This is a genomic window from Lentzea sp. NPDC004782, assembly GCF_040609115.1.
Taxonomy (GTDB): Bacteria; Actinomycetota; Actinomycetes; order Mycobacteriales; family Pseudonocardiaceae; genus Lentzea.
On record NZ_JBEXJN010000013.1, the window covers coordinates 113,482 to 170,376 of the forward strand.

A 56,895-nucleotide genomic window follows, 5' to 3' on the forward strand; every position below is an offset into this window, starting at 1 on the left:
CCACGCCCCCTGGCCGTGGTGCTGCCGGGCCGCCTCCACCGCCCCCGCGTGCCCTCCGGCCCCCTCCACCGCCAACGGGGCGCTGCCCGCGGGGCGCTGCCCGCGGGGCGCTGCCCGCGGGGCGGTGAGTGCGGCTCTAGCGGACGCCGTGCGGGCGGAACTGGATGCTGATCCGCGGCCCGACGACCTTCGAGGTCTTCGGCACCGCGTGTTCCCAGGTGCGTTGACACGACCCGCCCATGACGAGCAGGTCACCGTGGCCCAGCGCGTACTTGTGCGTCTCACCGCCACCGCGCGGCCGCAGCAGCAACGCGCGGGGTGTGCCGACGCTCAGGATCGCGACCATGGTGTCCTCGGTCTGGCCGCGGCCGATGGTGTCGCCGTGCCACGCCACGCTGTCGCGGCCGTCGCGGTAGTAGCACAGGCCCGCGGTCGTGAACGGTTCCCTGAGCTCGGGCAGGTAGTGCCGGCTGAGCCTGTCGCGGGCGGCGGTCAGCACGTCGAACGGCAGCGCGCCCGCGTAGAAGCAGAGCAGGCGCGGCACGTCGACCACGTTGTCGTACATCTGCCGACGTTCGGCCCGCCACGGCACCTCGGCCACGAGCTGGTCGAAGAGCGCGTCGGCGCCCGACAGCCACCCCGGCTGCACGTCGATCCACGCGCCGTGGCCGAGTTCGGTGCGGCGCGGGGCCAGCGGAGCCAGTGCCGGTTCCGCCTCCAGGTCGAACAGCGATCCCTGACGCATGGATCGCAGCATAATCGAACAGGTGTTCTACCGCTGAGGCCTGAGCACGGCCTGCACCGCGTCCGCGACGAGCTCGCGCGCGTCGTTCAGGTCGAACACGCCGAGCAGGAACCGGCGCACCGACTCGTGCGCCGGGCCCATCACCACGGGTTCCAGTGCCCACGACGGGAACTCCCGCAGCTCGCCGGTGCTCATGCGCTCCAGGAACCAGGCCAGCACCGGCGCGAACTCCGCCTGCTTGGCCTCCGGGTCGGCGTGGTCGGGCGCGGCGTACAGGAACCGGGCGCGGCTGGGGTTCGCCGTGACCCAGTCCAGGTAGCGCAGCGCGAGGTCCCGGACGGCCTCACCGGCCGGGCGGTCGTCGAGCGCGGGTCGCATGGCCGCGACGCAACGGCCGTAGCTGTCGGCGTAGAGCTGTGCGAACACACCGGCGCGGCTGCCGAAGTGGTGGTAGATGCTGCCGTTCGACATGCCGGACCGCTCGGTGAGTGCTGCGATCGTCACGGCGTCGAGGCCGCCCTCGTCGACGAGCTGGAGTGCCGCGTCGAGGAGGGGCTGTCGTCGGTCGGCCATGACGGTTAGAGTACCGCTCTGGAGCAACGCTCCAGAGAAGGGAAGAGCAATGGCGCTGTCGATCCCCGACCTGCTGCGCGACCGGGTCGCCCGCACGCCCGACGCCGAGGCGATGCGGTACCGCGACCACGGCGGCTGGGCCTCGCTCACGTGGGCGCAGCTGCAGGAACGGGTCGCGCGCGAGGCGTTCGGGCTGCGCGCGAAGGGCCTGCGCAAGGGCGATCGGGTCGCCCTGATGGGCGGGACCAGCATCGAGTGGATCATCACCGACCTCGCCGTGCTCGCCGCCGGTGGCGCCACCACCACGATCTACCCGAACAGCACCGCGGGCGAGGTCGCGCACATCGTCGGCGACTCCGGCAGCCGCATCGCGGTCGTGCAGACCGACGAGCACGCGAGCCTCATGCCCGCCGACGTCGAGGTGCTCCGGTTCGGCGCGATCCCGCAGGCCGACGGCGACTACGACGCGTTGATCGGCGAGCTCGGACCGGACGACCTCGCCACCCTGATCTACACCTCGGGCACCACCGGCACGCCCAAGGGCGTCGAGCTCACCCACGACAACTGGCTGACGACGTCGGAAGCCGTTGCGTCGCTGGGCATCCTGCAGCCGAGCGACCTGCACTTCCTGTGGCTGCCGCTGTCGCACGCGTTCGGCAAGGTGCTGACGATGGCGATGATCGCCGCGGGCGTGCCCACCGCCGTCGACGGGACGGTCGACCGGATCGTCGGCAACCTCGGCGAGCTGCGGCCGACGATCGTGGCCGCGGCACCGCGCATCTTCGAGAAGATCCACGGCCGGATCGTCGCGGGCGCGCGGGAGAAGGGCGGGCTCGCGTTCCGGATCTTCCAGTGGGCCGACCGCGATCACGGGCCCGCGACCCGCTGGCTGGCGGATCGCCTGGTGTACCGCAAGTTGCGGGAACGCGTGGGCGGGCGGATCCGGTACTTCGTGTCGGGCTCGGCACCGCTGGCCCGGGAGATCGCGGAGTTCTTCGAGCGCGCCGGCATCACGATCCTGGAGGGCTACGGCCTGACGGAGTCGTCCGCGGGCACGTTCTTCAACCGGCCGGGCATGATCCGGATCGGCACGGTCGGGCCGCCGATCCCCGGCATGGAGGTCAAGATCGCCGACGACGGCGAGGTGCTGCTGCGCGGCCCCGGCGTCATGCGCGGCTACCACAACCGCCCGGACGCCACCGCCGAGACGCTGGTCGACGGCTGGCTGCACACCGGCGACATCGGCGAGCTCGACGACGCGGGCCGGTTGACGATCACCGACCGCAAGAAGGAACTGATCAAGACCTCGGGCGGCAAGTACGTGGCGCCCACCCGGATCGAGAGCATGATCAACGCGGCGTCGCCGTACATCAGCAACGTGATCGTGCACGGCGACCGCCGCAAGTACTGCGTCGCGCTGGTGACGCTCGACCCGGACACCGCTTCCGGGCTCGACGACGCCGAGGCCGAGGTCGAGAGCGCCATCAAGACCGTGAACGCCCAGCTGGCGCGGCACGAGACGATCAAGCGGTTCGCCGTGCTGGAGCACGACTTCAGCGTCGAGGACGGGTTGCTGACCGCGTCGCTGAAGCCGCGCCGCCGTGAGATCGAGAAGCGCTACGCGGACGTGCTCGACAGCCTCTACTAGCCCGTTCGCCCGAGGTCGATGAAGGGCGCCTTCCTGCACCTCAGGTGGATGAACGAGCCCTTCATCGAGCGCCCGGAGCGCCGTGCCTAGTCGCAGACGGCGCCGCGGGACGCCGAGCCGACCAGCTTGGCGTACTTGGCGAGCACGCCGCGTTCGTACCGCGGAGGCAGCGGAGCCCAGCCCTCCTTCCGGCTCTCCAGGTCCGCGTCCACGTCCAGGGTTCCGGCAGCGACGTTCAGCGTGATCCGGTCGCCGTCGCGGACGAACGCGATGGGCCCGCCGTCGACGGCCTCCGGCGCCACGTGGCCCACGCACAACCCCGTGGTGCCGCCGGAGAACCGGCCGTCGGTGAGCAGCAGGACGTCCTTGCCCAGGCCCGCGCCCTTGATCGCGGCGGTGATCGCGAGCATCTCGCGCATGCCCGGCCCGCCCTTGGGGCCCTCGTAGCGGATCACCACGACGTCGCCCGCGGTGATCGTGCCGTCCTCCAACGCGTCCATCGCGGCGCGCTCGCGGTCGAACACCCGCGCGGTGCCGGTGAAGACGTCGGAGTCGAAGCCCGCCGACTTCACCACGGCGCCGTCCGGGGCCAGCGTGCCGCGCAGGATCGTGATGCCGCCGGTGTGGTGGATGGGCTTGTCGAGAGCGCGCAGAACCAGGCCGTCGGGGTCGGGCGGGGCGATGTCGGCGAGGTTCTCGGCGACCGTGCGGCCGGTGACGGTGAGGCAGTCGCCGTGCAGCAGACCGGCGTCCAGCAGCGCCTTCATCACCACGGGCACGCCGCCGATGCGGTCGACGTCGGTCATCACGTGCCGCCCGAACGGTTTCACGTCCGCGAGGTGCGGCACGCGCGCGCCGATGCGGCTGAAGTCGTCCAGGGTCAGTTCGACACCGGCCTCGTGCGCGATCGCGAGCAGGTGCAGCACGGCGTTGGTGGAGCCGCCGAACGCCATGACGACGGCGATCGCGTTCTCGAACGCCTCGCGCGTCATGATCTGGCGGGCGGTGATGCCGCGCCGCAGCATCTCCACCACGGCCTGGCCGGATCGGCGCGCGAACCCGTCGCGGCGCCGGTCGGTCGCCGGGGGAGCGGCGCTGCCGGGCAACGACATGCCGAGCGCTTCCGCCGCGCTGGCCATGGTGTTGGCCGTGTACATGCCGCCGCACGCGCCCTCACCGGGGCAGATCGCGCGTTCGATCAGGTCGACGTCCTCACGGCTCATCAAGCCACGGGAACACGCGCCGACGGCCTCGAACGCGTCGATGATCGTGACCTCTTTCTCGGTGCCGTCGGTGAGCGTGACCCGGCCCGGCAGGATCGACCCGGCGTAGAGGAACACCGAGGCCAGGTCGAGCCGCGCGGCCGCCATCAGCATGCCGGGCAACGACTTGTCACACCCGGCCAGCAGCACCGAGCCGTCCAGGCGCTCGGCCTGCATCACCGTCTCGACGCTGTCGGCGATCACCTCGCGTGAGACCAGCGAGAAGTGCATGCCCTCGTGGCCCATCGAGATGCCGTCCGACACCGAGATCGTCCCGAACTCCAGCGGGTATCCGCCCGCCGCGTGCACCCCGTCCTTCGACGCCTTGGCGAGGCGGTCCAGCGACAGGTTGCACGGAGTGATCTCGTTCCACGACGAGGCGACACCGATCTGCGGTTTCTCCCAGTCCTCGTCGCCCATGCCGACGGCCCGGAGCATCCCGCGCGCGGCGGTGCGCTCCAGGCCGTCGGTCACGTCGCGGCTGCGTGGCTTCACGTCTGTCATGCCACGCACGCTAGTCCCAACTAGGCCGGATTCGCCGCGTGAGTCAGCGTTTCCCAGGCGACGAACAGGTTGTCCGTCCCCTGTGGACGTTGTGCCTCGGTGTACTGCCGGGTGTTCGCCATCGCGATGCCCAGCCGGGTGTTCAGGGCGTTGAAGCTGATCTCGGACGTCGGCCCGAGCGAACCGGACCGGGTGCCGCCGCACAGCCACGACGGCATCGGCTCGCCGTTCTGGTACTTGGTGTGCAGGCCCCACGCGTACCGCATGCGGTCCTTGATCTCACCCCAGATGTCCTGGCCCTGGTGCCGCGCGGTCTCGGCGAACTGCGCCGCGGCCGCCAGCCCGTAGCCGGTGTGCGTGAAGTCGCGGCAGGTCTCCTGGGCGAGCCCGTCGACGAACGTGGACTGGTCGTGCCAGTACGAGATGATCTCGGACCGGGTGTCGATGCCGCTGCCGGGCGGCGTCTTGGGCAGCGAGCCGTCCGAGGTCAGGTAGATGTAGGCCGGGACGCGGGTGCGGAAGATGCTGACGGCCTTGTCGTAGACCGTGCGGTCCTCCAGGAAGACCGCGATGCCCAGCGTGGCGTCCATCATGCTGAGCTCCCAGTTGCCGTTGGTGTTGGCCCGGCCGTTCTGGATCTCCGGCAGGTAGACGGTGCGCAGCATGGTCGCGAACCTGGCGCTGTTCGGCCAGTTCCCGTAGACGTGCTTGATGATCTCGGCGGCCTTCGGCCAGCTGCTGCCCGACCAGGCGGTCTGCAGCGGGGCGTTCGAGTTGGTGTGGTCGCGGATGGTGGCCGACCAGGCGTCCATGATCTGGATGGCTTTGGTCGCGTACCGGCTGTCGCGGGTCACGTACCAGGCCAGGGACAGGGTGTAGGCGGCGATGGCGTCTTCGCGCTCGTCGGTGCAGCCGTAGTTCGGGTTGGAGTAGGGGCCGCACTCCACGACGGCGCGCGGCTTCGGCGTGCGGTTCAGGTCGGCGTACTTCGACGCCATCATGCGGTCGTAGGCGAGCTTCCACGGCTGGGCGCCGGCCTGGACCTCGGCGCGCATGAAGTCGAGCTGTGGCCGGGAGGCCACGACTCCCGGGTGGACGAACGTCGCCGGTGCCGCCGAGACGGACGAGCCGGTGACCGGTACTAGCAACGATGCCAGCAGTGCGATCAGCACCGCGCAGGAACGGGTGACCATGCCGCCCAGTGTTGGTGGTCTATACCTTTGCCGTCAATGCTCCTCGCCGATGTTCACGTCGGTGAACAAACCTGAAGGCGGACAACGAAAATCCCCCGGTGCGCGGGAGGTGCACCGGGGGATTCTCGAAGCTGTCAGAACTGGGTCAGAACCGGGTCACTCCTTGCACTTCTTGCCGGAGTTCACGCAGTTGACCAGGCGGTTCATGATCTGCTGCGACATCACGTTCGCGAAGTCGTCGTGGTCGGAGAACGGGTTGTGCTTCTCCTCCGGGAACGAGTCGACCTTGTACTGGCCCTTCAGCTGGACGTCCCTGGGGATGTTGTAGGTCAGGGTGACTCGCAGCTGCGGAATGGCCTTGAAGCCCTTCGGGCACTTGCCGTTCGCGTCGGCGAAGGCGACGTGCTCGCGGTGCTTCGCCGAGTCGATGTTCTTGCCGTCCCAGCAGCCCGGGAAGTCGTGGATGCGCTTGACCTTCGAGCCCTGCGGGCAGATCGGGTACTTGTTGATCAGCACCTTGTCCTCGAAGCCGGAGCAGGTCCACGAGTTCTTGGCGTTCTTCGGGCCGTTCTGGCCGACCTTGGCGTCACCGTAGAGGATGCGCAGGAACTTCGGCATCGCGACGACCTTGCCGACCGGCGAACCGAGGAAGGTCAGGTCAGCGGACTCGACGCGCTGGATGTCGCCGTCGTTGCCCTCGAGCTGGAGCTTGTCGTTGGGCTCGGGGTTGTTCTTCTTGGCCTTGTCCTCGGTGCCCTCGGCCTGCGCGTTGTCGCTGTTGTCGCCGCCGTTGTCGACGCCCTTGCTGTTCTGGTCCTTCAGCTTGCAGGCGGCGAGCGGGTTCAGGTCGGGGGCCTGCTGGCCCAGGCGGCTGAACGCCAGCATCATGCGGTTCAGGGCCGCGAAGCGCTTGTCCTTCAACGGGCCGAGGACGGCGTTGTTGATGTCCCCCGCCTTGATGGTCTCCAGCCGCTTGTCCGCTTCCTCGACCTGCTTGTCGATGTTGGCGAGCTCGCGGTCGATCTCGGCCTGCGCCTTCTCCGGGACGTCGTCGCCCAGGGCGGAGGCGACGTCCGGGCAGTCGACCCGCGGAGCGGCCTTGTCGGCCTTGTCCTGGTCCTTCTGCGCCTTGTCGTTCTTCTTCGGCGGGTTCTGCTTGCCCTTGTCCTTTTCGTCGTTCTTGTCGATGCGGACGACGGGCCAGAAGTACGCCGACTTGTCACCGTTCTTGCAGGTGGTGCCGGCCTTCACCAGCGACTTGTTGTTGGAGTCGGCGTTCGTGGACAGGTTGCCGACGTAGTCGTGCAGGTGCTGGGCACCGTTGCGGACGCCGGGCTGCGCGATGAAGTTGTCCGGGTTGAAGTGCTGATTCTCGTTCCGGCCGCAGTCGACCGTGAACGTACCCGTGGTGGCGCCGTTCTGCTGCTTCGGTTTCTTGACGTTCGGCTTCACCTTGGTGATGTCGACGAATTCTGACTTGTCGGCACCGTCGGCGAGCGCGGAGCCGTCGGAAGATCCGATTGCCACCACCGCGGCACCGCCTGCGACCAGGGCCATCGCCGCTGCGGCGGCGGTGAGCCAGATCGTGGATTTCCTCCGGTGAATAGCCATTTGCCACCTCGTGGTAGTCCGATAAAACGGCATGGTGAAGCTGACGGCGGTTAGCCGCTATCTTCGGTTTGAACCTGGGTGTGCGATTAGAACGAACGAGATTTCCGCCGTGTCGTTGGTTTCTTCTTCGATCGGGATATCACTCGCATCCCCACCAGCGCGAGCGCGAGCACCGCTATCGCGCCGAAGAAGACACCGTTGTTCTCGCCGAACACGCCTTTCTCCGCGGTCCGGGTGAACTTGGTGCCTTCCGGCACGGTCGGCGTCACGCCGTCGGTCGGGTTGGCTGAGGCGTTCGCGTTGTCCCCGGTCGGTTCCGGGGTCCCGGAGGCAGCCGTGGGTGGTGCGAGCGGCTGCGGGGACTCCAGGCCGGCGAAGTCGACGCGACCGGTGTCCTCGATCACCTTGATGTGGTCGAAGACGGTGATCATCGCTTGCGTGGAGAGGATGCGGATGAGCTCGTTCTTGGTGCCCGCCCGGATTTGCGCGGCGTAGGCGTACACCTTGCCGTGCGCCGCGCGGAGCCGGTTGGCGAAGACGGCGTCGAACTCGTCGCCGTTCGCCGCGTCCATCTCGGCCAGCCAGCTCTTCTGCTCATCGGTGGGTTCCGTGGGCAGCTCGTGGCCGAGCAGGAGACCTGCCCGGTTCACGACGCCGTCCAGCAGCGTGTGCCCTTCGATGAGGTGCTTGCTGGCTTCCTGGATCTTGGGCTGGTCCGGCCGCTTGGCCTTGCCCTTCTCGCCCGCGGGCTTCTCCCACAGCCCGGCCTGCTTGACCCGGTCCATGAAGTCCCGGTCGGCAGGTCCGAGCGGACCCCACTGGGTCTGCACGACCTCGTCGCCCTTCCCGCCACTTCCGGGCGGCGGGGTCGAGATGGGGGTCGACGGCGTGCTGGGCTGGCCGATCGCGCTCCCGGTGTTGAGCAGCACGGCCAGCACACAGCCGGCCAACGCGACGAGGAGTCGCGTCGGCGTTGCCAAGTCCATGGGGAGTCGCACGATCGGGACTACGGCCAGGAATGCGCACCCGCCTCAGTTCGAGACCCCGGCGTTATTGAAACGTTATCGAACCCCGCGCAACCGGGGCGAGAGTGCGCGACCTAAAGTCCTGAGCATGAGCAAGCGTTTTGTGGCGTTGGGGGACTCGTTCACCGAAGGGGTGGGTGACGAAGACGCTGGTCGTCCCAATGGTGTGCGGGGATGGGCGGACCGCGTCGCCGACGTCCTGGGTGCCGTCGATCCCGAGTTCGCCTACGCCAACCTGGCGGTGCGCGGCCGGTTGCTGCCGCAGGTGCTCGACGAGCAGCTCGACCGCGCTCTCGCGATGAAGCCGGACCTCGTCTCGCTCTACGCGGGCGGGAACGACCTCATGCGGCCGAAGGTGAACATCGACGCGTTGATGCGCCGGTACCGGGACGCCGTGGCGCGCGTGGTGGAGTCCGGTGCGCGGGTCGTCCTCTTCACGGGCGTCGACGGGGCGGACGACCCGGTGTTCCGCAAGATGCGTGGTCGTGTGGCCATCTACAACGAACACGTGCGCGCGATCGCGGCCGAGCACTCGTGCGTGCTCGTCGACATGTGGGCGATGCGGCAGCTGCGTGACCGTCGCATGTGGTCCGAGGACCGGCTGCACCTGAACTCGCTCGGCCACAACGAGGTCGCCATTTCGGTGCTCGACGGTCTCGGTGTGCCGCATCCGCTGGAGCGGACCGCGCTCGGCGCGGCCCCGCTGGTCGACCGGAAGGTCCGGCGGGCGGAGGACTGGAAGTGGGCGCGCGAGCACGTCGTGCCGTGGGTGATGCGACGGCTGCGCGGGGAGTCGTCCGGTGACGTGATCCGGGCGCGCCGACCGGAGCTGTTGCCGCCGTCATGAGCGACCGATGGACGATCTACGCACGCGAGAGCCTCGGCGATTCGTCGTGCTGTTTTTTCGAGGGTGACAGCGACGGGTGGATGAACCGTCACGTCTCGTTCGCGCGCGACTGGACGCCCCTGAGCGCGTTGGGTGTCGGCGAGGTGAAGCCGTCCACCGAGCGCGGGTTCGGCCGGATGGCGCACTACGACGACACGGACGAGTGGCTGCGCCGGCCGGACGTCGAGCTGGTCACCGCTGAGAAGTTCGAGGAGATGTGGGAATTCGCCCGCGTCGCGCTCGGGAAGCCGCTGGAGCTCGTCCCGTTCGCGGTGGAGAAGTCACCTCCGGTGCGCAAGCCGTTCTACGAGAGGCCCGGCTACCGCTTTCGGATGCTGGTGCGCAGCCTGGTCTCGCGGCTTCGTAGGTAGAACGTGTTCTTCAGCCTGAGGTGGTCTAACGACGTAACCGCGCTTCGGTGACGGTTCTTCGGCAGGTTGTTTGCAGATAGAACGCGTTCTAAATTTCGTGTCGGCCACCTGGGTGAAATCGCTGGTAGCAGGCCCGGGCTGAATTGATGCAGTGGCCTAGCGTTCGTCCGCATGCATCGCAGGGTTGCGCTGATCGCTCTGGTGGTCTGCGCGCTGGTCGCGGGCTGCGGAAGCAGGCTCACCGCCGAGCAGCGTGCGGCTCTCGTCGTGCCGCAGGGCGGTGGATCGGGGACGCAGGAGGGCACCACGCCGGGCGAGGACGGCGCGGTGCCCGGCAGCGACGGCACCGCGGGGCAGCCCGGCGCCACCAACCCCGGGCAGCCCAACCAGCAGCCGAACCCGCCCGGCAGCATCGCGGGCGGGTGCCAGGGCACCGGTGGTGCCACGGACAAGGGCGTCACCGCGGGCGAGATCACCATCGCCAACATCTCCGACATCAGCGGTCCGGTGCCGGGAATCTTCCAGTCGGCGCAGCAGGCGACCAAGGCGTTCGTCGAGTACTTCAACGCCACCCAGGGCTCGGTGTGCGGGCGCAAGCTCAAGCTCGTCTCGTTCGACTCGCGCACCGACAGCGGCGGCGACCAGCAGGCCACCTCGCAGGCGTGCGAGCAGGCGTTCGCGCTGGTGGGGTCGATGTCGGCGTTCGACCAGGGCGGTGGGCCGGCGGCGTCGGCGTGCGGGATCCCCGATCTGCGCGCGTCGACCGTGACCGCGCAACGCCAGCGCACGCCGGTGAGCTTCGGCGTCGCGTCCAACGTGGTGAACCTGGTGTCGTCGGCCGGTCCGGACCTGGTGAAGTCGAGCTTCCCCGGCTCGGTCGGCGCGGCGGCGTACCTCTACCTCAACGCCGACGCCAGCGCGCAGAACGCCAAGAGCATGCAGAAGGCGGCCGAGGCGCGCGGGATCAAGTTCGTCTACTCGCAGGCCATCGACATCACCGACGTCAACTACGCGCCGTACGTGGCGAAGCTCAAGGAGACCGGCGCCAAGATCGTCTACTGGATCGGGTCGGCGCAGTACGCGGTCCGGTTGCAACAGGCCATGCGGCAGCAGGGGTACACGCCGGACGCGTTCATCACCGACCCGTCCGCGTACGACCCGCAGTACGTCCGGCAGGGTGGTGCGGCCGTCGACGGCACCGTTGTCTACACGAACGGCGCTCTGTTCGAGGAGAACAACGCCCAGATGGCGTTGTACAAGCAGTGGCTGGGGCGGGTGGCGCCCGGCGCGGCGCCCTCCTACTTCGGGATGTTCGCGTGGGCGGCCGCGCGGCTGTTCGTGACGACGGCGGCGAAGGTGGGGCCGCAGCTGACCCGCAAGGCGATGCTCGACGCGATCCGCGGGGTGCACGACTTCACCGCCGAGGGGATGGTCGCGCCGCAGGACGTGGGCGGGAAGCGGACCTCGGCCTGCATGACGCTGGTGCGGCTCAAGGGCGGGGCGTGGTCGCGGCTCGCGCCGGCGTCCGGGTACTCGTGCGGGTCGCTGATCGACACGGGGGTGGGCGGATGACCGCGCTGCTCGCCTACACCATCTTCGGCCTGGTCACCGGCGGCGCGTACGCCGTGGTCGCCGGTGGCCTCGTCCTGACCTACAGCACCTCCAAGGTGTTCAACGTCGGACACGGCGCGATCGGCATGGTGATGGCGTTCCTCTACTGGGAGCTCGCCGAGAACCGCGGCCTCCCGCAGTGGCTCGCGCTGCTGATCGTCGTGGGCGGGTGCGCGCCGCTGTTCGGGCTGCTGGTCGAACGGTTCGTGATGCGCAGGCTCGCGGGCGCGCCGGTCGGCATCACGCTCGTCGCCGGGGTCGGGGTGCTGGTCGGGCTGATCGGTGCCGCGCAGGCGATCTGGCCGCCGCAGGCCCGGCCCGTGCGGCCGTTCCTCGACCAGTACGGCGTCCACATCGGACAGTCGTTCGTCAGCGGCCACGACCTGGTGACGCTGGCGTGCGCGGTGCTCGTCGCGGGCGGGCTCTACCTGCTGCTGAACCGGACGCGGACGGGCCTCGCGATGCGGGCGTGCGTGGACGCGCCGGAGCTGGCCGCGCTGTACGGCACCCGTCCGCACCGGTTGTCGGCGCTGAGCTGGGCGATCGGGTCGGCGCTGGCGGCGCTGGGCGGCATCCTGCTGACGCCGGTGGTGCAGCTCGACTACGTGACGATGACGTTGCTCGTGATCACCGCCTACACCGCCGCGCTGGTCGGGCGGTTGCGCAGTCTGCCGTGGACGTTCGTCGGTGCCCTGGGGCTCGGCCTGGTGCAGTCGTACGCGGTCGCGTACCTGCCTTCCTCACCGTTCTGGATCGCGTTCCGGGCGGCGATTCCGGCGCTGCTGCTGTTCGTCGTGCTGCTCGCGATGCCGCAGTCGCCGTTGCGCATCGGTGGTGTGCGGGGATCGCGCGGGGTGGCGGTGCCGAACGCGGTGACGACCGGCGTGGGCGCGGGACTGTTCCTGGGCGCGGTGGTCGTGCTGGCGCTGCTGGTGGACTCGGTGGTGGCCGGGCAGCTCGCGCTGGCGCTGGTGTTCGGGATCGTGCTGCTGTCGATGGTGCTGCTCACCGGGTACGGCGGGGTGGTGTCGCTGGGGCAGTTCACGTTCGTCGGCGTGGGCGCGGTGACGGTGGCGCGGCTGGGGTCCTCGTCGCCGGTGACGTTGCTGGTCGGGGCGTTGGTGGCAGCGGCGGTCGGTGCGCTCATCGCGTTGACGGTGTTGCGGGTGAGCGGGCTGTACCTGGCGCTGGCCACGCTCGGGTTCGCGCAGCTGATGGACAAGCTCGTGCTGCAGTCGCCGATCGCGTTCGGCGTGCGGGGGAGTCTGCAGGTGCCGCCGATGGTGTCGTCTCCGACGGCGCAACTGCTCCTGGCCGCGGGGGTGTTCGCGCTGGTCGGCGCCGGAGTGCTGGCCATCAGGCGCGGACGGCTCGGGCGCCGGATGATCGCGGTCAAGGACAGCTCCGCGGCGTGCGCGACGCTCGGCATGAACGTGCGCTGGATCCGGGTCGGCGTGTTCGCGCTGTCGGCGGCGATCGCGGGGCTCGCCGGCGGGTTGTTCGCGCAGCTGCGGGAAACCGTTGCGGCGAGCGACTTCCAGCTGTTCAACAACCTGCCGTTGCTGCTGTTCGCGGTGATCGCGGGTGTCACGTCGGTGTCGGGCGCGGCGCTCGGCGGGCTGCTGCTGATGCTGCTCCCGGTGCTGCAGAGCGGGTTCCCGGCGTTCGCGGGCGCGGCGGTCGTGCTGCTCGGCGTCGCGGCGGCCGGGCTCGCGCGTGACCCCAACGGCCTGGTCAGCTGGTTCTTCCGGGCGTGGTCCTGGCGGCGCGCATGAGCACGTTGCGGGTGGAGGGCGTGACGGTCCGGTTCGGCGAGGTGACGGCGGTCAACGACGTCTCGCTGACGGTCTCGCCGGGCGTGACCGGGCTGATCGGACCGAACGGCGCGGGCAAGACGACGTTGTTCGACGTGATCAGCGGGCTGCGCAGGCCGTCGGCGGGCCGGGTGCTGCTCGACGACGCCGACATCACCGCGAAGGGGCCGCACCAGCGGTCCAGGCTGGGCGTGGCGCGGACGTTCCAGCGGCTGGAGGTGTTCGGGTCGCTCACGGTGTGGGAGAACGTCGTGGTGGCGCTGGAAAGCAGGCGCCGTCCCGCTCGGCTGGCCTCGGGGTTGCTGGCACGGGTGGGCATCGCGGAGTTCGCGGCCAACCAGGCCGACACGGTGCCGACCGGTGCCGCGCGGCTGCTGGAACTGGCCCGCGCCCTCGCCACCGACCCGTCCCTGCTGCTGCTCGACGAGCCGTCGTCGGGCCTGGACCGCGCCGAGACCGACGCGTTCGGCGCACTGCTGCGGGAGCTGGTGGACGAGGGGCGCTCGGTGGTGCTGGTCGAGCACGACATGGACCTCGTGATGGGCTACTGCGACGTCGTGCACGTGCTGAACCTGGGCAGCCTGCTGACCTCCGGCACGCCGGCCGAGATCCGCGAGCACGCGGGGGTCCGGGAGGCGTATCTCGGATGATCGACCTGATGGACGTCCACGCCGGGTACGGCCGGATCGAGGTGCTGCGCGGCGTCTCGCTGTCCGTGCCGCGCGGCACCGTCACCGCGCTGCTCGGCCCGAACGGCGCGGGCAAGTCGACGCTGGTGAAGGTCCTGAGTGGACAGCTGCGGGCCACCTCCGGACACGTGCACCTGGGCGGAGTGCACGTGAACGACGCGGCTCCCGACGAGCTGGCCCGCGCGGGCCTGTGCACGATCCCGGAGGGCCGCGCGATCTTCCCGAACCTCACCGTCGCGGAGAACCTGCGGCTGATGCGCGGTGATCCGGCGGTGGTCTACGAGCGGTTCCCGAAGCTGAAGGTGCGGCACCGGCAGCTCGCGGGCTCGATGTCCGGCGGCGAGCAGCAGATGCTCGCGTTCTCCCGCGCGTTGATCAGCGACCCGGCGGTGATCGTGATCGACGAGCTGTCGATGGGCCTCGCGCCGGTCATCGTCGCCGAGCTGTACGAGGTGGTGAAGGAACTGGCCGCGGGCGGCGTCACGATGCTGATCGTCGAGCAGTTCGCCGAGACCGCGTCGGCCGTCGCGGACCAGGTCGTCGTGATGGCGCACGGCGAGATCGCCGCCGAGGACGACCTGGCGTCTGTCTACTTCGGAGGGACGACATGAGGTACGCGCTCGTCGTGCTGCTGGTCCTGCTGTCCCCGGCACCCGCGCGGGCGGCCGAGATCGGCGGCTTCACGCTCTCCGCGCACGCCGCGCCCGTGTCCGTGCTGCTGCACACCGACCTGATCCCGGTGCCCGCGGAACCCCAGGGCGAGGTGCACCTGTCCTACACGCAGACCGAGCTGGGCTCCGGCCCGATCGGCCGATCGCTCGCGAGCTCGGTGTGGCCGGGCGCCGCCGTCGGCACCGGCCTGCCGCAGCTGCTCGGCTTCGCGTATCCGGTGCAGGCCAACGCGGCACACCCCGGCGGCCCGGCGGACGAGTCGAAGTCCGGCATGCGCGCCACCGCGGGTGCCTCGAAGGCCGAGTCCTACGCGGGCGCCCGCCAGGAAGTCCCGTTCCTGCTCACGGCGGACGGCCTGTCGTCGACGAGCAACAGCACCGTGTCGGCCACCGAGGCCCGCTCCACCGCCGTGACGTCCGCCCAGACGATCTCGCTGCTGGCCGGTCTGGTTGTCATGTCCGGGGTGAAGTTCGAGTCCGTCGCGGTGAGCGACGGCAGCAAGGGCACCGGCACCAGCACGTTCTCGGTCGCCGAGTTCACCGTGCTGGGCCAGAAGTTCCCGGTCAAGGCACCGGCCGCGCCGCCGGACGGCCTGCTGAAGGCGTTGGAACCACTGGGCATCACGCTCACCTGGCCCACCTCCGCCACGAAGACCGAGGGCACGGGCGTGACGTCGACCAGCCGCGGCCTCACACTGACCGTCGACGTGCTGGCGTTGCGCACGAAGCTCGGCCTCGGCGGCATCCTGGACGGCGTGGTGGCACCGTTGCTCCCCAAGGAGCTCGTGCCGCTGCTGAACCCGCTGCGCAAGATGGTGGTGATCGTCGGCGACACCGAGGCGGTCGCAAACGCTTCCGCCGCAGCGCCGTTGACCCCGCCCGACGCTCCCGCGCCGCAGGCACCTCTAGTGCCGCCGCCCCCGGCCGGTGGTGTCCAGGCCCCGCTGCCCGGCACGCCGCCGGTGGCGGGCGTCGCGCCACCCAAGGCCGTGACCCCGGTGGCGTCCATGCGCGCGAAACCCCGCTCGTTGCTCGACTTCCCCGGCGTGCCCGCCCTGGTGGTCCTCGCCGGCCTCGGCGTGGCGGCGGCGTCCGCGTTCGGCCTGCGCTCGTTCGGCACGTTCCTGCTCGGCGGCGCGCCCTGTCCCTCCGGACACCCGACCGGTGTCCCCGACCTGCGCAACGGGTGAGGCCATGACCATCCAGGACCGGCGCCGCGCACGGATGCGCAGCGGACTCGGACTCGTCGGCACGATGCTCATGACCGCGGGCATCGCGGCGATCCTCTTCGCCTGGTGGGGCGTCGCGCACACCGGGTACGTGTGGGAGCAGGTCCCGTACGTGGTCTCGGGCGGGATGCTCGGGGTGGGGCTGATCGGGGTCGGCGGGTTCCTGTACTTCGGGTCGTGGCTGACCAAGCTGGTCGAGGAGCAGCGGCAGACCACGTACGCGTTGCTGCAGCTGCTCGACGAGCGGGCGGACCAGCTCTGACGCCCGGTCCCGCCCCCCGTTGTCGATGAAGGGCTCCTTCATCGGCCTCAGGTGGATGAAGGAGCCCTTCATCCACGCGTATGGGAGCGCTTCCACAAGCGTGTTTCCAGTCCTGGTCCGTTCACACCCTTGAACCAGTGGTTTAGACCAGTTAACGTGCTCCGCATCACGTTCCCCCTGCACGTGAAGGAGCACCATGAAGAGGTTTCGCTGGCAGTTCCTGACCGTCGGCCTGGCGATAGCCGCCGTGGTCGGCGGCGTTCTGGCCGCTCCCGCGAGCGGCGCGACGGGCGTGACGGCGGCGTTCACGAAGACGTCGGACTGGGGCACCGGGTACGAGGCGAAGTACACGATCTCCAACGGTGGCGGGTCCGCGCTCACGTCGTGGACCGTCGAGTTCACGCTGCCCAGCGGGCAGGCGATCGCGTCGCTCTGGGACGGTTCGTACACCGCGAGCGGCCAGAACATCACGGTGAAGAGCACCTGGAACGGCAACGTGCCGGTCGGCGGCACGGCGAGCTTCGGCTTCACCGTGCGCGGTTCCGGCGGCAGCCCGACCGACTGCAAGATCAACGGCGGTTCGTGCGACGGCAGCGGGCAGCCGCCGACGACCACGACCACCACGACGACGACCACCACCTCGAACCCGCCGTTGCCCGGCACCGGCCGCGGCGCGCCCTACCTGTACCTGGGCTGGGGCGACCCGCAGAACGCGACGCAGGTCATGAGCTCGACCGGCGTCAAGTGGTTCACCCTCGCGTTCGTCCTGTCCGGCGGCGGCTGCTCGCCCGCGTGGGACGGCACCCGTCCGCTGACCGGTGGCGTCGACCAGCAGACGATCAACGCCATCCGCGGGGCCGGCGGTGACGTCGTGCCGTCGTTCGGCGGCTGGAGCGGCAACAAGCTGGGCCCGAACTGCTCGACGCCCGAGGCGCTGGCGGGTGCCTACCAGCAGGTGATCAACACCTACGGGCTGAAGGCGATCGACATCGACATCGAGAACTCCGACGAGTTCGAGAACACGACGGTCCAGGACCGGATCATCACCGCGCTGAAGATCGTCAAGCAGAACAACCCCGGACTCCAGACGATCGTCACGTTCGGCACCGGCACCACCGGACCGAACTACTACGGCGCTCGCCTGATCGACCAGTCGAAGGCGCTGGGCGCGAACATCGACATCTTCACGATCATGCCGTTCGACTTCGGCAGCTCGAACATCCAGACCGACACGATCGGCGCGGCCACCGGGCTGAAGAACAAGCTGAAGTCGACCTTCGGCTGGAGTGACGCCGAGGCGTTCAAGCACGTCGGCATCTCCGGCATGAACGGCCTGTCCGACCAGCGCGAGACGACCACGACGGCGACCTGGACGGCCATTCGCGACTGGGCGAAGTCCAACGGTCTCGGCCGGCTCGCGTTCTGGTCGGTGAACCGCGACCGCGGCGGCTGCGACGGCCAGGTGGCGTCGAACTGCTCGGGCATCGCGCAGGCCGACCTCGCGTTCACCCGCATCACCGCCGGTTTCTGATCGGCCACGAGCCGTCAGCGCCATTAATTCGGTGGCGCTGACGGCTTAACCTTGTGCCGTGCGTCGACGACATTGATCTTCAACTGATCTTTCCCGAACCGCGACGGCGTGGGCGTGGTGCTCGCACCTCATCCCGATCTACGCGCTGTACGCGTTGCTCTTCGCCGACAGCGGGCTGTCGGACGCGTCCATCTCGGTGCTGCTCGCGGTCTGGTCGCTGACCGCGGTCGTGTTCGAGGTGCCGTCCGGTGCGATCGCCGACCGGTTCTCGCGGCGGAGCTGCCTGGTCGCGTCCGGACTGTTGCACGCTGCCGCCTACGCCTCCTGGGTGTTGTTCCCGTCCTTCTGGGGCTTCGCGGCCGGTTTCGTGCTGTGGGGTCTCGGCGGAACGCTGACCTCGGGCGCGTTCGAGGCCCTGCTGTACGACGGGCTGGCGGTCAACGGGGATGCCGAGCTGTACGGCCGGCTCAACGCCCGTGTCGACACCATCACGCTGGTCGCCCAGGTTCCGGTCGCGGTGCTGGCCACCTTCCTGTTCTCGGTCGGCGGCTACGACCTGGCCGGCTGGGTGTCCGTCGCGATGTGCCTGGTGTCGTCGGTGATCGCGCTGCGGTTCCCGGAGCCGCCGCGGGGCTCGTCCGAGGACCACGCCGGCTACCTGGACACCCTGCGGACCGGTCTGCGCGAGGCGGTGCCGATCAAACGTGCCGTGCTCGCCGTGGCGCTGGTGTACGCGATCGACGCGTTCGAGGAGTACTTCACGCTGCTGGTCCAGGACTGGCACGTGCCGACGGTCTGGGTGCCGCTCGCGACGACCGGCGTGCCGCTGCTGGGCGCGGCCGGTGCGGCGCTGGGTGGCCGGTTGCGGTTCCGCGGCTGGGTCCTGTTCGCCTCGGGACTGGTGCTGATCGCGGCGGCGGTGCTGGCGGTTCCGGCGGCGATCGTCCTGTTGGGACTGTTCTACGGGCTGTACCGGTTCGTGCTGGTGCAGGTGGAGACCGAGCTGCAGCACCGGATCGAGTCCGAGGCCCGTGCCACCGTCACCTCGGTCGCGGCCATCGGGTCGGAGTTCGTGGCGTTCGCGATCTACGGGCTGTGGGTGCTGGGTGCGGCGTTCGCGGTCGGCGTGCTGGTTCTGGTGGTGGCACTGGTGATCTGGCGCCGGTGAGGGGCTTCCACGTCCACGCGTTCCGGAAAAGGGGTTGCGCGGGCTCGCTAGGTTGACCGACGACATGCGTTCAACCACAACCCTGATCGCGGCCGTCATCCTGGCCGCAACCGCAGTTCCCGCCGCTCACGCCGCCGGAACCATCGTCCGCACCGACACCGGACTCGTGTCGGGAACCATCACCGACGCCCAGCGCACCTTCCAGGGCATCCCGTTCGCCGCGCCGCCGACGGGGGAGAACCGCTGGCGCGACCCGCAGCCCGCCAGGCCGTGGCACGGCGTCCTCAAAGCCGACAAGCCAGGCCCCCGGTGTGCCCAGGACGGCAGTCCCGCAAGCGATGCGGAGGACTACCTGCACCTCAACGTCACCACGCCGCTCAACGCCACGAACCTGCCGGTCCTCGTCTGGCTCCACGGAGGCGGCTTCACCGGCGGCGCCGGATCCGACTACGGCATGGACCGGCTGGCGCGCAACGGTTCCGTCGTCGTCACGATCAACTACCGGCTCGGCGCGTTCGGCTACTTCGGGTTCCCCGGCCTGGGGGGTTCCGGCGCCTTCGGGCTGGCCGACCAGCAGAAAGCGCTCGAATGGGTGCGCGGCAACATCAGGGCGTTCGGCGGAGACCCGCACAACGTCACGCTGTTCGGCGCGTCGGCGGGTGGCCTGTCGGCGTGCGCGCAGCTGACCTCACCGCGAACCGAGGGCCTGTTCCAGCGCGCGATCATCCAGAGCGGACCCTGCCAGCTCGGCCTCCCCGCCGGTGAGCACCAGGTCCAGCACCCCTGGGCCGCGCGCGAGGACGTCGAACGGGCAGGTGCGCAGGCACCGCACGGCTGCACGGACATCGCCTGTCTGCGCCGCCTCCCGGTGGCGGAGGTCAAGAAGCTGACGCCGTTGTTCTCGAAGCCCGCGTACGGAACGGAAGCCCTGCCGGAAAACCCGGTCACGGCACTGCGGCAGGGGCACTTCCACAGGATCCCCGTGCTCGCCGGGACCGCACGCGACGAGCTGACGGTGTTCGTGGTGATGGCCTACCCGAAGCTGGACGCCACCGGGTACGAGCAGGTCCTCGTCCAGGGCTTCGGTGCCGCGAAGGCGCAGCGGATCCTCGCCGCCTACCCGCCGCGAGGTGGTGACGAGCGCGTACCGCTGTCGGCCGCGCTCACCGCCATGACGTCCGCCTGCACGACGGACGAGCTGAGGAGCCAGACGAACGCGTACGGCTACGAGTTCGCCGAACCCGAACCACCGATGATCTTCCCCGGTATGCCGGAGTTCCCGTACGGCGCCTACCACGGCTCGGAGCTGCCGTTCCTCACCCGGTACGCCGGCGTCGAGCTGCACGGCGACCAGCAGCGGCTCTCCGACGAGATGGTGCGGGTGTGGACCCGGTTCGCGAGGACCGGGCGCCCCGGCTGGGCACGCCACGACGTCCGGATCTTCGCCACGCGGGAGGTCGCGGAGGCCGACCACCACTGCGGTCTCTGGTAGCCCGAGTCGTGTCTTGGTTACCGTTGCCGCTGGAGGTGGGTGTTGTTCCGGCTGCTGGAGACCGCCGTCCGCATCGAACCCCTGGAAGGAGACGGGCTCACCAACGTCCTGCACCTCGTGACGCTGGCCGACGGGCGCAAAGCCGTGCTGCGGCAACCGAAGGTGGCGCGCGACCTGCCGAAGTTCGTGGTGCCCGGCGCCCCGGAGGTGCTGGCGCACAACGGCCGCGGTGACGTGCTCGTCGAGTACGTCGAGGGCGAGACGCTGGCGGACGCGCTGCCGGTGTCCGACGAGGTCTGGCGCAGCATCGGCAGGGCGTTCCACCGGATCCACCGCGTCGGCCTGCTGCACAACGACGTGAACCTCTACAACATCATCGTCGGTGACGGCCGGGCCACGCTGATCGACTGGGACAACCCCGGCCAGGGCAACCCGCTCGACGAGCTGGCGGCGTTCGAGGAGCACCTCTACCTGCACGGAACCGCGCTGCCCCAGGCGTTCTGGGACGGCTACGGCTCGATGCCGGACCTGAACCTGTTGCGCACGCACCGCATCGCCGGCTGCATCGGCTGGCTCGCGAGCGAGGACTGGCAGGAGTGGGAGGACGACCGGACCCTCAAACCGGAACTGCTCGACCGGGTCCGGAACTGGCGCAAGCTGCTCGCGGGCTGGCTCGCCGACCAGTTCCGGACCGACTACCTAGCGGCTGAGGTCGCGATACCTCAGCACCGACAACGGCCAGAACACCGCGACGAACACCGCGGGCCACAGCACGGCCAGTAGCAGCGAGTGCCGGGCCGCCCACGAGTCGCCGCCGACACCGGGGTTGCCGAACAGCTCCCGCGCCGCCGCCACCGTGGACGAGAGCGGGTTCCACTCGGACACCGCGCGCAGCCAGCCCGGCATCAGCTCCGGCGAGACGAACGTGTTCGCGAACATCGTCAACGGGAACAGGAACATCCACGACGCCTGCGCGGCCTCCGGCTTGACCAGCAGGCCCAGGTAGATGCCGACCCAGACGAGCGCGAACCGCAGCCACAGCAACAACGCGAACGCCAGCAGCGCGTTGGGCAGACCGCCGTGGAACGACCAGCCGATCACCAGTCCGCACAACGCCAGCACCAGCAGCTCCAGCGACGAGTTGACCAGGTCGGCGATGCTGCGCCCGGCCACCACCCCGGTCTGCGACATCGGTGAGGCGCGGAACCGGTCGGTCACGCCGCGGTCGGCGTCCATCGACACCATCAGCAGCGTGCTGCCGACACCGAACGCGATGGTCTGGCCGAACATGCCCGGCAGCAGGAACTCGACGTAGTCGCCGCCGCCGAAGACGTTCATCGCGCTGCCGAACACCAGCCCGAAGATCAGCACCGAGATGATCGGGTAGGCCAGGTTCGCGAACACCCTGACCGGTTCGCGCAGCCAGTGGATCAGGTCGCGCCGGGCGACCACCCACGAGTCGATCACCGCGTACCTCATGCCCGCACCCCCGCCTTGTGACCCGTGATCGCCAGGAAGACCTCGTCCAGCGTCGGCCGTCGCAACGCGATGTCCTCCGCTTCCACGCCGTGCGCCGCCAGCGCGGACGCCACCCGCGTCAGAGCGGCCACCCGGTCGGCCACGGCCGCGCTCACCCGGAACCCGTCCGCGTCCACCTCGGCATCCGGTCCGAGCACGTCCCGGACGACCGGCAGCTCCTCGGACGTGCGCACGACGACCTCGATCCGGTCACCGCCGAGCTCGGCCTTGAGCTGGTCCGGCGTGCCCTGCGCGGCCACGCGACCGGTGTCCAGCACGACGATCTGGTCCGCCAGCTGGTCGGCCTCGTCGAGGTACTGGGTGGTGAGCAGCACCGTCGTGCCCTCCTCGACGACCCTCTTCACCTCGCGCCAGACCTCGCCGCGGTTGCGCGGGTCGAGGCCGGTCGTCGGTTCGTCCAGGAACAGCACGGACGGTCGCGTGATGAAGCTCGACGCCAGGTCCAGGCGCCGCCGCATGCCGCCCGAGTAGTGCTTGACGCGCTGGTCCGCCGCGTCGGTGAGCCCGAACTGCGCCAGCAGCTCGTCGGCCCTGGCCGCGGCCTGGCGCCGGGACAGGTGGTAGAGCCGTCCCCACATCAGCAGGTTCTCCCTGCCGGTCAGCACGTCGTCGACCGTGGACTGCTGGCCGTTCAGCGCCACCTGCCCGCGCACCCGCGGCGCCTCGCGCGCCACGTCGAACCCCGCCACCTCGGCGCGGCCACCGTCCAGGCGCAGCAACGTGGCCAGGATCCGCACGGCCGTGGTCTTGCCCGCGCCGTTCGGGCCGAGCAGCCCGCACACCGTTCCGGCCGGTACGGCCAGGTCGAACCCGTCCAGCGCCGGTTTCCCGGCGAACCTCTTCCGCAGGCCTTCCGCGAGCACCGCGTGTCCCACGCCTTCACCCCCGTGGCGTATCTGTGTACAAAGTAAGCAGAGTGTACGTTGTACACGGTTCTACGATTCACAGGCAAGGAGTTTGTGAAGAGGGGGCTGGGTGAAGCAGGACGACCGGAACCGCAGCGTGCGCCTGTTGTGGGAGACGCCCGCCGAACCGACGAGGGGACCGAAGGCCGCGCTCAGCAAGGCGCGGGTGGTCGAGGCGGCGATCAAGGTCGCCGACGGCGAGGGCGTCGGGGCGCTGACCATGCGCCGGGTGGCCGAGACCCTGGGCTTCACCACCATGTCGCTGTACCGGCACGTCCCCGGCAAGTCCGAGCTGCTGGACCTCATGGTCGACGCCGTGTGGGGCGAGACCGAGTACACGCCGAAAGGGCCGTGGCGCGAGGGTCTGGAGTTCTACGCGCGCCAGATGTGGTCGATGTTCCGCGCCCACCCGTGGCTGCTGCAGCTCACCAACGCGCGGCGGATGCCCGGCCCGAACGCGATGACCCGCCTGGACGCGGCGTTCGCGGTGGTGTCGGAGCTCGGACTGGAGCCGGAGGAGATCGTCGCGGTCGTCACGACCGTCAGCCAGTTCGTCGCCGGTGTCGGCAGGACGATGGCCGACCGGGTGCTCGCCGAACGGGAGACCGGGGTGAGCGAGGAGGACTGGTGGAGCGACCTGGACGGGCTCTGGGAGCACTTCACGCCGCAACGGGTGCCCGTGATGGCGCACATCTGGAACACGGGCGGGTACGAGCGGCCGCTGGACGAGTTCGAGTTCGGTCTCGCGAGGGTGCTCGACGGCCTCGCGGTGTTCATCGAAGCCGAGGACCGGCCGCTGGTTCGTCGAGAGACGTGCTTGTAGCCGTTCAAGACACCTTGAGTCCTCCGATCGAGTGAAAAGCCCTGCTCAGGCCACCCCTCAACGGTAGTTGGGCGGTTACGTAATGCCATTGTTATGAGCAATCTGAATGAACCCGTTCGCGAGCTGAACCGACTACTCCTATCTCCGCGTTTTCCCTTGTGACACCGTTTCGCCGCGGGGGTCGAATCGGGACGACGAGGAGGTCGTATGACAGCTGGCGCGCACGACGCGGTCACCCTTGGCTGCTACGCGCTCGGCGTTCTGGACGCGCACGAGAGTCATGGCGTGGAGCAGCACCTCAGGGGCTGTCCGCCCTGCCGTGCGCAGGTCGCCGACTTCCACCGGATCCGCATGGTGCTCGACGAGGTGCCCCGTGAGGTGTTCCTGCACGAGCTCGAAGCCGACCTGCCCAAGCCTTCGGACCTGCTGCTGCAGCGCACGCTGCGGCAGATCAGGCAGGAGTCGGTCATCCCGCAGCCGCGGGTGGTCGACCAGCGCCCGAGAGCCAGTCCGCAGGCGGTGGAGGACTTCCCCGAACCGCAGCACGCCAAGCCCCGCCGCTGGCCGGGCTACCTCGCCGCCGCGGCAGTCGCCGCGGTGGTCGCGTTCGGGGGCGCTGCCGTGTTCATGCAGAACGAGGGACCGGCGACCAGCGTGGCCTCGACCCGCACGGGTGAGGCGACGGCCGGCGGGATCAAGATGGTGGCGGAGATAGCGCCGTCGTCGCAGGACCGCTACCAGGTCACGGCCGACATCAACGGTCTGCCGGCAGCGCAGAAGTGCAAGCTGGTGGTGGTCAAGCAGGACGGCACCAAGACCGAGGCCTTCGCGTGGACCTCGACCGAGAAGGGCAGGGTCGAGGGAGCCAAGGTGCGGGGCATGGTCAGCGTCCCGCCGGACCAGGTGAAGTCGGTCGCCGTCGAGAACGCGGAGGGCAAGGCGTTCGTGGTGGCGAACCTGCAGGGACAGTAAGGACGCCGAACAGAGGAAGGGCCCGGATTCCGACCGAATCCGGGCCCTTCTTACATTGGTGTAATTCAGACGGCCTGCAATGTGAGCCACGCGCCCACCACGATCACCATGGCGGCCGTGACGACAGGTGCGTAATGCGAGAGCGCGCGGGTGGCACGTCCGTCCAGGAATTTCTCGACGCGCTCACGGGCTTTCACCAGCAGCAGGCCGACCGCGGTGAGCGTGCCGGCCATGCCGATTCCGTAACCGAGGACCAGCAGGACGCCGAACCACGTGCGGCCCAGGGCCATCGCGCCGAGGAGCACGACGAGCGCGGAGGGCGACGGGACCAGTCCGTTGGCCGCGCCCATGCCGATGAGGCTTGCCCGGCTGTACCCGTGACCGTGCCCGGTTCCATGCCCATGCCCATGCCCGTGGCCGTGTCCGGCGCCGACGCCTGCCAGGGCTGGTTCGCGGGTCAGGGCCGAGCGCAGCAGCATCACGCCGATGACGGTGATCAGCAGACCGCTGACGAGCCCGAGCCAGCGCAGCACCTGCTCGCCGGCCAGCGCGCTCGACGCGCTGATCACCAGGCCGAGCACCAGCACGCCACCCGTGTGCGTCGCGGTGACGGAGGCACCGACGACCAACGCGTCCTTCGGCGTGCCCTGACGTCCGGCGAGGTAGGCGGCGATCAACGTCTTGCCGTGACCGGGCAACGCCGCGTGCGACGCACCGAGCAGCAGCGACAGCAACACGGCCAGGAACCCCAGCCACGGCGTGAGCTCGGCGCTGCCCAGGATGTCGTTCAGGGCGTTCGCGGTGACGCTCAACGACTGGATGGGGGATCCGGAGGCCTTCTTCGGCTCCGACCCGCTGCCGGGGGAGGCGGTGAAGGCGACGGACCGCACGTCCATCGGGTTGCTGAGCAGGTCCTCCGGGTAGGTCCGGAGCTCGTTGCTGATGCTCTCGGTCGGGACGTTCGAGTCCGTGAGCTTGATTCCGGTGCCGGCCGCGGTGATCTCCCGCCAGCCGATCCGGTCGACGTTCGACTCGTCGTGGAACTCCAGCCTGGCCGGCCGGTCCAGGTCGACCTTGGCGGTGAACTCGCAGACCAGGCGGGTCGTGGTGAGCTCCGCCTGGCCTTTGGGGTGTTCCTTGGTCGAGCTGGAGAGCGTCCAGGTGATCTCCCGGCCGTCCACCGTGGACCGGTCGGTCCTCGCGACCTCGTCGCACCACTGCTTCGCGTCGCGCGCTTTCAGGTTCTCCTGCAGCGTCGGGATCTCCGCCACGTCGACCACGGATCTGAGGTCGATGTGGTCCGGGTGCAGGTGCAGCCCGTGGTAGTGGTTGACGCTGAAGTTGCCCAGCGGGTGCGCGGACGCCTTGCCGTTGATGAGGAAGAAGCCCGCCAGCAGCAGAGCGGCGACGAGAAGGGGGCGCACCACCCAGCCCGACAGGCTCACCGGCCGCCTCGCAGCTCGGCGAGCTTGCGACCCGCCTTCAGCGACTGCAGCGGGGAGAAGTTCGCGTTCAGCCGCAACGCCTGCACCAGCGCCTCCTGTGCCTCGGCGACCCGGCCGAGCGCGGCGAGGATCATGCCGCGGTGGTAGGAGAACGTGGCGTTCTGCCAGCCCAGGGCGTTGGCCCGGTCCGAGTAGGCGAGCGCCTCGGCGTCCCGGCCGTTCACGTGCAGCGCCCACGCCATCGCGTCGGCCACGAACACGCTCTGCCGGCGGCTCCACTCGGCCTCAGCCCGGCGCAGCGCCTGCATGCCGTCACCGCGGTCGGCGGCGACCAGGGCGGCGGCCAGGTCGTCGGAGGCGCCCTGCGACTCCATCAACCGCTGCTGCTCGGACAGCACGTCGTACTGCCGCGCCGCCTCCTCGGTCCTGCCGTTCGCCTCCAGCAGCTCCGCGTACTCCTGCAGGTACTGCGGCAGGGGAGCGCGGGTCACGAGCTTGCGGTAGGTGTCGAGCGCGACCGGGACGTCACCCCGTGCCGCCGCGACCTTCGCCTTGCCCTGGGTGAGAGCCATGTCGTCTCCTCTCGCCGCCAGCCCCTGCTCGTAGTGCTGGGCGGCCTCGTCGAGCCGGTTGTGGTCGAACGCCAGTTCACCCAGCCGGTAATGGCAGAAAGCGATCTCTTCCGGAGTCGAGGCAGCGGTCAGGGCGCGCGTCATCGCGTCACGGGCGCCGTCGACGTCGCCGTGGAGCTCGAAGTGGTAGGAAGCGCGGGCGAACGAGGCGGTGCTGGGCTTGAGGTCCAGCATCTTCTGCACCGCGTCCTGGGCGCCCGCGTCGTCGCCCAGCTGCGTCAACGCGTCGGCCAGCACGCCGTAGGCCTCCGCGGAGGAGGGCAGCGAGGCGATCGCCTTCTGCGCCCAGTCGCGGGCCGCGTGGAAGTCGTGGCGGGCGTTGGCGAGCGTTCCCATGCCGACCGCCGCGAGGCCGGTGTCGCCCGCGTTCTTCAGCGCGCCCTCGGCCTTCGCGTAGTAGGTCGGGTCCGCGGTCACGCGCGCGAGCTCCACATAGGACGCACCGAGCTTGGCCCAGGACGCCTTGTCCTCGGGCAGTCCGTGCAGTCGCTGTTGCAGCTGGTGCACCACGCGGTGCATCTCGTTCTGCTGCGCGACAACGGGAACCGGTTCAGGTTGCGCGCCTCCGGCCCTGCTGTCGGCAGGACCGGAGGCGGCGAGGTAGGCAAGCGCCGCGGTGACCAGGAGACCCACCGCGACCGCTTGCCGCACTTGGTACTTCACTTCGAGTGCGATCCGTACTTGCGGATCTGCTGCTGGCGCTTGCGCCACAGGAAGAAGCCACCGCCGAACACGAGCGCCGAGCCCACCGCGGTGGTCATCGCCATCGGGTCGAGGTTGGAGACGCTGCTGACCGGGTTCACCGCGACGGTCGCGGTGTTGCCGTTGCTGTTGACGGCCATGCCGTTGTGGGGCAGTGCCACGTACGGGAAGTTCGCCTCGGGTGCCTGGTCGGGAGCGTCGACCTTGTCACCGGTGGCGAGCGCGTCGACGAGCTTGCCGGACGCCGCGGCGCCCTCCATCGCCTGGATGGCGATGTCCACCACGTCGTCGGCGAGGCGACGACCGTTCGGGAAGCCCTGCGTGTCACCGCCGAGCACACCGAGGCGGTTCGGCTTCGGGTTCGGGTCGATCATCAGGTTCAGCCGCAGCATCTCCGACGCGCGGAACCGCCGCTGGTCGACGTCGGCGTTGTTGACCTGCGAGTTCAGGTCCGCCTTGATCGGTCCGTTGAGCTTCTTGGTGACACCGGTCAGGAAGATCTCGGCCAGGTCGTCGCGGTTGCCCTTGGGTGCCGGGATCTTGTAGATGCCCTCGATCAGCTTCGGCAGCTCCGGGTTCACCACCCGGTCGACGAGCTCCTTCACGCCGGCGTCCTGGTCGGGGCGCAGGCCGTTGAACGCGTCCTTGAGGCCCGCGGGGGCCACGACCTCGTTCACCAGCGGGTTGCCCAGGCGCGAGACCTGCACGAAGTCGCCCTGCGCCTCCGCCTTGCCCGGCGAGAGCTTGAGCGAGCGGCGCGACGTGGCGCTCCAGATGCCGATGTTCGGGTTGCGGTGGATGTCGTTCTTCAGCGCCAGCGCGTGCTTGGGCAGCTGGATCGCGATGGTGTTGACGTTGTAGCCGCGCAGCGTGTTCTGGCCGACCTCGCTCAGGTTGCCGCCGTAGAGCAGGTCGAACACCCGCAGGTCGGCGAAGAACGAGTCGGCCGACGGGCCGACGTAGACCTTGCCGCCGCCGGGGATCTGCACGATCGCCTGGTCGCGCAGCTTCTTGAAGTCCGGCATCGACGCCGGGCCGTTGGGTGACGGGGCGACCTGGGCGTTGTTCACGAGCTTGACCCGCTGGCCGTTCTGGTAGATCGCCTCGAGGTCGTAGCGCTGCCGGAACAACAGGTTCTCGTCGTCCAGCGAGTGCACGGCGCCGTTGGTGTACAGGAACGTGTAGTTCTTGCGGCGGTCCTCGTTGTGGAACATGAACCGCAACGTGACGTCCGGCTTGGCGTCGCCGTCGTTGTCGATGTTGAAGTCGTACTGCGCGTCCTCGGCCCACGGGTAGAAGTTGGGCCCACCGTTGGGCTCCTGGAAACCGGACCAGTTGCCGACCAGCGTGACGGTGTCCTTGTTGTCGGGGCTGACGAACGCGTAGAGGTCCGTGTTGTCGACGGCAGGATCACCCGCGATCAGCGGTGCTTCGCGGTGCGACGAGGCGGTGGCACCGTTCGAACCGAACAGCGCCGCGTTCAGCAGTGTGGCGGCCACCAGCGCGGCCGCAGCCACCTGGCCGCGCCGACCGCTGAGGACGTGCGGTGATGACATCTCTGGACAACCTTTCGGAGAAATGAGGCTTCAGGCGCTGTGCATCAGCAGCGACGGTGCGCTGGAGTGACTGGTGTGGCAGGTGTGGCTGGTCCACCTCGCTCGGGTGAAGTCGCGGATGCCGGGCAGGACGGCGTTGGGCCGGATGGACGCCTCTGCCGCGATCGGCGGGGTCCGCTCGACCTCGAAGCAGGACGGGCTGTGCGCGGTCTGCTGGGCGAGACCCGAGTCCACACCGTGCGGCACGCGATCCTCCGTCCCTCGTCCGCTTCCGACACCGGGGCATACGTGCAGGTGTTCATCACGGTTCACGGGTCAATTGCGACCAGGTCTCGACCAGGTCACGCGCGCAACCTCGGCCCGGTTCGCCGCCAGGGGACCTCTGGTGTCCACAGTGGACGATCGAATGGCGCTGATCCCGGCGTCCGGTTGGCCCCGCACGTGCTCGGGTATCCGGCCTTGAGGCGCGCTCGGGCGCGCGACGCACGCCAACCGGTTGTTCAGGCCCGTGTCAGTTCGGGCGGTTCCGGCTGCCTTCGCAGGTCAGCGGGGTCGTGGTGACGGACGCGGTGCTCGCGGGAGGGCGTTGTGACGCAGCATTCAGGGCGGATTCCACGTCGGTGACGGGCGTCCTGCGAAAAATTGTCGGTCCGTGCAGATACCCTGCTGGCAGTCCGCACACAACCAGGGAGAAATACCCGTGACCGCTGAGACCCTGTACGGGGCCGACGACCTCACGCATCTGGAAGGTCTGGAGGCCGTCCGCAAGCGGCCAGGCATGTACATCGGGTCGACCGACAGCCGGGGCATCAACCACCTCTTCAGCGAGATCGTCGACAACTCCACCGACGAAGGCGTCGCAGGTCACGCCACGAGGATCGTGGTCACGCTGCACGCCGACGGCAGCGTCCAGGTCGACGACGACGGCCGCGGCATCCCGACCGACGTGCACGCCAAGTCCGGTCTGTCCGGTGTGGAACTGGTGCTGACCAAGCTGCACGCCGGCGGCAAGTTCGGCGGCTCCGGCTACAAGACCTCCGGCGGCCTGCACGGCGTCGGCGCTTCCGCGGTCAACGCCCTCTCCCTGCGCTACGACGTCACGGTGCGGCGTGGCGGCAAGGTGCACGAGATGTCGTTCGCCCACGGCGTGCCCGGCGTGTTCGACGGCCCCGGCCCGAAGGCGAAGTTCACCCGCCAGGCCGGCCTCCGCGTCACCGGCAAGATGAAGCGCAACGAGTCCACCGGCACCTCGACCCGCTACTGGCACGACGCCCGCTACTTCGAGAACGGCGCGGCCCTCGACGTCGAAGCCGTCCGCATGAAGCTGCGCAACACCGCCTTCCTGGTGCCCGGCGTCACCTACGTGCTGCGGACCGCGCTGGAAGACTCCATCTCCGAAGAGGTCTTCCACTACCCGAACGGCCTGACCGACATGGTCGAGTTCCTGGCGCCCTCGGGCGACCGCGCCGTCTCGGGCACCCTGGTGATCACCGGCAAGGGCACCTACCACGAGAACGCCGCCGACGAGAACGGCGTGATGCGGTCCAAAGTGGAGCGTCAGGCCGAGATCGAGGTCGCACTCCGCTGGGGCACCGGCTACGAGCGCACCGTCGAGTGCTTCACCAACACCATCCGCAACATGCACGGCGGCACCCACCGCCGCGGCTTCGACCGCGCGGTGCTGAAGGCGATCCAGGACGCGATCTCCAAGACCCGCGGGCTCCTGAAGCCCAAGGAGGACCCGCCGACCCTGGACGACGTGCTGGAGGGCATGACGGCCGTCGTCCACGTCCGCATCCCCGAGCCGCAGTTCACCTCGCAGACCAAGGACGAGCTGTCCACCGCGGGCATCACCAAGGTGCTGCAGGGAATCGTTGATGCTCAGGTGCGCGCGTGGACCGAGGACCGCAAGACCAAGGTCGAGGCCAAGACCGTGCTGCAGAAGGTCGTCGACGCCTCGCGCGTCCGGCTCACGCAGAAGCAGCAGAAGGACGCGGCCCGGCGCAAGACGGCGCTCGAGGGCGCGGCGATGCCCGCCAAGCTGGTGGATTGCCGGACCACGGGTGTTTCGCGCAGCGAGCTGTTTCTCGTGGAAGGCGACAGCGCCCTCGGGAGTGCGAGAATGGCTCGCGTTTCCGAGTACCAGGCGCTGCTTCCCTTGCGAGGCAAGATTCTCAACGTCCAGAAGGCCTCGCTCGCCGACACCCTGCGCAACGCCGAGATCGCTTCCATCGTCCAGGTCCTCGGCGCCGGCACGGGCCGCACGTTCGACATCAGCCAGATGCGGTACGGCCGCGTGATCCTGATGGCCGACGCGGACGTCGACGGCAGCCACATCCGCACGTTGCTGATCACGTTGTTCGCCAAGTACATGCGGCCGGTGATCGAGGACGGGCGGCTTTATGCCGCGATGCCGCCGCTGCACAAGGTGATGACGCGCGGCCGCAACGCCGAGACGCACTTCACCTTCACGCAGCGCGAGATGGAGCAGAAGGTCGCGCAGCTGGAGAAGGCGGGCAAGCAGGTCGTCACGCCGGTGCCGCGGTTCAAGGGCCTGGGCGAGATGGACGCGGACGAGTTGTGGGAGACCACGATGAACCCCGCCACCCGAAGCGTCCGGCGCATCACGATGGACGACGTCGACGCCGCCGAGACCGCGCTGGAACTGCTGATGGGCGAGAAGGTCGAGCCGCGCCGCAACTGGCTCGTCGAGTCCGCCGCACGGGTCGACCAGTCGGCCATCGACCTCTAACGCACACGGAAAGAGCTGGAAGACAGTCATGGCACGCCGCAAGGGACCCACGACCAAGGTCGACCCCGCCGCGTTCGACCGGGCCGGCGCGACGGTTCTCGACAACTCGCTGAAGACGGAGATCGAGGACTCGTACCTGGAGTACGCGTACTCGGTCATCCACTCGCGGGCTCTGCCGGACGCGCGGGACGGCCTCAAGCCGGTGCACCGCCGCATCCTCTACTCGATGCACGAGTCCGGGTATCGGCCCACGCACGCGTACGTGAAGTCGTCGCGCGTCGTCGGGGACACAATGGGCAAGTTCCACCCTCACGGCGACACGGCCATCTACGACGCGTTGGTCCGCCTCGCGCAGGACTTCAGCCTCAACGAGCCGTTGATCGACGGGCACGGAAATTTTGGTTCCCCGGACGATGGACCGGCCGCGTCGAGGTACACCGAGTGCCGCATGTCTCCGGTCGCGATGCAGCTGGTCAGCGAGCTGAACGAGGAGACGGTCGACTTCCGGCCCAACTACGACGGCTCGCTGCAGGAGCCGAGCGTTCTCCCGGCGGCGTTCCCGAACCTGCTGGTCAACGGCACGTCCGGCATCGCCGTCGGCATGGCCACGAACATGATCCCGCACAACCTCCGCGAGGTGATCGGGGCGGCGCGGTGGCTGATCACGCACCCGAACGCGGACCTCGACAAGCTCATGGAGTTCGTGCCGGGGCCCGACCTGCCGACCGGTGGCATCCTGCTGGGCCTCGACGAGGTGCGGAAGGCCTACGAGACCGGGCGTGGCGTCGTGCGGATGCGGGCGAAGGTCGAGATCGGGCCGTTGGAGGGCAGCAGGGGCCGCCAGGCCATCACCGTCACCGAGCTGCCGTACGGCGTGGGGGCCGAGCGGATCGTCGAGAAGATCACCGACGAGGTCAACAAGTCCAAGCGGCTCACCGGCATCGCGGATGTCAAGGACCTCACCGACCGCGAGAACGGGATCCGGCTCGTCATCGAGTGCAAGGTGGGGGTGAACCCGCAGGCGCTGCTCGCGGACCTCTACCGGTTGACGCCGATGGAGCAGTCGTTCGGCATCAACAACCTGGTGCTGGTGGACGGGCAGCCGCAGACGCTCGGGCTCAAGGAGCTGCTGGAGGTGTTCCTCCAGCACCGCTACGAGGTTGTCACGCGGCGCACGAGGTTCCGGCGCCGCAAGCGCGAGGAGCGTCTGCACCTGGTCGAGGGTCTGCTGAAGGCCCTGCTGGACATCGACAAGGTCATCAGGCTGATCCGGGGCAGCGAGAACGCGGCTGCCGCCAAGGATGGCCTGATGAAGCAGTTCAAGTTGTCGGAGATCCAGGCCTCCTACATCCTCGACACGCCGCTGCGCCGCCTCACCAAGTACGACAAGCTCGAACTCGAGGGTGAGCAGGACAAGCTCACCAAGGAGATCGCGGAGCTGACGGCGATCCTCGAGGACGAGAGCGTGCTGAGGAAGCTCGTGTCGTCCGAGCTCGCGGCCGTGGCGAAGGAGCTCGGCGGCGACCGGCGGACCAGCCTCATCGACGGCGACCTCAAGGAGGTGCTGGCGGCGTCCAAGCCCGCCGGTCCGCTGGAGGTCGCCGACGACCCGTGCCAGGTGATCCTCAGCGCCACCGGGCTCGTCGCGCGCACCGCGGCCGAGTCGGAGGAGGTGTCGGAGGGCAAGCGCCGGGCCGGGCGGGTGAAGCACGACGCCGTGTCGGCCGTCGTGCACTCGACGGCGCGTGGCCAGGTCATCCTGATCACGAACCTCGGGCGCGCGTTCAAGACCGACGTGCTGCCGTTGCCGGTGTTGCCCGAGCAGCACGGCACGGTGTCGCTCAGCGGCGGCATGGCGGCGAGTGAGCTGGTGCCGCTCGACAAGGGTGAGAAGGTCGTCGGCATCGTGCCGTTGGAGGCCGGGGACTCGCCGGGTGTCGCGCTCGGCACGAAGCTCGGCACGGTCAAGGTGTGTGCGCCGGAGTGGCCGGTGCGGTCGGACGAGTTCGAGGTCATCACGCTCAAGGACGGCGACGAGATCGTCGGGTGCACGTGGCTCACGGACGGCAGCGAGACGCTGGCGTTCGTCAGTTCCGATTCGTCGTTGCTGCGCTACGACGCGAAGCTGGTGCGGCCGCAGGGCCTCAAGGGCGGCGGCATGGCGGGCATCAACCTCAGCGGTGACGCGCACGTGGTGTTCTTCGGGGCGATCCGCACGGACGACGACGAGCACGGTGAGCCCATGGTCGTGACGTCGTCCGGGCAGAGCGTCAAGGTCACGCCGTTCAGCGAGTACCCGGCCAAGGGCCGCGCGACCGGTGGTGTGCGGTCGCAGCGGTTCCTCAAGGGGGAGTCGCAGCTGGTGCTGGCGTGGATCGGCAGCAGGCCGGCCGGTGCGGACCGGAAGGGCTCGCCGGTCGAGCTGCCCGAGGTCGACCACCGGCGGGACGGCTCCGGCCACGCGCATCCCGGGCCGGACGTCGTCGGGCACCTGGTCGAACGGGACTGAGCAGGTGGCCGGAAGTCGGCATCGCAACTCGCCGTCCAGTGAGGTGGATGAAGGGCGCCTTCATCCACACCAGGTGGAGGAAGGCGCCCTTCATCCACGTAACTGCCTGGCAGGCGGGTTGCGGCCGGACCGGGTCAGCGCGACTCGGTCCGGCGCAGCACCCGGTTGAGCACCTCGGCCTCCTCGCCGCGCTCCTCGTCGGAGGTCGTGAGGGCGAGCAGGAACACGATGATCACGCTGAAGCCGACGCCGCCGATGATCAGCGTGGTGATCAGGCCCTCGGAGTTGTCGGCGAGGACCGGCGCGCCCTGTCTTGTCGTGATGTTCATGGCGTGCATGCCGGTGTAGTGCATGCCCGTGACGGCGAGGCCCATCACGAGGGAGGCGCCGAGGACGGCGAGCGGGCCGCTCACGTTCCTCGTGAACCACAGCGCGGCGGTCGCGGCGACCACGGCGATCAGGACGGACACCGTCACGACGGCCGGGTTGTAGGTCACGTCGGCGTTCATCACGATGCCCGACATGCCGGTGTAGTGCATCGCGGCGACGCCGAGGCCCGTGACGAGGCCGCCGGCCGCGAGTGGCCAGAAGCGTTCGTCGCCGTCGTGGCGGAGGGTCAGGAAAAGCCCGATGCCGACGACGATGATCGCGACCACCATGCTCAGCAACGTGGTGGTGATGTCATAGGCGACCTTCACCCCCATCCACGTGCCGAGCATCGCGGTGAAGTGCATTCCCCAGATGCCGAGGCCGCCGATTGACGCGGCGGCCACCGCCAACCACCATTTCCGTGATCCTCCGGTGGCGTTCCGTGCGCGTTCGCTCGACAACAGACCGAGTGCCGAACCGAGGCACGCGACCAGGTACGCCGTGATAGGAGTGACCGTCCCCATGTCCATGGCGGAATAAAAACATTCCGAAACTATGGGGTGCAAGACCTTTGTGGACGGATAGGGGAAATGAATAGGTGAAGGGTGGGGCCGGGTTCTTCACCTTAGGTGAGAAGCGAATGCCGAAAAGACTGCACAGAATCGCGTGCAGGCCGTCCGGGGAAGTCTCTAGTCGATTCTGGCGCTCTGCACCTTCGCTTCCGCGATAATGCGCTCCGCCTCGTCGAGGGCGACGTTGCGCAGTTCCGCGAGAGCGCGCATGGCCTCTGCCCGGCGTGCCGACATGGCGAGCCGGAAGTCCTCGCGGATCTCCTCGCGCTTGCGTGCGGCCTCCTCGTCGAGCACGCGGGCGCGCTGCTCGGCCTCTCCGACGATCATCAACGCCTTGAGCTGCGCGTCCCGGATGACGTCCCGGCGCTCTTCCTCGGCCAGTGCGACCATGCGGGCGAGCCGTTCCGGCAGGCCCTTCGGGTCGATCGGGGTCAGGCAGATGCGGTGCAGGCCGTCCTGCAGTGCCGCGTTCTCCTCCTGGACCGCCATCAACCTGCTGGCCAGCGCCTCGGCGCGGGCCTCCGACGCGTCGCGGTCCGCGGTGACGAGGCGCAGTTCGGCCTCGAGCTCGGCGACGTAGTCGTCCACCTCGTCACGGTCGTAGCCGCGCCACCGCAGCCCGAACCACGTGCGCAGCGGTACGAGCTCAGTCCTGCTGTCCACACTCACGTGCCGTCTCCTCTGCCTCCCGCGAGTCAGTCTTGACAAGGTGTACGTACGAGGTGGGGCATCGGTTCTAACGGGTTCACCAGGCACAATGTGTGCGTGAACAACAAACTGTGTCCGTGCGGTACCGGTGAGTCCTATGTGGACTGTTGTGGCGCGCTGCACTCCGGAGCCCGCACCGCGGCCACGGCCGAGCAGCTGATGCGGTCGCGTTACAGCGCTTTCGCCGTGTCCGATGAGGACTACCTGCTGCGCACGTGGGCCGCGGAGCACCGCCCGGCGAGCGCGGGAACCGACGCGGGCGACCGCTGGCTGAAGCTCGAAATTCTGGCGACGGAGAACGGCGGACTGCTCCAGAACGAGGGCGTCGTCGAGTTCCGCGCGCACTACGTCGGCGGCGTCGTGCACGAGCGGAGCCGGTTCGTCCGCGAGAACGGCCAGTGGGTCTACGCGGAGGCCCTGTCATGAGTGCGGTGACGGTCGCGAGCCGGTTCAACGGCCCGCCCGGGATGGGCAACGGCGGATATTCGGCCGGTCTGCTCGCCGCGCACGTCGACTCGCCGGCCGTGAGTGTCCGATTGCGCAGGCCGGTGCCGCTGGACCGCGAGCTGGAGGTCCGCGGCGGTGAGCTGTTCGACGGCGAGACGCTGATCGCCTCCGCCGAGCCCGCCACGCTCGACCTCGACGTTCCCGTCGCGCCGACGCACGACGAGGCGCGGAAGGCCGCCGCGAAGGTGCCGTGGCGCGACAAGCACCCGTTCCCGACGTGCTTCGGGTGCGGGCCCGGCCGGGAGGACGGCATCGCGGCCCTGCTCGGCCCGCTGGACGGGCGGCCGGAGTGGGCGGGCCTGTGGCGGCCCACCGACGTCCTGCCCAACGACGGGGCGAACGTGCTGCCGGAGATCGTCTGGGCCGCGCTCGACTGCCCGTCGGCGCAGCCGGTGGCACCGGACGGCGGTCCGGCGTTCGTGCTGGGCACGTTCGTCGCCCAGGTGGAACAGCCGGTCCAACTGGGTGTGGACCACGTGCTCCTCGCGTGGGAACTTGGCCGGGACGGGCGCAAGGCATACTCGGCGTCCGCGATCATCGGCCCTCACGGAGTGTGCGGAAGAGCGCGCGCCGTGTGGATCTCGATCGGATGAGACCAAATAACCCGACTGGGTGACGCGAGTGCGCTTCGTCTTGATAGCGTGCACGACCGTTGCCCGATTAAGCCGAAAGGGCGAGTGAAACGGGATGGCACGGAGGTGATCAGGCGCTTGATGGGCCGACGTGCCGCCGCCCACGGCGACCAGCTAACGCAGACCCGGAGTTCGGGCGAGACTCAGAACACGGTTCTGCCACCCGTCGAGCAGCCACCGGCAGCAGCGCCGCCGCCGGAGCCATTGCCGCAACGAACGCCGTTCGCGGCGAATTTCGTCGGCGCGACGCTCGTCGTCTCCGCACCGGAGGGGCCGAGCGCGGCCGCCTCCGGCCTCGCGCGGACCCTTCCCGTCGACCGCGGCCGCACCGTGGTCGTCGTCGACTTCCCGAGTGGCGACCAGAGCACCTTCTGGCCGCACGTCGTGACCGCCCTCAGTGGTCGCGGCCCGATCCGGCTCGCGGTGTCGCACGCGGGCACCATGCGGCCCACCGCGCCCGCGCAGTGGCTCGCCGAGCAGCTGCAGGCCGAGGTGGTGGCGCCGGACGGCGTGCTGACCACGGTGCCCGGTGCCGCGTTCGTCGTCGGCGCCCAGGGCTACGGCAGCTGGGTGCGGTTCCAGCCCAACGCCTCGCCGATGCCGTTCGGGCGCCGTTTCCCGGTGCCGCAGTGGGAGGCGATGGACCCGAACTCACCGTGGCCGACGGGCGAGATCGGCATCTCCGAGCCCATCCCGGCCGGGCTGTGGCTGCGCGCGCAGCAGCCGCCGTTCGACCCGGCCGGCCAGGACGCGCGGCCGATCGTGGCGCTGCCGTGCCGCGAGAACGTGCTGACCGTCGTCGTCGGCGGTCCCGGCCAGTCGGCGATCCCGACCGACGAGGTCTGCCGGCTGCTGACCGCGCTGCCCCAGGCGGCCCGGTCGCGCGTGCGGCTCGTGCCGTACGGCATCGACACCGCTCTCGGACGGCTGGTCGCCGACCAGCTGGGCGAGCCGATCGCGATGTTCACCGGTCTGCCGGTGGGCAACCTGCGCACCGGCGGGCCCGCGGTGGTCGCGGTCGACCCGCGCGGGCAGCAGACGTGGCGGCCGTTCGTGACCGAGGTGCTGTGCTCGCCGCACGAGGCCGTGCCGGCGGTGTCCGGCTACCGCGCGCCCGTGCCGGGACTCGCCGAGGTGTCGCCCGGTGTGTTCTCCCTCGGCGACGGCGTTGTGCTGGAGGTCGTGCCGTCCGGCCTGTGGGTGCGTGAGCACGACGAGCCGTACAACGCGGCCGAGGTGCGCTCGCAGCCCGTTGACCCGGAGTGGGCACGTCTGACCGTGGGCACGCCTGGACGCACGACTCCTGGCGCGGTCGCGGTGCATGGCGCTGCTCTCGTGGAACGCCTTGAGCCCGAGGTGCGCAAGCTGCTGCGGGTCGTGTTCTGCGACGCCAAGGTGACCCCGCCTCCGCCGCCTTCTCCGCAACACGCCGCGCCCGCGCACGCCGCACCTGAGGCCCCCACGGCGTCGTTCGGCGCCCAAGGCAGCCCCGCCGCGATCGCCGCCGCGCTCGGTGCGGCCGCGCAGGCCCTGTCGACCCGCGACCCGGCAGAGCGCGGCACGGGGTTCTTCTCCCCGGTCACCCCGGTCGAGGAGGAGCCCGCCTACGCCTCGATGGCAGCGTCCGAGGCCGCCACCGTGACCGTGAGCGCGCACGTGCTGGCCGAGGCCGAGGAGGCGGCGTTCCCGTCGTCCGACCCGGACGCGGCGGCCGTGCGGTTCCGCGTGGACGGCCCGCTGCCGGCGCAGCCGCTGGCGTCCTGGGAGGTTCCGGCCCAGAGCGAGGGCGAGCGCGAGACCGTGCTGCCCGACCACAGCAGCTCGGAGGCGGAACGAGACGCCGTCCGCCGGGCACTGGGTGAGCGCTACGGCGTGCACGCGGCGACCGTCTGCCGCCTGCTCGCGCAGCGCCCGGACGCCGAGGAGGACCCGGCGGCGTTCGAGGCCATGGTCACCGACCTGACGGCCCTGCTGGCGTGCGTGTCGCAGGACGAGGAGGTGGTCGTCGAAACGCTCCGCATGGGCCGGCTCGGCCGCCTGCGCCCGTACGTCGCGTGCATCGTGTCGGGCCTGAACCGCCTGCCGCTGCACAGCGGTGTCGCGGTGGTGTGGGGACAGAGCGGCCCGACCGGCCCGCGCCGCTACCGCAGCGGTGACGTGCTGGTGGAGCACGGCCTGCTCGGCGCCGTCGCGAACCCCGTGCAGCGGGTCGAGGGCGCCACCGAGTACCTGCTGTGGTCGGTCACCGGCCGCCGGGTCGAGGTGGCGGACCGCGTCGCCGTGGCCACCGAGGAACGCGTGATCTTCCCGCCCGGCACGGCTTTCCGCGTGCTGGCGGTGGCCGAGGCCGAGGGCGATCAACCGCAGCAGGTGATGCTGCAGGAGATGGCCGGTGCCGCGGCGGACCAGGAGATCGCGGCCATGCGGCCGAGCGTGCTCTCGCAGCTCGAACGGGCGGCGGCGAACCTGCGGGTGCTGCCGTCGTACCGGATGACGGTGGAGGCTTGAGCCCTCACCTGGGCATCCGGTACGCCGAACCCGCGGTCGGCTCGTTGCGCTTCCACCCACCGGTGGACTGCGACGGCGAGCCGGCCGGCGAGTTCGGCGACTCGCACACCCTGAACGTCTGGTCCACAGTGGACGGACCGGCGCCGGTGCTGCTGTGGATCCACGGCGGCGCGAACACCGTCGGCTCGTCAGCACAGCCCGAGTACGCGGGCGACGTGCTGGCCGGGCACGGCATCGTGTTCGTGAGCTGCAACTTCCGGCTCGCCGTCGACGGTTTCGGTGCCGTGGAAGGCTTTCCGCACAACCGCGGCCTGCTCGACATCGTGTCCGCACTGCGGTGGATCCAGCGCAACATCGCCAGGTACGGCGGCGATCCCGGCAACGTCACGATCGCCGGGCAGTCCTCCGGCGCGCAGGCCGTGGCGTGCCTGATGGTCATGCCCGCGGCGAAAGGCCTGTTCCACCGGGCGATCGCGCACAGCGTGCCCGGACGGTTCTTCAGCCCCGGGTTCGCCCGCGAGGTCGCGGCGAACCCGCAGCCGGACGTCGTGCTGTACCAGCCGATCGTGGACGGGGACACGTTGCCGGACGTGCCGCTCGACGGGCCGTTCGACGTGGACCTGCTGGTGTGCCACACCGTCGACGAGGAAGCCGAGGTCTTCCGCCGGCCCACCACACACCTGGCCAAGCGCGCCAACGCTTTCCGGTCGGTCTACTCGCGCACACCCGCCCACCACGGCGCCGACGTCCCGGACGCGCTGCGCGGGGACATCGCCGAGGCCTGGGCGAGGTTCGCGCGCACCGGTGATCCCGGCTGGCCGCGCGACGAGGTCCACTGGTGGGGGCCGGTTGGGCAGGTCGAGTCGTGGCCCGACGGGGTCTACCTCGCGATCCTGGACTGGCACGAGGCACGCACGACGAGGTTCGTCAGCTTTCCGTGGTGAGACCGAGCGTGCCGTCCAGCCGCGGCACGCACGCGCCGTCGCGCTTGTCGGCCGCCAGGAACTCGGTGAGGCAGCGGCCGAACTGCTCGTGACCGAGAGCGTTGGGGTGGAACGACTCCTGCAACGCGTGCGACGAGCGCTTCTCGTTCTTCAGCCCGGCCCAGTCGACGGTCAGCCGCGTGAACCACTCGGTCTCCGGCTTGCCCGCGCACGCCTCGTGACCCTCCCCGGCGCGGGACAGGTCGAGGAACCGGGCGTTGACCTTGTTCGCGGCGGTGCGCAGGCCGTTCGACAGCTCAGGCACCGCGTCCTCGACGACCCACTCCAGGTCGCTGGTGCGCAACGGGCACCCGGACAGGTTCTGCAGCGAGCGCGCCATCTTCGGTGACACCGGCGCCGCGTACGACTGGACCACCAGCTGGTAGGAGGAGTCGAGGTAACCGGAGTCGCGCATGGTCTGGCGGACGGCGTTCAGGGTGTTCTCGACCTTGGGCACCATCCGGCGCACGCGTTTCGACCACTCCACGGCCACGGACGACGTGCAGTCGCTGCGCTTGCCCCACGCCTCGAAGCACTTGTTGAGGACCTCGGCGAAGTGCGGGTCGTCGTTCGCGCCGATGGCCACGACGACCGCGACGACCCGGTTCTGCCCGGCGATCCTGCGCAGCTGCGGCAGCTGCTCGTTGCGCAGCTTGTCCGAGTTGGCGCCGGAACAGGCCAGGTTGATCTTCTGGTCGGCCTGGACCTGCGTCTTCATGATCGACGCCACGCGGGACCGGTGGCACCAGTTGCCGCCGTCCTCGCCATCGGTGCCGGGTTCGTAGCTGCCGGCGCCCTCACCGGACATCGTGCTGTCACCGAGCGCCACGACCGCGGTCCTGGACTCGCGGTCCGGTTCCGACGGCGGCGGGAACGGGTGGTCGCTCACGACCAGCAGGATCGCGAGCAGGCCGATCACCGCGAGGGGCAGGACTTTCCGCATCGCGCCCGAGTTTACCTGCGGCGCCGGCTCAGACGTGCAGACCGGACCACATCGCGACGAACAGCGCGTACGCGGAGGACGGGATCGCGAGCAGGCCGAGGAACAACGCGACAGCACCGGTGACCACGGCCCACACGTTGCGCGACAACAACGCGGCGAAGATCGCGAACGGCAGGCCGGCCGACAGGATCGCCCAGGTCGTCTGCGGCACGGCCACGAAGACCAGCGTGCCACCCGCGAACCCGGCCGCGGCGACCAGCACGCCCCAGCTGATCCGCCACGCCCAGTGGCCCTCGACGACGCACAGCGCCAGCAGCACGAACAGCACGGCCAGACCCCCGGCGAGGAAGTACACGCCCGGTGCCCACTGCAGCGCGAACGCGACAGCGAGCAGCCATCCCGCGGTGAGCGTGCAGACCACTCCCAGCAGGTACGGAAGTCCGATTTGGACGGCGAGCCTCACCCGGTCGAGTGTGGCAGTTCGGTGATCGGCACGGGTGCGTTTTGGCGGTGGCCGAATGCGAGGGGGATAAGGCGTTGCCGCCACCAGCCGCGATGAGGAAAGTGGAGGTGTGGGGAATCTGAGGGAAGTAGTCGTGGTCGGTTACGACCGCACGGCGTTGCTGGATCTGGCGGGACCGATCGAGGTGTTCCAGGCGGCGAACCACGGCCAGGAGCGGTACCGGGTCACCCTGGCGACGCTCGGGGGCGTGCCGTTCACCGCCACCGCGGGGGTGCGGATCGAGGCGGGAGCGGACCTGCGCACGCTCGACCGGGACATCGACACGCTGATGGTCGTCGGCGGCTGGGGATACGACGAGGCCGCGACGGACGCGGTGCTCACCACCAACCTGCGGCGGCTCGCGCTGAGGTCGCGGCGGGTCGCGGGCGTCTGCACGGGGGCCGTGGTGCTGGCCGGGGCGGGGTTGCTGGACGGACGGCGCGCCACGACGCACTGGGCGTTCACCGGCGAGCTCGCGAACCGCGGGGTGGAGGTCGAGCCGGACGCGATCTTCGTGTGCGACGGGCAGGTCGCCACGTCGGCGGGGGTGACGGCGGGCATCGACCTGGCGCTCGCGATGGTCGAGCAGGACCACGGACCGGCGCTCGCCCGCCGGATCGCGCAGTACCTGGTCGTCTTCCTGCAGCGCTCGGGCGGCCAGTCGCAGTTCAGCGTGCACACGCGGTCGAAGCCGGTGTCGGACGACTCGCTGCGGGCGTTGCTCGACGACATCCACGCCGACCCGACGCGCGAGTGGACGGTGCCGGTGATGGCGCGCAAGGCGATGATGAGCGTGCGGCACTTCGCCCGCGTCTTCTCCCGCAACGTCGGCATCTCGCCCGCCCAGTACGTCGAGCGGGCTCGCGTCGAGGCCGCGGCCGACCGGCTGGCGAGCACCGGTGACCCGCTGGACCTCGTCGCCCGCGAGTCGGGGTTCGGCTCGGCCGAGACCCTGCGCCGGGCCTTCCTGCGCGTGCTCGGCGTGTCGCCGGGCAGCTACCGCGCCCGTTTCCGGACCACCGGGGTTGCCTGATGGACGCCACTTTCGTGCTCTACCCGAACATGACCGCGCTGGACTTCGTCGGCCCGTTCGAGGTGCTCGGTTGCGTGCCGGCCGTGTCCACGAGGTTCGTGGCCGCGTCGCTGGAACCGGTGAGGTCCGACAACGGCCTGGTCGTCGTGCCGACCGACACGTTCGACTCGCTGAGGTCGGCCGACATCGTCGTGGTGCCGGGCTCCGGGTACTGGCGCGAGCTGCTGAAGGACTCCGGCGGCGTGGTCGAGTGGCTGCGGGCCGTGCACCCGAGGACGAAGTGGACGACGTCGGTGTGCACCGGGTCGACGCTGCTCGCCGAGGCCGGGCTGGTGACGAGGGCGACCACGCACTGGGCCGCGCGCGAGGACCTGTCCGTTCGCGGCGTCGAGGTTTCCGGGGACCGGGTCGTGTTCGACGGCAAGGTCGTCACCGGCGCGGGCGTGTCCGCGGGCATCGACATGGCGTTGCGGCTGGTCGAGGCCGAGTTCGGTGCGGCGGTGGCGCAGGCCGTGCAGGTCGGCATCGAGTACGACCCGCAGCCGCCGCGCGCCTACGACTCGATCCCGCCGGAGATCACGCGGGGCCTCAGAGCCGTGTTCGACTCACGTCAGGCCTGACTGCACGGCGAACACCACGAGCTGGGCGCGGTCGCGTGCGCCCAGCTTCACCATCGCCCGCGACACGTGCGTCCGCACCGTCGCCGGCGAGATCACCAGCCGGGCCGCGATCTCGTCGTTCGACGCGCCGGACGCCACGTGCCGCATGATCTCGCGTTCGCGTTCGGTCAGCTTGTCCAGGTGCGGCACCGGCCGCGCCGACGCGCCGGACGCGAACCGGTCGATCACCCGGCGCGTGACCGACGGCGAGAGCAGCGAACCGCCGTCGGCGACGACGTGCACGGCGCGCAACAGGTCGGTCGGGTCCGAGTCCTTCACCAGGAACCCGGACGCGCCGGTCCGCAGCGCCTCGAACACGTACTCGTCGAGGTCGAACGTCGTGAGCATCACGATCCGCACGTCGGCGCACGACGGGTCGGCCGAGACGCGGCGCAGCACCTCCAGACCGTCCATCAGCGGCATCCGGATGTCGAGGAAGACCACGTCGGGCTTCACCGACTGGATCAGCGCCAGCGCCTCGCGCCCGTCGGCGGCCTCGCCGGCGAACCCGACGCCGTCCTCGGTCTCGATCAACGTCCGCAGTCCCATCCGGACCAGCGGCTGGTCGTCGGCCACCACCACGCGAATCATGAGGGCAACGGTATCCGGGCGGTCACCTGGAAACCTCGGGTCACGTCGACTTCGAGCGTGCCGTTCAGCGCTTCGGCGCGCGAGCGCATGCCGGTGATGCCGTGGCCCTCGGCGAACGGGCCGGGGGTGCCGGTGTCGGCGACCTCGACGACCAGTTCGCGCCTCGCCGAGTACACGCGCACCGACGCCGTGACACCGGGGGAGGAGTGGCGCAGCACGTTGGTCAGCGACTCCTGCACGATCCGGTAGACGGCCAGCCCGACGTTGTCCGGCAGGTCCGGCGCGTCGACCTCGACCGAGACCTCCAGCCCGGCCTCGCGCATCCGTGACGCCAGCGCGGGGAGGTCGGCGAGCGAGATCGCCGGCCGCAGCGGTGCCGAGCCGCGCAACGTGTCCAGTTCGGACCGCAGTCCGTCGAGCGCTTCCTTCGACGTGTCGCGGATGGCCTCCAGCGAGGCGCGTGCCTTCGCGGGATCGGAGTCCAGCACGTACAACGCGACACCCGCCTGCATCGCGATCACCGACAGCCCGTGGCCCACGACGTCGTGGACCTCCTGGGCGAGCCGCAGCCGCTCGGACACCACGGCGTGCTCGCGAGCGTCCACAAGGGACCGCCGGCGCAGCTTCATCAGCACACCCGCCGCGGCCGGCAGCAGGATCCAGCCCGCGCACCAGGTGATCCACGAGCTCACCGAGTCGTGCCACCACGGCAGGATCGCCAGCGCGTACAGCACGGCGCATCCGGCGGCCAGCTCAAGCGACGAGTACACCGCCACCGCGTACATCGCGGCCACCCCGCTCAGCAGGATCGGCCCGAACGGGTAGCCCAGCGCCAGGTACACGGTGATGGCGGCGGTGGTCAGCCCGAACGTCCACAACGGACGGACCGAGCGGAACAGCAGACCGCCGGCCGCCACCGCGATGAGCAGGAGGGCGAGGACGTCGAGAGGAGTCGCGCCCTGCAGGCGTGCGGCGAACCGCGTGCCCACGAGGCCGAAGAACAGCAGCGCCACCGTCAGCGCGATGTCCTGCCACTTGATCCTGAACCGCATGGTGCCGACGATACGACCGCCGGCGTACGCAGATGTGCGTATCTTCATGACGCTCCGCAGCGGACGACCCCAGGCTCTCGCGGGACCACTGTTGGACCCATGATCGTGACGACGGAGAAGCTGACGAAGCGCTACGGCGACCGCGCCGTGGTGGACGAGGTCAGTCTGTCCGTGCGGCGGGGCGAGGTCTACGGGTTCCTCGGTCCCAACGGCGCGGGCAAGACGACCACGATCCGCATGCTGCTGGGGCTCGTGCAGCCCACCAGCGGCACCGCGACGGTGCTCGGTGAGGCACCGGGCACGCCCGGGGCGTTGCTCAAGGTCGGGTCGCTCATCGAGGGGCCGGGTTTCTACCCGTACCTGTCCGGCCGCGACAACCTGCGCGTGCACGCCGCTCGCCGGGGAGCGGGCAGGACGGAGGTGGAGGCCGCCCTGGAGCAGGTCGACCTCGTGGCCGCCGCGGGGGAGAAGTTCCGCCGCTACTCGCTCGGCATGAAGCAGCGGCTCGGGGTCGCCGCCGCGCTGCTCGGACAGCCGGAGCTGCTGATCCTGGACGAACCGACCAACGGCCTCGACCCGGCGGGCATGGCCGACATGCGCGACCTGGTGCGCGCGTTGGCCGCCCAGGGGCAGACGGTGCTGCTGTCGAGCCACCTGCTCGGCGAGGTCGAGGAGATCTGCGACCGGGTCGGCGTGATCTCGCGGGGCCGGCTGGTCGCCGAGAGCACGGTCGAACAGCTGCGCGGCGACAGCGTGCTGCTGGTCCGCGCCGACCCGATCGAGAAGGCGCACGTGCTGATCGAGGGCAGCTCGCTGCACGGCGACGTGCTGCACGTGCGGGAGACGGACGCGGGGGCGCTGGTGCGGACGCTGGTCCACGCCGACGTGGACGTGCAGGAGGTCCGGCCGCTGCGCCGGACGCTGGAAGAGGTCTTCTTCGAGATGACGGGAGCGGCGTGATGGGCAGCGTGAAGGCGGAGCTGCTGCGGCTGTGGAAGTGGCCGGCGACGTGGGTGCTGATCGGCGTCTGGCTGGTGATGACGCTGACGTTCGGCTACGTGTTCAACTACCTGGCGCTCAACGGCGGCACGAACACGCGAGCCATGTCCCAGCAGCAGCTGATCAGCGCGATGCAGCCGGAGAACGTCGGCGCGGCCGTCGTGCGCGGCCTGCCGATGTTCGGTGGCGCGATCATCCTGGTGCTGGCCGCGCTGGCGGTGGGCAGCGGCTACGGCTGGGGCACCTGGAAGACCACGCTGACCGCCGGTCCGCGCCGGGTGTCGGCGATGGCCGGCACGCTCGGCGCGCTGGCGATCATCGTGGTGGTGCTGGTGGCGCTGACGTTCGTCGTCGACCTGGGTGCGGCCGTCACGGTGGCGTCGCTGGAGGGCTGGGACTGGAGCCTGCCGGGCGCCGGCGTTTTCGAGGCGTTGGGCGCGTCACTGCTGATCGCCGCCATGTGGACGGGGTTCGGCGTGTTCCTCGGCGTGGTCACCAAGGGCCCCGCGCTGGCCGTCGGGCTCGGCCTGATGTGGGCGATCGTCACCGAGAACCTGTTGCGCGGCGTCGGTTCCCTGCTCGGGCCGGTCGAGTCGCTGACCGAGGTCCTGCCCGGAGGTTCCGCGGGCAACCTGGCCGGTGCCGTCGGCGGATCCGGCGCGCCCGGCGTGCTGAACTCGCTCAGCGGCACGACCTCCGCGCTGTTCCTGGCCGGGTACGTGGTGGTCTTCGTCGGCGCGGCGACGGTGCTGAAGGTGCGCCGCGACCTCGTGTAGGGCCACGGCGGCCCAGACCACGCCGAGCACGACCGCGACTCCGGTGGGGTAGTCGCGGTCGTGCAGACCTGGGTTGACCGGACCGCCGTACTGCCGCCACAGCAGCGGAACCGCGAGGATCGCGATGATCCCGGTGGTGACGAGTCCGATGCCGATGGACGCCCGTTTGACGACGAGGCCGGAGGCGCCGACCAGTGGGGCGATCAGGAAGTCGTGCAGGACCACGCCGCCGACGAGCCAGACGAGCAGCTCGACCGTGACCTGGGGCAGCAGAAGCCAGGCGCCCCACGCGCCCAGCGCCACGCCGGCCGCACCGAGTGCGTATCTCACCGCACCTCCAACGACGTGACCCACTTCGTCTGCAACACGCCCGGCCGGTTCGGGGCGATGATCCGGCACGGGTAGCCGTGGTCGGGGCTGAGCTCCTCGCCGTTCAGCCTCAGGGCGAGCAGCGTCAGCGGGTCCTGCGCGAACGCCTCGGGCAGCGTGGTCGCCCGGTACAGCCCGTTCTTCTCCAGCGACTCGACCCTGACGTCGCCCTTTCCGACGAGGTCGGCGATCCGGACGCCGGTCCACGTCGCGTTCTGGCTCCACCCCTCGACGCACGCGATGGGCAGCTCGACGGTGGTCTGCGGCAACGCGCTGAGCTCCGCCAGCGAGTAGGTTCTGGCACCGGCCTTCAGCCGCCAGTCCGGCGGCACCACGATGTTCGCGGCTTTCGCGGTCCGGTTGACCGGCAACGCCTTGTTAGAACGCCACGCCAGCACCGAGATGTCGCGCAGCCACGGCACCGTGACACCGGCGGTGGCGACGACCGCCACTCCGGTGGTGAGCGCGGTGGTGCGCAGGAAAGCCCGGCGGGACAGGACGGTCTTCTCCTCGGACGGCGGTTCGAGGGTGCGCCGGATGACCGGGATCTTGACCGCGACGTGGACCAGCAGCGCGCCGATTGCGATGTACGCCACCGCATAGTGGGCGGTGGGGAAGTAGAACGACCACGGGTAGTTCTGCGCGGCGTTGAACAACCCGGTGGTCAGCTCGAAGAACGACGCCGCGACCAGCACGAAGATCGAGCCGCGTTCCAGCGCGTGCGGCACGGACTTCACCAGCGGCCGCTCGAACAGCTTGGGGTAGACGGTCCACAACTTGGCCAGCAGCAACGGGACCGACGCGACTCCGGAGAGCACGTGCACCCCTTGCGTGACGCGGTAGAGGTCGACGGGCCGGGTCGGCCACGGCCAGTCGTGCTGCACACCGTGGCTCGCGAGCCCCGTGACGAAGCACAGTCCGAACGTGATGCCGAGCCAAGTGCCGACCCGGCTCGTGACACCCGTGTGGTGGGCGGGGGACCGGAACCTCACAGCTTCTCCCAGCACGCGAACCAGCGCCCGGCGCTTTCCTCCTGCCACAGCAGGAAGAACCCGTCGGCAGGGAGGGACTCGGCGTCGCTGCAGGCCCACGGGAACCACCCGCCGAGCGAGCCCCGCGTCCGCACCCGCGCCCGGCCGGTCGTCAGCCCGGACCCCGGCCGCTCCACCTCGGCGACGACGGTGCCGCTGGGTTTGAGCAGTTGCCGCGCCCGGCGCAGGAGTGCCGCGGGGTCGCCGCCGATGCCGATGTTGCCGTCGGCCAGCAGCACGTGCTGCCAACGGCCCTCGCCGGGCAGCGGGTCGAACACGTCGCGCCGGATCGCGATGCCGCCGCGGGCGGTGGTGCGCCGGATCGCCTCCGGGGAGACGTCGACGCCGAGGGCCTGGACGCCGCGGGTCAGCAGGGCGGTGACGAGACGGCCGGGACCGCAGCCGACGTCGAGGGCAGGGCCGGTGCAGGCGTCGAGCAGGACGGCGTCGCCGCCGGTGGCGTCGGCCTGCCAGCGGGCGACGGAGAGCTCGCGGGGGCCGGAGGGCAGGTCGAGCCAGCTGGGGTGGCCGCGGAGGGCCTGGTCGAACATCATCGCGGCACCGCCGCGATGTCCGCGAGCGCCACGGCGAACCGGCTCGCCGGTGCCTGGGCGGCGACCGCGCGGGCGTCGGCCATGGTGTCCACATCGGACAGTTTGGGCAGGTTCCGCACCTTCAGGTCGCGCAACGCCGCCAGCGTGCGAACGCCCGTGTCCGCCTGCGACATCGGCACGTCCCGCAACACCTCGGCGCGCAGCGGGTCCCGCAACCCCAGCGCCCACCACCCGCCGTCCAGCGCGAACCCGAGCGCCGCCTCCTCGAACTCCGCGCACGACGCCAGCAGCGACGGCGTCACCTGCGGCGTGTCCATCCCGATCTGCAGCACCGGCATCCGGTACCGGGCAACGTCCGCGTGCGCGTTCGCCAGCCGGTCCGCGAACGTCAGGCCCCGTTGCGGGATCACCGCGCACTCGGCCAGCGCGTCCCGCACGTCCGCGCGACGGACCACCCCGGCCAGCGCCACCACCGGCACCGCGCCCGGCGTCGACACGGCGGCCGACAGCGTGTCGAGCAACGCCGCTGCCGCCACCTCCGCGGCCTCTTCCAAGGACAACGGCGGGCACAGGCGGGTCTTCACCGCGCCGGCGACCGGGGACTTGGCCATGATCAGCAGACAGAACCTCATCGCAGCACCCCCGCCATGTCCCGCGCCGCCCGCAGCGTGCCGCGCACCGAGCCCGAGACCTTGGACCGCGTCCCGGCCGCTCGCGGGCCGTAGGTCACGTCGACCTCGCGCACCCGCCACCCCGCGGCCGCCGCGCGGACCAGCAGTTCCAACGGGTAGCCGAACGCCCGGTCGCGCACGTCCAGTGCCAGCAACGCCTCGCGCCGACACACCCGCAACGGCGCGATGTCGTGCACGGCGAGACCCCGGCGGCGCAGCAGGGCGGCGATCACGGCGTTGCCGGCCCGTGCGTGCCAAGGCCAGACACCGGCGGAAACCGGCACGCGCCGGCCCACCACCAGGTCGGCATCGGCGAGCAGCGCCGCCATCGCGGGCAGCTCGCCCAGGTCCAGTGAGCCGTCGGCGTCGGCGAACGCCACGACGTCCGAGGTGGCCGCGAGCAGGCCGGTGTGCACGGCGGCGCCGTAGCCGCGGCGAGACTCGTGCACCACGAGGGCACCGTGAGAGGCGGCGACCGCGGGCGAGCCGTCGGCAGAACCGTTGTCCACGACGATCGCGCGGTGGCCGGGAGGCAGGGAGGCGAGGACCGCGGGCAGTGCGGCGGCCTCGTCCAGGCAGGGCAACACGACATCCATGCGTCCACCCTGGACCATTGGAAAGTGTTGTGGTGCTTACGGAATTGTGACGCACGAAAGAGTTCTTACGATTGTCTTGCGTGGCCTGCGAACACCCGCGCGACCCCCTAGGTTGGGCGCGGTGCGTCTAGTCATCGCCGGTCTGCTCGTCGCCGCGGCCGTCATCGCCGGGCTCGTCATCAACGCCCACGACCCGAACCTCATCTACGCCGCCGCAGCTCCGCTTTTCGGCAACTGGCAGCCGCACGTCGGCCCCGGCACGCCCGCGGCCGTCCTGATCGCGTTCCTCGTGATCGCCAAGGGACCCGAGCTGGCGCGGCACCGGTGGGCACTGCCGATCGCCTACGCGACCGCGACCGCGTTCACCCTCTCGCTGGCGATGATCGACGGCTGGCAGCGGTTCGTCACCCGGCTCACCACCGAGGACGAGTACCTGCACGAGGTTCCCGGCGTCACGGACATCCCGGCGATGCTGAAGGGGTTCGCCGCGCGCATCCCGGACTTCCAGCCGGACTCCTGGACCACGCACGTCTCCGGGCACCCGCCGGGTGCGCTGCTCACGTTCGTCGCGCTGGACCGCGTCGGGCTCGGGGGAGGAGCGGCCGCGTCGATCTTCTGCGTGCTCGTCGGTTCGCTCGCCGTCGTCGCGATTCCCAAGGCCCTCAACGGCAACGCCGTGCTGCCGTTCCTCGTGCTGTTCCCCGGCGCGGTGTGGGTGGGGGCGTCGGCGGACGGCATGTTCCTCGGCGTCGCGGCCGTCGGGATCTACCTGCTCACCAGGTGGCCGCTGCTGGGCGGCGTCGTGCTGGGCTGGTGCGTGTTCCTGTCGTACGGCCTGGTGCTGCTCGCCCCGCTCGCGATCGTCGCGGCGGGCAGGAGGATCGGCTGGGCGGTCGCGGGCGCGCTCGCCGTCGTCACCGCGTTCGCACTGGCCGGTTTCTGGTGGCTCGACGGCTACGAGCTCGTCAAGGTCCGCTACTACCAGGGCATCGGCGCGACCAGGCCGTACTGGTACTGGGTGTGGGCGAACCTGGCGGCACTCGCGCTGGTCGTCGGCCCGGCCGGGATCAAGGGCCTGCGAAGGGACAAGTGGACCGTCGCGGCCGGCATCGCGATCCTCACCGCGGACCTGTCGGGCCTGAGCAAGGCGGAGACCGAGCGGATCTGGCTGCCGTTCGCGATCTGGCTCCTCGCCGGCACGGCGAAACTGGACCACCAGAGGAGGTGGCTCACCGCCCAGGCCGTCACGGCCCTGGCGGTGAACCACCTCGTGCTAACGAACTGGTGACCGCTGCGCCGAGAAGGCGAACTCCCGCACACCCTCGGTGAACCCGACCTGGGCCTCGAAACCCAGCACGTCCAACGCCTTCGCGGGGGACGCGACCACGTGCCGCACGTCGCCCGGCCGCGCACCGCCCACGATCGACGGCGTCGGCCCGTCGCACGCCTCGGCCAGCGCGAACGCCAGCTCACCGATCGTGTGCGGCGTGCCGGAGCAGACGTTCACCGCCTCGAAACCGGGCCGCGGCGACGACAACGCCAGGAAGTTGGCCCGCGCCACGTCGGTGACGTGCACGAAGTCCCGCCGCTGCCGCCCGTCCTCCATCACCCGCGGCGCGTCACCGTTCTGCAGGGCCGACCGGAAGATCGACGCCACCCCGGCGTACGGGGTGTCGCGCGGCATCCGCGGGCCGTAGACGTTGTGGTACCGCAACGCCCACACGCTGCCGCCGGTCTGCCGGGCCCACGCGGCGGCCAGGTGCTCCTGCGCCAGTTTCGTGGCCGCGTAGGTGCTGCGCGGGTCCAGCGGCGCGTCCTCCGGCACCAGTTCGGGCACCAGGAAGTCACCGCAGAAGCACCGCGGCTCGTACAGGCCCTGCGCCAGATCGGCGGCGGACCGTTCAGCCCGCACGACGCCGTGCGACAGGCACCGGTACCGCCCCTCGCCGTAGACGACCATCGACGACGCCAGCACCAGCCGCGACACCCCGGCCCGGTGCATCTCGGCCAGCAGCACCGCCGTGCCGAGGTCGTTGTGCCGGGCGTACGACGGCGCGTCGAACGGATCGACGCCGTGCCCGACCATCGCGGCCTGGTGACACACGGCGTCCACAGTGGACAGAAGTGGTCGCAGGACCTCCGCGGACGTGACGTCGCCGACCACCAGTTCGTGGTCCAGCGACGGAACAGAGCCGTGCGCCTCGGGCAGCAACGCGTCGAGCAGCACGCACTCGTGCCCCTGGACGGCCAGCTCGTCCGCGACGTGCGACCCGATGAACCCGGCCCCGCCGGTGATCAGTACTCGCATGGCACGACCGTAGGGCCGCAAACGACCCGCGGCGCTCCCCGAGCCGATGACGTCAGAACTCCGTAAGCTCCACGACGAACCGCGAGCCCCGCGGCGCGCGGTCCTCCACCCACACCCGCCCGCCCAGCCGGTGCACGTGCTCGCGGACCAGCGCGAGCCCCAGCCCGCTGCCCGTGTCGTCACCCCTGCTGCCCGCCATCGCCCCGCGCGCGAACCGTTCGAAGATCTGCTCCCGCAGCTCCGGCGGCACCCCCGGCCCGGCGTCCTCCACCTCCAGCCGCACCGTCGAGCCCCGCCTGCGCACCGACACCAGCACCGCCCCGCCCGCGTGCCGCTCGGCGTTGTCCAGCAGGTTCGTCAGCACCCGGTCCAGCCGCCGCCGGTCACCCCGCACCACCGCCGGTTCGAGCTCCATCGGCACCTCGGTGCGGGTCGCGATCACGTTGCGCACCAACGCGTCCAGCGCGATCTCCTCCGGTGGCGGGTCGTCGGTCTGGTCGGCGCGGGAGATCTCCAGCAGGTCCACGACCATCCGCGCGAACCGGTCGACCTCGGAGGTGAGCAGCTCCAGCGCGGTCCCGGCGGTGCCCGGCAGGTGCTCGCGGCGGCGACGCAGCACCGCACCCGCGTTGACCATCGTCGTCAACGGCGACCGCAGCTCGTGCGACACGTCCGAGGCGAACCGGGCGTCCCGCAACGCCCGTTGCTCCAACGCGTGCGCCGTCGAGTTGAACTTCGCCGCCAGCGCGGCCAGGTCCGGGTCGTCCTGGTCGGGCAGCCGGGCGCCGAGGTCACCGCCGGCGATCCTCCCCGCGGCGGAGCTCAGTTCCGCCAGCGGTTTCAACGCCCGCTTCGACGCCCACGAACCCAGCGCGGCGCCGAGCAGCGCCGACCCGATCGTGCCGGCGATCAGCACCGCGCCGAGGAACCCGAACGTCCGGTCCAGCTGCTGCAACGGGAACAGCTCCACGTACACGGCGTTGCCCGCCACCGGAAGCGTCACGGCGATGACGGACAGCCCCTCCACGGTGATCCGCTGCTGGCCGGGTGGGTGTGTCACGAGCTCCGCCGGCAGCTCGGACGGCTCGACCTCGCGGCCCGCCGACACCAGCCCCGTCGGGGTGAGCACCAGGATCGACGAGTCGGGGCCGGTGGTGAGCCCGGTCAGCAGCTCGTCCAGTCCCGGTGAGGACAGCGACTTCTCCACCAGCCGCACGTTCACCTCGGCCTGCCGCGTCGCGCTCGCCTCCCGTTGCCGCAGCATGTACCCCGAGGCGAGGTTCCAGGTCGCGAACGCCAGCACGCTCGTCACGGCCAGCAGGCCGAAGCCGAACGACAGCGTCACCCGGCAGCGCAGCGTGAGTCTCACGAGCGGATCCGATACCCGGTGCCGCGCACCGTCAGCAGCAACGCCGGCTCGTCGGGGTTGGCCTCTATCTTGCGGCGCAGTCTCCTTATGTGCACGTCGAGCAGGCGGGTGTCGCCGAAGTAGTCGTAGCCCCAAACCTTTTGCAGCAACTGTTCCCTGGTGACGATTCGGCCGCCCGCACCAGCGAGTTCGAGCAGCAGCCGGAATTCTGTTCTGGTGAGGTGAACGCGTTCGCCCGCTCGGTGCACGAGTCCTTCCTGCGGACGGATTTCCAGATCGCCGATCCGAACGGTTTCCCGGCCGGGTCCGCGGCGCCGCAACAACGCGCGGATCCGCGCCGCGAGAACACTCGCCATCAACGGTTTCGTGACGTAGTCGTCCGCGCCCGCCTCCAGCCCGGCGATCACGTCACGGGCGTCGGTGCGGGCGGTCACGACGATTATCGGCAGGTCACCGCGGGATCTGAGGGTCCGCACGACCTCCAGGCCGTCCATGCCGGGCAGCGTGAGGTCGAGCAGCATCACGTCGAACGACTCGGTCTCCAAACGCCGTAACGCCTCTTCCCCCGAACCGGCCTCGTCAACGGTGAAATCCTCGTCGGACAAGGCGAGGCTCAACGCCTGCCGGATTCGCTCGTCGTCTTCGACCATCAGGACCTGTACGCACACGACGACTCCACTGTGACGAGAGCCGCGGCGACGGCGTCTCATCACAGTGGAGCGAAAGTCGATCAAAAGCAAGAACGCTTCGGTTCAGAATGCTGTCAGCGTGACTTTTGCCGAACTCGGGTTCGGTTCGTGAACAAGCGACTCGAACGCGCCGACGTCGTCGAACGCGAACCCGTACGCCTTGCCGTCCACCATGTTGGCGTGCACGATCCGCGAGTAGTGGTTGGTGATCGACCGCGTGTAGAACTGGCTCGCGTCGTACGTCGGCTGGGTGTGGAGGAACCCGAGCGTCGAGCGGTTCAGCGCGGCGCACAGCGACCGGGAGATCGCACCGACGTCGTTGTTCGGCGCGGCGAGCCGGCCGTCGCAGTTGAAGACGTCCCGCGTCGACGGCTGCTCGAACGACGCGACCTGCTGGCCCGCCGTGTCGGTGAACCGCAGCACGCCACCGCTGGTGCGGCCGGTGAACTTGCGGTTCGGCTCGTTCTGGTACGGCACCACGGTGAGCGGCGTGTCCTGGTAGGTCGCCCACGTGTTGCTGACGTAGCTGGAGAAGTACGAGCTGGAGAACACGCCCGCGTCGAGGCCCTTGCTGGGGTTCAGGACGCGCAGGCGGGTGCCGTCACTGCGCGTGTAGATCAACCGCGCCCAGTCGCCGCCGAGCTGCTGGTGCTGGTCGAAGACGCGGTTGCGTCCTCCCGCGACCAGCTGGCCGGTCTTCCTGGTGGTGCCGGCCTGGGACGTCGCCTCGACCGCGTGCGGGACGGCGAACATGTCGACCTGCGAGCTGTTCAACCACAACCCACCGCCGTTGTAGGTGAACTCGCTCCAGTCGAAGAGGATGTCGCGGTTCGGGTCACCGGCGGCCCACGGCGCCGGCTGCACCAGGCCGCCCGGCACGAGACCGAACCTCAACTTGTCCCGGAAGGACATGTAGAGCCGGCCGCCCGCGAGGTTGATCGGGATCTGCAGGGTCCGGCTGCCGCCGTTGGCCGGGCCGGGGATCGAGACGTCCGGCGCGGGCACGGGCGGGACCGCGCCGCCGGACCAGGCGGTGAACTGACCGTTCGCGTTGACGTACCCGAGCCGGCCGTTCATCTCACCCGTGACGTACAGGAACACGGCGTCGCCGCGGCCGGAGTTGTTCGTGACGGTGAGCGGGAGCAGGTTCGGCGGAGCCGCGTGCACTGGTGCGGACATCGTTGTCAGCCCAAGTAGGGCCGATGTCGCGAGCAGCAGGAGCTTGCGCATCGGACTATCTCCTCACTGAGACAGGGGCGTGAGAGCGCTCCCATGGTCAGCGTGATCGTGTTGATATGTCAAGAATGGTTCCCATGCGCGCGTTGACGGTGGATCTTGCACGACCCGGCTCTTTGTCGTTGACCGAACTGCCCGATCCGGAGCCCGGACCGGGCGAGCTGCTGGTCGAGGGCCTGGCGGTCGGCATCTGCGGGACGGACCGCGAGATCGTGCGCGGAGAGTTCGGCACGGGCGGAAAGCTCGTGATCGGGCACGAGTCGCTGGGACGGGTGATCAGCGGGCCGGGCTTCGAGCCGGGGGCGCTGGTGGCCGGGGTGGTGCGGCGGCCGGATCCGGTGCCGTGCGTGGCATGTGCGCGCGGGGAGTTCGACATGTGCCGGAACGGGCAGTACACCGAACGCGGCATCACCGCCCTCGACGGCTACGGCTCGACGTTGTGGACAGTCCCGTCCGAATACGCCGTGGGTGTCAGTTCCTCGACAGGTGTGCTCGTGGAGCCGGCCTCGGTGGTGGTCAAGGCGTGGGAGCGGCTGGACCGGCTGGCGCTGGTCCCGTTCGAGAGCGTGCTCGTGACGGGGGCGGGGCCGATCGGGCTGCTGGCGGCGTTGATCGGGGTGCAACGCGGGCTCGACGTCCACGTGTTCGATCTCGCGGCGGACGGCCCGAAGCCCGCGCTGGTCGAGTCGCTGGGCGCGACCTACCACCGCACGCTGCCCGATCACCCGGTCGTGATCGAGGCAACTGGCGCGCCCGGTCTCGTCGCCCGGCTGCTCGGGCGCGACCTGGTGTGCCTGACCGGGGTGCCGTCCACCGAGGTGGTTCCGGTCGACCTCGGCCGGGCGAACCGGGATCTGGTGCTGCGCAACGGGATCGTGTTCGGGACGGTCAACGCCAACGTGCGGCACTACCGGGAGGCCGCGGCGGTGCTCGACCGCGCGGACGACGCCTGGCTGTCCGGGATGATCACCCGGCGGGTGCCGCTGGAGTCCTATGTGGAGGCGTTCGAGCAGCGGCCGGGCGACGTGAAAGTGGTGCTGGACCTGTGAGCCTCCACTGGTGCGCGGCGCGGTCGCTGTCGATGAAGGGCTCCTTCATCGACCCCAGGTGGAGGAAGG

At 70.1% G+C, this 56,895-nt stretch carries 53 protein-coding genes; 27 read left to right on the top strand and 26 right to left on the bottom strand.

Annotated features, from left to right (window positions below; all coding sequences use genetic code 11):
• Positions 1–136: 136 nt before the first annotated feature.
• Together ABZV40_RS14860 and ABZV40_RS14865 are read right to left on the bottom strand one after the other, a co-directional pair.
• On the bottom strand, positions 137–745 hold the full coding sequence (locus tag ABZV40_RS14860) for an alpha-ketoglutarate-dependent dioxygenase AlkB (protein WP_355440452.1): 609 nt from the start codon (positions 743–745) through the stop codon (positions 137–139).
• 27 nt (positions 746–772) lie between these two features.
• Positions 773–1,318, bottom strand: coding sequence for a TetR/AcrR family transcriptional regulator (locus ABZV40_RS14865; RefSeq protein ID WP_355440455.1), 546 nt, complete (start codon positions 1,316–1,318; stop codon positions 773–775).
• A 49-nt stretch (positions 1,319–1,367) separates the two neighbouring features.
• Between ABZV40_RS14865 and ABZV40_RS14870 the strand changes: the two genes are divergently transcribed.
• Positions 1,368–2,966: a long-chain fatty acid--CoA ligase gene (locus tag ABZV40_RS14870; RefSeq protein WP_355440458.1), complete on the top strand. Its 1,599-nt coding sequence runs from the start codon at positions 1,368–1,370 to the stop codon at positions 2,964–2,966.
• 86 nt (positions 2,967–3,052) lie between these two features.
• On the opposite strand, the gene ilvD is transcribed toward ABZV40_RS14870, so the two are convergent.
• From ilvD to ABZV40_RS14890, 4 genes are all read right to left on the bottom strand, one after another.
• Entirely contained in the window at positions 3,053–4,732 is a 1,680-nt protein-coding gene (gene ilvD / locus ABZV40_RS14875; protein ID WP_355440461.1) for a dihydroxy-acid dehydratase, read from the bottom strand.
• 20 nt (positions 4,733–4,752) lie between these two features.
• Entirely contained in the window at positions 4,753–5,925 is a 1,173-nt protein-coding gene (locus ABZV40_RS14880; protein ID WP_355440465.1) for an alginate lyase family protein, read from the bottom strand.
• Positions 5,926–6,081: 156 nt separating this feature from the next.
• A complete protein-coding gene (locus ABZV40_RS14885) occupies positions 6,082–7,482 on the bottom strand; it encodes a DUF1996 domain-containing protein (protein ID WP_355440638.1) in 1,401 nt (466 codons plus the stop codon).
• A gap of 140 nt (positions 7,483–7,622) precedes the next feature.
• Positions 7,623–8,522: a DUF4142 domain-containing protein gene (locus ABZV40_RS14890; protein ID WP_355440468.1), complete on the bottom strand. Its 900-nt coding sequence runs from the start codon at positions 8,520–8,522 to the stop codon at positions 7,623–7,625.
• 127 nt (positions 8,523–8,649) lie between these two features.
• On the opposite strand from ABZV40_RS14890, the gene ABZV40_RS14895 reads away from it, so the two are divergent.
• From ABZV40_RS14895 to ABZV40_RS14950, 12 genes are all read left to right on the top strand, one after another.
• Positions 8,650–9,408, top strand: coding sequence for an SGNH/GDSL hydrolase family protein (locus ABZV40_RS14895; protein ID WP_355440471.1), 759 nt, complete (start codon positions 8,650–8,652; stop codon positions 9,406–9,408).
• 80 nt (positions 9,409–9,488) lie between these two features.
• Entirely contained in the window at positions 9,489–9,818 is a 330-nt protein-coding gene (locus tag ABZV40_RS14900) for a hypothetical protein (protein WP_355440474.1), read from the top strand.
• Positions 9,819–9,989: 171 nt separating this feature from the next.
• Entirely contained in the window at positions 9,990–11,390 is a 1,401-nt protein-coding gene (locus ABZV40_RS14905; protein WP_355440477.1) for an ABC transporter substrate-binding protein, read from the top strand.
• The gene (locus ABZV40_RS14910) at positions 11,387–13,204 is read left to right on the top strand and encodes an ABC transporter permease (protein ID WP_355440481.1); all 1,818 of its coding nucleotides are present in this window, start codon (positions 11,387–11,389) and stop codon (positions 13,202–13,204) included. The genes ABZV40_RS14905 and ABZV40_RS14910 overlap by 4 nt, the downstream gene beginning before the upstream one ends.
• Positions 13,201–13,893, top strand: coding sequence for an ABC transporter ATP-binding protein (locus ABZV40_RS14915; RefSeq protein WP_355440484.1), 693 nt, complete (start codon positions 13,201–13,203; stop codon positions 13,891–13,893). Before ABZV40_RS14910 ends, ABZV40_RS14915 begins: the two co-directional genes overlap by 4 nt.
• Positions 13,890–14,543 carry an ABC transporter ATP-binding protein gene (locus ABZV40_RS14920; protein WP_355440487.1) on the top strand — a complete coding sequence of 218 codons (654 nt, stop codon included), beginning with the start codon at positions 13,890–13,892 and terminating at the stop codon, positions 14,541–14,543. The genes ABZV40_RS14915 and ABZV40_RS14920 overlap by 4 nt, the downstream gene beginning before the upstream one ends.
• Positions 14,540–15,793, top strand: a complete 1,254-nt coding sequence (locus ABZV40_RS14925; protein WP_355440490.1) for a choice-of-anchor P family protein — start codon at positions 14,540–14,542, stop codon at positions 15,791–15,793. Before ABZV40_RS14920 ends, ABZV40_RS14925 begins: the two co-directional genes overlap by 4 nt.
• Before the next feature lie 4 nt (positions 15,794–15,797).
• Complete coding sequence (locus ABZV40_RS14930) at positions 15,798–16,094, top strand: hypothetical protein (RefSeq protein WP_355440493.1); 297 nt, start codon at positions 15,798–15,800, stop codon at positions 16,092–16,094.
• 196 nt (positions 16,095–16,290) lie between these two features.
• A complete protein-coding gene (locus ABZV40_RS14935; RefSeq protein WP_355440496.1) occupies positions 16,291–17,625 on the top strand; it encodes a cellulose binding domain-containing protein in 1,335 nt (444 codons plus the stop codon).
• Positions 17,626–17,779: 154 nt separating this feature from the next.
• On the top strand, positions 17,780–18,793 hold the full coding sequence (locus ABZV40_RS14940) for an MFS transporter (protein WP_355440499.1): 1,014 nt from the start codon (positions 17,780–17,782) through the stop codon (positions 18,791–18,793).
• Positions 18,794–18,857: 64 nt separating this feature from the next.
• Positions 18,858–20,285, top strand: coding sequence for a carboxylesterase family protein (locus ABZV40_RS14945; RefSeq protein ID WP_355440502.1), 1,428 nt, complete (start codon positions 18,858–18,860; stop codon positions 20,283–20,285).
• A gap of 39 nt (positions 20,286–20,324) precedes the next feature.
• Positions 20,325–21,068: a lipopolysaccharide kinase InaA family protein gene (locus tag ABZV40_RS14950; protein ID WP_355440505.1), complete on the top strand. Its 744-nt coding sequence runs from the start codon at positions 20,325–20,327 to the stop codon at positions 21,066–21,068.
• Here the strand turns inward: ABZV40_RS14950 and ABZV40_RS14955 are convergent.
• Positions 20,985–21,764, bottom strand: a complete 780-nt coding sequence (locus ABZV40_RS14955) for an ABC transporter permease (RefSeq protein WP_355440508.1) — start codon at positions 21,762–21,764, stop codon at positions 20,985–20,987. The two genes, ABZV40_RS14950 and ABZV40_RS14955, sit on opposite strands and share 84 nt — an antisense overlap.
• Positions 21,761–22,699, bottom strand: a complete 939-nt coding sequence (locus ABZV40_RS14960) for an ATP-binding cassette domain-containing protein (RefSeq protein WP_355440511.1) — start codon at positions 22,697–22,699, stop codon at positions 21,761–21,763. Before ABZV40_RS14960 ends, ABZV40_RS14955 begins: the two co-directional genes overlap by 4 nt.
• 100 nt (positions 22,700–22,799) lie before the next feature.
• Here ABZV40_RS14960 and ABZV40_RS14965 point away from each other — a divergent pair, with 100 nt between their 5' ends.
• Both ABZV40_RS14965 and ABZV40_RS14970 read left to right on the top strand, forming a co-directional pair.
• On the top strand, positions 22,800–23,552 hold the full coding sequence (locus tag ABZV40_RS14965) for a TetR/AcrR family transcriptional regulator (RefSeq protein WP_355440514.1): 753 nt from the start codon (positions 22,800–22,802) through the stop codon (positions 23,550–23,552).
• 207 nt (positions 23,553–23,759) lie between these two features.
• The gene (locus ABZV40_RS14970) at positions 23,760–24,524 is read left to right on the top strand and encodes a zf-HC2 domain-containing protein (RefSeq protein WP_355440517.1); all 765 of its coding nucleotides are present in this window, start codon (positions 23,760–23,762) and stop codon (positions 24,522–24,524) included.
• A 65-nt stretch (positions 24,525–24,589) separates the two neighbouring features.
• Here ABZV40_RS14970 and ABZV40_RS14975 read toward each other — a convergent pair whose 3' ends face one another.
• From ABZV40_RS14975 to ABZV40_RS14990, 4 genes are read right to left on the bottom strand one after another with little or no spacing between them, the layout of a single operon-like run.
• Positions 24,590–25,969 (bottom strand): High-affinity nickel-transporter, encoded by a 1,380-nt coding sequence (locus ABZV40_RS14975; RefSeq protein ID WP_355440520.1) that lies wholly within the window; start codon positions 25,967–25,969, stop codon positions 24,590–24,592.
• Positions 25,966–27,264 (bottom strand): tetratricopeptide repeat protein, encoded by a 1,299-nt coding sequence (locus ABZV40_RS14980; RefSeq protein WP_355440523.1) that lies wholly within the window; start codon positions 27,262–27,264, stop codon positions 25,966–25,968. Before ABZV40_RS14980 ends, ABZV40_RS14975 begins: the two co-directional genes overlap by 4 nt.
• Positions 27,261–28,859 carry a DUF4331 domain-containing protein gene (locus ABZV40_RS14985; RefSeq protein ID WP_355440525.1) on the bottom strand — a complete coding sequence of 533 codons (1,599 nt, stop codon included), beginning with the start codon at positions 28,857–28,859 and terminating at the stop codon, positions 27,261–27,263. The genes ABZV40_RS14980 and ABZV40_RS14985 overlap by 4 nt, the downstream gene beginning before the upstream one ends.
• A 30-nt stretch (positions 28,860–28,889) precedes the next feature.
• Positions 28,890–29,105 carry a hypothetical protein gene (locus ABZV40_RS14990; protein ID WP_355440528.1) on the bottom strand — a complete coding sequence of 72 codons (216 nt, stop codon included), beginning with the start codon at positions 29,103–29,105 and terminating at the stop codon, positions 28,890–28,892.
• Between the two features lie 454 nt (positions 29,106–29,559).
• Here ABZV40_RS14990 and ABZV40_RS14995 point away from each other — a divergent pair, with 454 nt between their 5' ends.
• Both ABZV40_RS14995 and ABZV40_RS15000 read left to right on the top strand, forming a co-directional pair.
• A complete protein-coding gene (locus tag ABZV40_RS14995) occupies positions 29,560–31,611 on the top strand; it encodes a DNA topoisomerase IV subunit B (RefSeq protein ID WP_355440531.1) in 2,052 nt (683 codons plus the stop codon).
• A 28-nt stretch (positions 31,612–31,639) separates the two neighbouring features.
• Positions 31,640–34,120, top strand: a complete 2,481-nt coding sequence (locus ABZV40_RS15000; RefSeq protein WP_355440534.1) for a DNA topoisomerase (ATP-hydrolyzing) — start codon at positions 31,640–31,642, stop codon at positions 34,118–34,120.
• Between the two features lie 134 nt (positions 34,121–34,254).
• On the opposite strand, the gene ABZV40_RS15005 is transcribed toward ABZV40_RS15000, so the two are convergent.
• Together ABZV40_RS15005 and ABZV40_RS15010 are read right to left on the bottom strand one after the other, a co-directional pair.
• A complete protein-coding gene (locus ABZV40_RS15005; RefSeq protein WP_355440537.1) occupies positions 34,255–34,893 on the bottom strand; it encodes an MHYT domain-containing protein in 639 nt (212 codons plus the stop codon).
• A 285-nt stretch (positions 34,894–35,178) separates the two neighbouring features.
• Positions 35,179–35,730, bottom strand: coding sequence for a DivIVA domain-containing protein (locus ABZV40_RS15010; RefSeq protein ID WP_355440540.1), 552 nt, complete (start codon positions 35,728–35,730; stop codon positions 35,179–35,181).
• A 96-nt stretch (positions 35,731–35,826) separates the two neighbouring features.
• Here ABZV40_RS15010 and ABZV40_RS15015 point away from each other — a divergent pair, with 96 nt between their 5' ends.
• From ABZV40_RS15015 to ABZV40_RS15030, 4 genes are all read left to right on the top strand, one after another.
• On the top strand, positions 35,827–36,195 hold the full coding sequence (locus tag ABZV40_RS15015) for a YchJ family metal-binding protein (RefSeq protein ID WP_355440543.1): 369 nt from the start codon (positions 35,827–35,829) through the stop codon (positions 36,193–36,195).
• Positions 36,192–36,869: a hypothetical protein gene (locus ABZV40_RS15020; protein WP_355440545.1), complete on the top strand. Its 678-nt coding sequence runs from the start codon at positions 36,192–36,194 to the stop codon at positions 36,867–36,869. The genes ABZV40_RS15015 and ABZV40_RS15020 overlap by 4 nt, the downstream gene beginning before the upstream one ends.
• A gap of 243 nt (positions 36,870–37,112) precedes the next feature.
• Positions 37,113–39,416 (top strand): hypothetical protein, encoded by a 2,304-nt coding sequence (locus tag ABZV40_RS15025; protein ID WP_355440547.1) that lies wholly within the window; start codon positions 37,113–37,115, stop codon positions 39,414–39,416.
• Positions 39,413–40,360 carry a carboxylesterase family protein gene (locus ABZV40_RS15030; RefSeq protein ID WP_355440550.1) on the top strand — a complete coding sequence of 316 codons (948 nt, stop codon included), beginning with the start codon at positions 39,413–39,415 and terminating at the stop codon, positions 40,358–40,360. The genes ABZV40_RS15025 and ABZV40_RS15030 overlap by 4 nt, the downstream gene beginning before the upstream one ends.
• Here ABZV40_RS15030 and ABZV40_RS15035 read toward each other — a convergent pair.
• Positions 40,344–41,342 carry a GDSL-type esterase/lipase family protein gene (locus ABZV40_RS15035; protein WP_355440553.1) on the bottom strand — a complete coding sequence of 333 codons (999 nt, stop codon included), beginning with the start codon at positions 41,340–41,342 and terminating at the stop codon, positions 40,344–40,346. The two genes, ABZV40_RS15030 and ABZV40_RS15035, sit on opposite strands and share 17 nt — an antisense overlap.
• Positions 41,343–41,370: 28 nt before the next feature.
• On the bottom strand, positions 41,371–41,805 hold the full coding sequence (locus ABZV40_RS15040) for a hypothetical protein (protein ID WP_355440556.1): 435 nt from the start codon (positions 41,803–41,805) through the stop codon (positions 41,371–41,373).
• 109 nt (positions 41,806–41,914) lie between these two features.
• Between ABZV40_RS15040 and ABZV40_RS15045 the strand changes: the two genes are divergently transcribed.
• Entirely contained in the window at positions 41,915–42,877 is a 963-nt protein-coding gene (locus ABZV40_RS15045) for a DJ-1/PfpI family protein (protein ID WP_355440559.1), read from the top strand.
• Positions 42,877–43,497, top strand: coding sequence for a DJ-1/PfpI family protein (locus tag ABZV40_RS15050; RefSeq protein WP_355440562.1), 621 nt, complete (start codon positions 42,877–42,879; stop codon positions 43,495–43,497). Before ABZV40_RS15045 ends, ABZV40_RS15050 begins: the two co-directional genes overlap by 1 nt.
• Here ABZV40_RS15050 and ABZV40_RS15055 read toward each other — a convergent pair.
• Complete coding sequence (locus ABZV40_RS15055) at positions 43,483–44,127, bottom strand: response regulator transcription factor (protein WP_355440565.1); 645 nt, start codon at positions 44,125–44,127, stop codon at positions 43,483–43,485. The two genes, ABZV40_RS15050 and ABZV40_RS15055, sit on opposite strands and share 15 nt — an antisense overlap.
• On the bottom strand, positions 44,124–45,179 hold the full coding sequence (locus ABZV40_RS15060) for a histidine kinase (protein WP_355440568.1): 1,056 nt from the start codon (positions 45,177–45,179) through the stop codon (positions 44,124–44,126). The genes ABZV40_RS15055 and ABZV40_RS15060 overlap by 4 nt, the downstream gene beginning before the upstream one ends.
• A gap of 99 nt (positions 45,180–45,278) precedes the next feature.
• Between ABZV40_RS15060 and ABZV40_RS15065 the strand changes: the two genes are divergently transcribed.
• Positions 45,279–46,139, top strand: a complete 861-nt coding sequence (locus ABZV40_RS15065) for an ABC transporter ATP-binding protein (RefSeq protein WP_355440571.1) — start codon at positions 45,279–45,281, stop codon at positions 46,137–46,139.
• Positions 46,139–46,954: a hypothetical protein gene (locus ABZV40_RS15070; protein ID WP_355440574.1), complete on the top strand. Its 816-nt coding sequence runs from the start codon at positions 46,139–46,141 to the stop codon at positions 46,952–46,954. Before ABZV40_RS15065 ends, ABZV40_RS15070 begins: the two co-directional genes overlap by 1 nt.
• A 326-nt stretch (positions 46,955–47,280) precedes the next feature.
• On the opposite strand, the gene ABZV40_RS15075 is transcribed toward ABZV40_RS15070, so the two are convergent.
• The 4 genes from ABZV40_RS15075 to ABZV40_RS15090 are packed head-to-tail and all read right to left on the bottom strand — an operon-like array spanning position 47,281 to position 50,175.
• Positions 47,281–48,315 carry a molybdopterin-dependent oxidoreductase gene (locus ABZV40_RS15075; protein WP_355440577.1) on the bottom strand — a complete coding sequence of 345 codons (1,035 nt, stop codon included), beginning with the start codon at positions 48,313–48,315 and terminating at the stop codon, positions 47,281–47,283.
• Positions 48,312–48,908, bottom strand: a complete 597-nt coding sequence (locus ABZV40_RS15080) for a class I SAM-dependent methyltransferase (protein ID WP_355440581.1) — start codon at positions 48,906–48,908, stop codon at positions 48,312–48,314. Before ABZV40_RS15080 ends, ABZV40_RS15075 begins: the two co-directional genes overlap by 4 nt.
• The gene (locus ABZV40_RS15085; protein WP_355440584.1) at positions 48,905–49,540 is read right to left on the bottom strand and encodes a DUF2064 domain-containing protein; all 636 of its coding nucleotides are present in this window, start codon (positions 49,538–49,540) and stop codon (positions 48,905–48,907) included. The genes ABZV40_RS15080 and ABZV40_RS15085 overlap by 4 nt, the downstream gene beginning before the upstream one ends.
• Positions 49,537–50,175 carry a glycosyltransferase family 2 protein gene (locus tag ABZV40_RS15090; RefSeq protein WP_355440586.1) on the bottom strand — a complete coding sequence of 213 codons (639 nt, stop codon included), beginning with the start codon at positions 50,173–50,175 and terminating at the stop codon, positions 49,537–49,539. The genes ABZV40_RS15085 and ABZV40_RS15090 overlap by 4 nt, the downstream gene beginning before the upstream one ends.
• A gap of 121 nt (positions 50,176–50,296) precedes the next feature.
• Here ABZV40_RS15090 and ABZV40_RS15095 point away from each other — a divergent pair, with 121 nt between their 5' ends.
• The gene (locus ABZV40_RS15095) at positions 50,297–51,463 is read left to right on the top strand and encodes a hypothetical protein (RefSeq protein WP_355440589.1); all 1,167 of its coding nucleotides are present in this window, start codon (positions 50,297–50,299) and stop codon (positions 51,461–51,463) included.
• Here the strand turns inward: ABZV40_RS15095 and ABZV40_RS15100 are convergent.
• The 4 genes from ABZV40_RS15100 to ABZV40_RS15115 form a co-directional block, all read right to left on the bottom strand.
• Entirely contained in the window at positions 51,449–52,483 is a 1,035-nt protein-coding gene (locus tag ABZV40_RS15100; RefSeq protein WP_355440592.1) for an NAD-dependent epimerase/dehydratase family protein, read from the bottom strand. The genes ABZV40_RS15095 and ABZV40_RS15100 overlap by 15 nt on opposite strands.
• 52 nt (positions 52,484–52,535) lie before the next feature.
• A complete protein-coding gene (locus ABZV40_RS15105; protein WP_355440595.1) occupies positions 52,536–53,852 on the bottom strand; it encodes a HAMP domain-containing sensor histidine kinase in 1,317 nt (438 codons plus the stop codon).
• Positions 53,849–54,520, bottom strand: a complete 672-nt coding sequence (locus tag ABZV40_RS15110) for a response regulator transcription factor (RefSeq protein WP_355440598.1) — start codon at positions 54,518–54,520, stop codon at positions 53,849–53,851. Before ABZV40_RS15110 ends, ABZV40_RS15105 begins: the two co-directional genes overlap by 4 nt.
• Positions 54,521–54,604: 84 nt before the next feature.
• Complete coding sequence (locus ABZV40_RS15115) at positions 54,605–55,771, bottom strand: beta-1,3-glucanase family protein (protein WP_355440601.1); 1,167 nt, start codon at positions 55,769–55,771, stop codon at positions 54,605–54,607.
• A gap of 83 nt (positions 55,772–55,854) precedes the next feature.
• On the opposite strand from ABZV40_RS15115, the gene ABZV40_RS15120 reads away from it, so the two are divergent.
• Entirely contained in the window at positions 55,855–56,826 is a 972-nt protein-coding gene (locus ABZV40_RS15120; protein WP_355440604.1) for an alcohol dehydrogenase catalytic domain-containing protein, read from the top strand.
• The last annotated feature ends 69 nt before the right edge of the window (positions 56,827–56,895 follow it).

Bases quoted from the DNA above. Each gene is read 5' to 3' on its own strand.
- ABZV40_RS14860 (WP_355440452.1), bottom strand. From the start codon at position 745: ATGCGTCAGGGATCGCTGTTCGACCTGGAGGCGGAACCGGCACTGGCT.
- ABZV40_RS14865 (WP_355440455.1), bottom strand. From the start codon at position 1,318: ATGGCCGACCGACGACAGCCCCTCCTCGACGCGGCACTCCAGCTCGTC.
- ABZV40_RS14870 (WP_355440458.1), top strand. From the start codon at position 1,368: ATGGCGCTGTCGATCCCCGACCTGCTGCGCGACCGGGTCGCCCGCACG.
- ilvD (WP_355440461.1), bottom strand. From the start codon at position 4,732: ATGACAGACGTGAAGCCACGCAGCCGCGACGTGACCGACGGCCTGGAG.
- ABZV40_RS14880 (WP_355440465.1), bottom strand. From the start codon at position 5,925: ATGGTCACCCGTTCCTGCGCGGTGCTGATCGCACTGCTGGCATCGTTG.
- ABZV40_RS14885 (WP_355440638.1), bottom strand. From the start codon at position 7,482: ATGGCCCTGGTCGCAGGCGGTGCCGCGGTGGTGGCAATCGGATCTTCC.
- ABZV40_RS14890 (WP_355440468.1), bottom strand. From the start codon at position 8,522: ATGGACTTGGCAACGCCGACGCGACTCCTCGTCGCGTTGGCCGGCTGT.
- ABZV40_RS14895 (WP_355440471.1), top strand. From the start codon at position 8,650: ATGAGCAAGCGTTTTGTGGCGTTGGGGGACTCGTTCACCGAAGGGGTG.
- ABZV40_RS14900 (WP_355440474.1), top strand. From the start codon at position 9,489: ATGAACCGTCACGTCTCGTTCGCGCGCGACTGGACGCCCCTGAGCGCG.
- ABZV40_RS14905 (WP_355440477.1), top strand. From the start codon at position 9,990: ATGCATCGCAGGGTTGCGCTGATCGCTCTGGTGGTCTGCGCGCTGGTC.
- ABZV40_RS14910 (WP_355440481.1), top strand. From the start codon at position 11,387: ATGACCGCGCTGCTCGCCTACACCATCTTCGGCCTGGTCACCGGCGGC.
- ABZV40_RS14915 (WP_355440484.1), top strand. From the start codon at position 13,201: ATGAGCACGTTGCGGGTGGAGGGCGTGACGGTCCGGTTCGGCGAGGTG.
- ABZV40_RS14920 (WP_355440487.1), top strand. From the start codon at position 13,890: ATGATCGACCTGATGGACGTCCACGCCGGGTACGGCCGGATCGAGGTG.
- ABZV40_RS14925 (WP_355440490.1), top strand. From the start codon at position 14,540: ATGAGGTACGCGCTCGTCGTGCTGCTGGTCCTGCTGTCCCCGGCACCC.
- ABZV40_RS14930 (WP_355440493.1), top strand. From the start codon at position 15,798: ATGACCATCCAGGACCGGCGCCGCGCACGGATGCGCAGCGGACTCGGA.
- ABZV40_RS14935 (WP_355440496.1), top strand. From the start codon at position 16,291: ATGAAGAGGTTTCGCTGGCAGTTCCTGACCGTCGGCCTGGCGATAGCC.
- ABZV40_RS14945 (WP_355440502.1), top strand. From the start codon at position 18,858: ATGCGTTCAACCACAACCCTGATCGCGGCCGTCATCCTGGCCGCAACC.
- ABZV40_RS14955 (WP_355440508.1), bottom strand. From the start codon at position 21,764: ATGAGGTACGCGGTGATCGACTCGTGGGTGGTCGCCCGGCGCGACCTG.
- ABZV40_RS14970 (WP_355440517.1), top strand. From the start codon at position 23,760: ATGACAGCTGGCGCGCACGACGCGGTCACCCTTGGCTGCTACGCGCTC.
- ABZV40_RS14985 (WP_355440525.1), bottom strand. From the start codon at position 28,859: ATGTCATCACCGCACGTCCTCAGCGGTCGGCGCGGCCAGGTGGCTGCG.
- ABZV40_RS15000 (WP_355440534.1), top strand. From the start codon at position 31,640: ATGGCACGCCGCAAGGGACCCACGACCAAGGTCGACCCCGCCGCGTTC.
- ABZV40_RS15020 (WP_355440545.1), top strand. From the start codon at position 36,192: ATGAGTGCGGTGACGGTCGCGAGCCGGTTCAACGGCCCGCCCGGGATG.
- ABZV40_RS15035 (WP_355440553.1), bottom strand. From the start codon at position 41,342: ATGCGGAAAGTCCTGCCCCTCGCGGTGATCGGCCTGCTCGCGATCCTG.
- ABZV40_RS15050 (WP_355440562.1), top strand. From the start codon at position 42,877: ATGGACGCCACTTTCGTGCTCTACCCGAACATGACCGCGCTGGACTTC.
- ABZV40_RS15055 (WP_355440565.1), bottom strand. From the start codon at position 44,127: ATGATTCGCGTGGTGGTGGCCGACGACCAGCCGCTGGTCCGGATGGGA.
- ABZV40_RS15060 (WP_355440568.1), bottom strand. From the start codon at position 45,179: ATGCGGTTCAGGATCAAGTGGCAGGACATCGCGCTGACGGTGGCGCTG.
- ABZV40_RS15065 (WP_355440571.1), top strand. From the start codon at position 45,279: ATGATCGTGACGACGGAGAAGCTGACGAAGCGCTACGGCGACCGCGCC.
- ABZV40_RS15070 (WP_355440574.1), top strand. From the start codon at position 46,139: ATGGGCAGCGTGAAGGCGGAGCTGCTGCGGCTGTGGAAGTGGCCGGCG.
- ABZV40_RS15080 (WP_355440581.1), bottom strand. From the start codon at position 48,908: ATGATGTTCGACCAGGCCCTCCGCGGCCACCCCAGCTGGCTCGACCTG.
- ABZV40_RS15085 (WP_355440584.1), bottom strand. From the start codon at position 49,540: ATGAGGTTCTGTCTGCTGATCATGGCCAAGTCCCCGGTCGCCGGCGCG.
- ABZV40_RS15090 (WP_355440586.1), bottom strand. From the start codon at position 50,175: ATGGATGTCGTGTTGCCCTGCCTGGACGAGGCCGCCGCACTGCCCGCG.
- ABZV40_RS15100 (WP_355440592.1), bottom strand. From the start codon at position 52,483: ATGCGAGTACTGATCACCGGCGGGGCCGGGTTCATCGGGTCGCACGTC.
- ABZV40_RS15115 (WP_355440601.1), bottom strand. From the start codon at position 55,771: ATGCGCAAGCTCCTGCTGCTCGCGACATCGGCCCTACTTGGGCTGACA.
- ABZV40_RS15120 (WP_355440604.1), top strand. From the start codon at position 55,855: ATGCGCGCGTTGACGGTGGATCTTGCACGACCCGGCTCTTTGTCGTTG.